Origin of the sequence: Roseburia sp. AF25-13LB (assembly GCF_003478915.1) — a bacterium.
Lineage (GTDB): Bacteria > Bacillota > Clostridia > Lachnospirales > Lachnospiraceae > Roseburia_C > Roseburia_C amylophila.
The window spans coordinates 115,343-173,013 of sequence record NZ_QUFO01000005.1; the positions used below are offsets into that span (position 1 = coordinate 115,343).

The window sequence follows — 57,671 nt, forward strand, 5'->3', positions numbered from 1 at the left end:
TGCCGCTATGGAGAAGTTCAAACCGGACTGGATTGTAGCAATCGGTGGTGGTTCACCAATTGATGCTGCAAAAGCAATGTGGATTAAATATGAATATCCGGATATTACCTTTGAAGACATGTGTAAGGTATTTGGAATTCCGAAATTAAGAAAGAAAGCACATTTTTGTGCAATTTCTTCTACCTCAGGAACTGCAACAGAAGTAACTGCATTTTCCATTATTACGGATTATGAGAAGGGAATCAAATATCCGATTGCGGATTTTGAGATTACACCGGACGTAGCAATCGTTGACCCGGAACTGGCAGAGACCATGCCGCAGAAGCTGGTAGCCCATACCGGAATGGATGCGATGACGCATGCAATTGAAGCATATGTTTCAACTGCCAACAGTGATTATACAGACCCGCTGGCACTCCATGCTATCGAAATGATTCAGCATGATCTGATTGATTCCTATAACGGAGATATGGCAAAACGTGATGCCATGCACAATGCCCAGTGTCTGGCTGGAATGGCATTTTCCAATGCACTGCTTGGAATCGTACATTCTATGGCACATAAGACCGGTGCCGCATTTGCCGACTACGGTGCACATATTATTCATGGCGCAGCTAATGCCATGTATCTGCCGAAGGTTATTGCATTTAATGCAAAGGATGAGACTGCAAAGAAACGTTATGGCGTGATTGCAGATTTTATGAAGCTTGGCGGAGAGACACTGGACGAGAAAGTCGCACTTTTAATCCAGTACCTGCGTAAGATGAATGATGACTTGAATATTCCGCACTGTATTAAGAACTACGGACCGGACAGCTATCCGGCTGAGCAGGGCTTTGTACCGGAAGAAGTATTCTTAGAGAGACTGCCTGAGATTGCAGCCAATGCAATTTTGGATGCCTGCACCGGCTCCAACCCAAGACAGCCAAGTCAGGAAGAAATGGAAAAACTGCTGAAATGCTGTTACTATGACACAGAAGTAGATTTCTAAAAAATAGATTAAAAATGAAGTAAGCCCCGTTTCGATATCGCATTGATATTTGAGACGGGGTTTTTACAGTCTGAAAAATGGTTTTACAAAGGTAATACCCCCACAGCACTGCGGGGGTACAAAGGGGAGTTATGAAAATTTATGAAAAAAGTTTTATCAAATAGAGAGACAAGACATTGGGGGATGAACCTGTTCTCTATTGATATTTGTAGTATACCCGGATTTTGTGAAAAATAATTGTCCAGATTATGAAAAAAGCGTTAAATTCTAAAAAAATTTTTCTGAAAAAAATTCACGAATCTTGTATATTCCCCTTGCGTAAAACACAAGATATGGTATACTGTATATGCGTTGAAGAGATTCGACACAAAATCTAGTACAGTTTTGTGTCGATTTTATGCGAATAGACTATTTTTTATGGGAGAGGATTTCAATGAAAATCATTAAAAGAAGCGGCGCAGAGGCTGTTTTTGACATTTCAAAAATTATTATTGCAATCAATAAAGCGAACCATGAGGTGGTGGAAGCGGAACGATTGACTGCAGACCAGATTAAGGAGATTGCACAATATATAGAGGATTCCTGTAAGGATGCCAACCATGCCCTGAATGTAGAAGATATTCAGGACTTAGTGGAGGATCAGTTAATGGACAAGAGGGCTTTTTCTGTTGCCCGGAAATACATTACTTACCGCTATAAACGTGCCCTGGTACGTAAGTCCAACTCTACGGATGAACAGATTTTAAGTCTGATTGAATGTAATAATGAAGAAGTAAAACAGGAGAATTCCAATAAGGATTCAACCGTAAACAGCGTGCAGCGTGACTATATGGCTGGTGAGGTGAGTAAGGATATTACCAGAAGATTCCTTCTCCCGGAGGATATTGTAGAGGCACATGAACAGGGAATTATCCATTTCCATGATGCAGATTATTTTGCACAGCATATGCATAACTGTGATCTGGTAAATTTAGAGGACATGTTACAGAACGGAACCGTTATCAGCGGAACCAGAATTGACAAGCCACATTCTTTCTCTACAGCGTGTAATATTGCAACCCAGATTATTGCTCAGGTGGCAAGCTCCCAGTATGGCGGACAGAGTATTTCACTGGCACATTTAGTACCATTTGTCCAGATCAGCCGTGAGAAAATTCATGCAGAGCTGGTGCAGACATTAAAAGAGAGCGATGTGGAGCTGAGCGAAGAGAAGATTAACAGCATTGTGGAAAGAAGACTTCATGCAGAAATCGAGCGGGGCGTACAGGTTATCCAGTATCAGGTAGTAACCCTGATGACTACCAACGGACAGTCCCCATTCGTAACCGTGTTCATGTATCTGAACGAAGCAAAGAATGAGCAGGAGAAAAAAGACCTTGCCATGATTATAGAGGAAGTGCTGGACCAGCGTTATCAGGGTGTTAAGAATGAGGATGGCGTATGGATTACACCAGCATTTCCAAAGTTGATTTATGTATTGGAAGAGGATAATATCCATGAGGATTCGGAATACTATTATCTGACTAAGAAAGCAGCAAAATGTACTGCAAAGCGTATGGTTCCGGATTATATTTCTGAGAAGAAAATGAAGGAATTAAAAGATGGCAACTGCTATACCTGTATGGGCTGCCGTTCCTTCCTTACCGTATATCATGATGAAGCTGGCAAGCCGAAGTTCTACGGTCGTTTCAATCAAGGCGTGGTAACCTTGAATCTGGTAGATCTGGCATGCTCTTCCGGCGGAGATTTTGAAAAATTCTGGAAGCTATTTGATGAGCGTTTGGACCTTTGCTACCGTGCATTGATGGCGCGTCATAACCGCCTGAAGGGGACACCTTCTGATGTGGCACCGATTCTCTGGCAGTACGGAGCACTTGCCCGTCTGAAAAAAGGCGAGACCATAGACAAGCTTTTATATGGTGGATATTCTACTATTTCACTGGGTTATGCAGGACTTTGCGAATGTACCAGATATATGACTGGAAAACCACATACCGACCCGGCAGCAACACCATTTGCCTTAAAGGTAATGCAGCGGTTAAATGATGCCTGCAAGGAGTGGAAAGAGAAAGAAAATATTGATTTCTCCGTATATGGGACACCGCTTGAGTCTACCACCTATAAATTTGCAAAATGTTTACAGAAACGTTTCGGAGTTATTCCGGGTGTTACCGATAAGAATTACATTACCAACAGTTATCATGTGCATGTAACCGAAAACATTGATGCATTTACCAAGCTGAAATTCGAATCCCAGTTCCAGGCACTTTCACCGGGTGGAGCAATCAGCTATGTGGAAGTTCCGAACATGCAGGATAATCTGGATGCTGTTTTATCTGTAATGAAATTCATCTATGAGAATATCATGTATGCAGAGTTAAATACCAAGAGCGATTACTGCCAGGTATGTGGCTATGATGGTGAGATTCAGATTGTAAAAGATGATGATGGAAAATTAGTATGGGAGTGCCCGCATTGCCACAACCGTGACCAGGATAAGATGAACGTGGCAAGACGTACCTGTGGTTATATTGGTTCCCAGTTCTGGAATCAGGGAAGAACCCAGGAAATCAAGGAGCGTGTACTTCACTTATAAAAAGAAAGTGAAAAGAAAATGCATTATTCAGCGATTAAATATAATGATATTGCGAACGGCACCGGTGTAAGAACGGTGCTGTTTGTATCCGGCTGCCGGAACCACTGTAAAGAGTGTTTTCAGCCGGAAACATGGGACTTTAAAAATGGAGAGGAATTTACAAAAGAAGTAGAAGATGAAATTCTTGCATCTTTGGAATCTCCCTATATCAAGGGACTGACTCTTTTGGGAGGAGACCCTTTTGAACCGGAAAACCAGCATGCACTGCTTCCATTTATCAAGCGGGTGCGGACGGAACATCCGGAAAAAGACATATGGGCATATACCGGATATGTACTGGATAAGGATTTGGTACCGGAGGGAAGAAGATATACCGAGGATACGAAAGAATTATTATCCTTAATCGATGTGCTGGTGGATGGCCCTTATGTGGCAGAGCTATATGATATTACATTAAAATTCAAAGGTTCTTCCAATCAGCGTGTCATTGACTGCAGAAAATACAATGAAACAGGAGTCATTGAAGAACTGATGTAAACTGCGTGAAAGATAAAGTAGAATCCGGAAGGATTCTATTTTACTTTATAGTGTTTTTATATTAAAATAGAAATAACGTGATTGTTTTAAGGAAAGATATAGGAGAAGAACATGGAAATTAGTAAAGAGCGTAAAGAAGAATTATTAGAGACCCATCTTTTGAATTATGAAATGCCGGATGAACAGGAGCTTGCAAAGCTTACTTTAGAGGAACTGGAATTTCTGATTCGTTCTGCAGAAGTACATCATAAGAAGAAAACCTTTGTGGCAGATAACTTTTTAAAGAAGATAGAAGTGTTTAACAAGATTCTGGCAGATAAAATAAAGGGATGCAAAGAGCTTTACTGCGCATGGGACAAGCATACCGGTTACCCGCGTGTTATGGGGGACGGAAGTGTATTAATCTTTTCAACGAAAGAATTTGCCCAAAAGGCAATAGAACATTATAAAGAGCAGAATGTAGAACTGGAATTAAAAGGAATCAGAGGAGACAAGCAGATGTTCTTCTGGGCAAACCTCCACTGGTGGGGTATGGAAGATCTGATACTGGATGTGGGAAGCTATTCCTGCAGATTAAAAAGAGATGATTTGCTTCCACCACCGGATTTTTCCGAGCTTTCCAAAGCACAGATTCCGGTTGTAAATCCGGCTCTGATTCTTGCAATGGCAAGACACAGACAGATTTTATTTGAAGAAAAGAAAGATGAACAGTGGAAACGTGCGGAGCAGTTCTTATGTGACCGTATGTTAAAAGAGGTAGTCCGCGGGGAATTCTTATGTCCGGTAAAAGTGGTAGAGGACCCGAAGGAAGAAAAGGATGCAGACGGAAAAAAGGGAACAGCCCTTCAGTTTGCATTGTTACAGGATAGCAATGGAGCACAGTGGATGCCGGTGTATACAGACTGGCAGAGTTTCCAGAAGATTTATAATGTAAAGGAATGGAAGGGACAGAAAGTCAGTTTTGATCAGCTGATGAAGATTTCGGGAGAGCGAGATTTTGTAATCAATCCGGGCAGTATGGAACTTCGGGTAGAAGAGAACCGGAAGAAAATTATTATAGGTTATTTCAAACGCTATAAGAGGCAGGAAGCTGAGATGGCATCTGGCAATCTTGTTGAAAAGAAAACGGGTGTATTTGTTGGTGAGCCAATTGCGGAGGCGGATGAACTGAAACAGATACTCAGTGAATATATGAAGAAACAGAAGAATATTAAGAAAGCATATCTGGTAACGAAGATTGAACGTAAGGATGACATTAGTTATTTGCTGGTTGTAGAGTTTAAGGGTGAGAGAAAGAGCGTCTTTGAAGGAATTGCTGAAGCTGTAAAGCCGTCCCTTGGCTATATGCGTCTTGATATGCATGAAGCAGACGAAAAGGCAATGGAGCTGATTGGTGAGGTTGCACCATTTTATAAAAAGACTTTTCTGAGATTGTAAATTGCAGGAGGAAATATGGAACAAAAAGAATTAGATGGCAAAGTCTGGGAAGTAAGTGGATTCGTATTTGAAAATGAAGAACAGGCAAAATTGGCCAAAAAGGAAGTGGAAGGAATCCAGTACATACATGATAATATGAACATGGATAATCCACAGATGGTACAGGAAATCTACCAGAGAATTATGGCTCAGGAATTGTTCCATACACCGATAGGATATGCCTATCTAAAAGAACTGCAGGATTATCTGAAGGGACTGCCCGGGGTGGATGCATCCGAAATACCAGGTATTCCGGTGAAAGATATGGGCTTAGACCTTGACCATGTAGCTGGCAAAGAAAAATCTGGTGAGCACCAGAATGAAAATGCTGATAAAAATTCAGAGGAACAACAGGAAACGAAATTACAGAAGCGCTGCCGCATCTTACTTTCTGTGAATATTGTGCTGATTATTATTGTTATTGCCATGTTTGCCATCAGCCTTACCAGTGGCAGTACCACAATCTTAAATTATGAGACGAAAATCATTAATAAATATGAAGAGTGGGAACAGGAACTGGATGAAAGAGAAGCGGCACTGGATGCTTTGGAAAAGCAGAATTAAATCGCAGAAGAACACAAATTTGACATATTTATCCGTTAAACTATAGAAAAAAGAAGAGGGAAGCAAATATGGAAAAACGTAAAATTCTGGTGGTAGACGATGAAAGCCGTATGCGTAAGCTGGTGAGGGATTTCCTGGTAAAACAGAACTTTGAAGTGTTAGAGGCAGGAGACGGAGAAGAAGCCTTAGACGTATTTTATAAAAATAAAGATATTGCATTGATCATTCTGGATGTTATGATGCCGAAGATGAACGGCTGGGATGTATGCCGGGAAATCAGGGAAAGTTCCAAGACACCGATTATCATGCTGACAGCCAAGAGTGAAGAAAGTGATGAGCTTTTGGGATTTGAACTTGGTGTGGATGAATATATCAGTAAACCATTCAGCCCGAAGATCCTGGTGGCAAGGGTAGAGGCAATTTTGCGGAGAACCGGCAATTATACAGAAGATGATGTGCTGGAAGTAGGTGGCATTGTAATGGACAAGGCTGCCCATATGGTAACAATTGACGGCAAAAATATTGATTTGAGCTATAAAGAATTTGAGCTTCTGGCATATTTCATGGAGAATAAGGGAATTGCTTTATCCCGTGAGAAAATTCTGAATCATGTATGGAATTATGATTATTTCGGTGATGCCAGAACCATCGATACCCATGTGAAAAAGCTGCGCAGCAAGATGGGCGAAAAAGGTGATTATATCAAGACAATCTGGGGTATGGGCTATAAGCTGGACATTGATGCACCGCAATAAAATGTGATAAGGTGGAAGATATATGGCAAAGAATAAGAAAAAACAGCATTCCATTACAGCGCAGATTACATTGACTATCGTTGGATTAGTGGCCGGCACGGTATTACTGTGCTGGCTTCTTAATGTTACCCTGCTGGAAGGCTATTATACCCGCTATAAGCAGGAAGTGCTGGAAAATGGGTTCCAGCAGATTAATGCGGCAAGTGAACAGGGAATCTTAAATACATCAGATTATGATATAGATTTTGAAAAAATCTGTTCCAATGGTAACCTGACGATTTTAATTATTACATCCGATGGTACAGTAGTGCGTTCTTCTACCAATGGTGTGGAAAATCTCAGGATGCAGTTTATGGAAATTATCATGGCAAGTGTGCAGAATGATGATATGCATCTTAATATGAAAGTACTGAAAGCAAACGACAATTATGTCATGGGAGAAAAAGAGGATACCAGGCTGGAATCGGATTATCTGATTCTCTGGGGAACCCTGGCAGATGGTAATCTTTTGCTGGCGAGAACTCCATTGGAAAGTATCAAGGAAAGTGCGCAGGTGTCTAATCGTCTGCTGATGGATGTAGGAGTTGTTGCGGTAATAGTGAGTGGTATTATCATTTTTTTTGTTACCCGCCGTATTACTAACCCAATTCTGCGGCTTACAGATATATCCAAGAAAATGGCAGAATTCGACTTTGATGCGAAGTATGAGGTCAAGGGAGATAATGAGATTGAACAGTTGGGCGAGCATATGAATCAGCTATCGGAAATCTTAGAGCGGACCATATCGGAATTAAAGAGTGCCAATAATGAATTGAAGATAGATATCGAAAAGAAGGAACAGATTGACGAGATGAGAAAAGATTTTCTGTCAAATGTTTCACATGAGTTAAAGACACCTCTGGCACTGATTCAGGGTTATGCAGAAGGCTTACAGGAATGTGTGCAGGACGATCCGGAGAGCAGAAATTTCTATTGTGAGGTCATTACAGATGAAGCAGAGAAGATGAACCGCATGGTAAAGAAACTTCTTACTTTGAATCAGCTGGAATTTGGGAATGATGCTATTGTGATGGAACGGTTTGATATCACCGAACTGATACGTGGAGTAACTGCCAGTAATGCCATTATCTTAGAACAGAAGGGAGCTATTCTGGAATTTGACGAGCAGCCGTTTTTTGTATGGGCGGATGAATTTAAGATAGAAGAAGTTATAACCAATTATCTGAGCAATGCAATCAACCATTTGGAAGGTGAAAACCGGATTAAAATTTCTTATGAATGTAAGCAGGATGTAGTAAGAGTCAGCGTGTTTAATACCGGAAAGCCGATTCCGGAAGAAGACATTGATAATATCTGGATTAAATTCTATAAGGTAGATAAAGCAAGAACCAGAGCTTATGGAGGCAGCGGAATTGGTCTGTCCATTGTAAAAGCAATTATGGATTCCATGCATCAGCAGTGCGGAGTCATTAACCATGAGGATGGTGTGGAATTCTGGATAGAATTAGACACCAGCAATCGCGATGATAACGAGGAAGAACGTGAAATAACTATTGCCTGAAAGCCGGAAAAATGCTAACATGGGAATAGATTGATAAGTTAAGGAGTGCCTATGAGAGACAGAAAGATAAAAACAACGGCATGTGTGCTGTTGGCTGCGTTATTATTAGGCGGATGCGGAGAGCAGCCGATTGAATTAACAGAGCAGGAAGAACAGACAATTGTAGATTATGCAGCACATGTAGTATCAAAGTATAATATAAAGCAGCAGGATGGAATTGTAAGACTATCGAAGAGTGAAGAGACAACAGAGACTGCAGATACCGAGGCTGTGGAACAGCCGGATTCCACTGAGCAGATGCCATCAGAAGGTGGAGATGCAACAGGAACTCCGGAGAATGCGGCATCGGACAACAGTGTGTCCTTAAACGATGCAGTGGCAATACCGGGCATTGATGTGCAGTATACTGGGGCAGAATTTGCTTCCGTCTATCAGCAGGATTCGTCTTATATCGTAGAGCCGACCGCTGGAAATAAGTATCTGGTTTTACATTTTCATTTAAACAATGCCGGAACCGAAGCAGTTGATTGTGATATGTTAAGCCGCAAGGTGTCATTCCGCATGACATTAAATGACAGCGTGGAAGCTGTTGCACAGGTCTCAATTCTGTTAAATGACCTTGGCACATATCAGGGGACTATTGAAGCAGGAAGTGGCACAGATACGGTTTTACTCTTTGAGGTGCCGGAAGGTACACCGGAAGATTTGAGTAAAATCTCTCTGGAAGTAGTCGAAAACACGGTACATAAGACCTGTAATCTATAAAATAGTAAAAATATCTAAAGAATTGTAAAAAAACGGTGCATTTTTATGTAATATTATGTTATAATTTGAAATAGAAATATTCTAAGAAATGACCTTGGGAGGAAAACATAAATGGAGACAAATATTCTGTTAGAAAATGGTACGAACGAACTGGAAGTGCTGGAGTTTACTTTAGGGGATAATCATTACGGAATTAACGTAGCGAAGATTCGTGAGATTTTATCCTATCAGCCGGTAACCCCGGTACCAAATGCACATCCGAGTGTGGAAGGAATCTTTATGCCACGAGATACCATGCTGACGGTAATCAGCCTGAGAAGATGTCTGGGTATGCAGGATGAAGAAGGAAAAGGTTTGTTTATTATCACAAACTTTAATAAATTAAATATTGCATTCCATGTAGATCAGGTTATTGGAATTCATCGTGTCTCCTGGTCAGAGATTATCAAACCGGATGCAACGATTAATGTCCAGGACAAGGGTGTATCAACCGGAGTCATTAAACTGGATGGACAGTTGATTGTTATTCTTGACTTTGAAAAAATTATTTCTGATATCAGCCCGGAAACAGGACTTAAGGTATCTGATGTAGAGCATCTGGAAAATCGTAACCGTAATGATTCCCCGATTATGATTGCAGAGGATTCCCCCTTATTAAGTAAATTGATTACAGATTGTCTGAAGAAAGCAGGTTATACCAACCTGAATGTCAATATGAACGGACAGGAAGCATGGGACAAGCTTTGTGCTTATGAGAAAGCTGGCAATGTAAAAGATAAAGTACATTGTATTATTACTGATATCGAGATGCCATTGATGGACGGACACCGGTTAACAAAACTGGTAAAAGAGAACGATAACATGCATGATATTCCGGTAATCATTTTCTCTTCCCTGGTAAATGATGAAATGAGAAGAAAAGGTGAATCACTCGGAGCAGACGCCCAATTGACTAAACCGGAGATTGGAAGTCTGGTACAGGCTATCGACAGACTGATTGACCAGACTGGAAAGTAAGGAAAGAACGCAGACAAAGGGGTGTGATGTTACATCACATCCCTTTCCTTTACGCTGTCCGGCATCTGCTGGGAGATGTTGTGGCAGACCCTGTAAGCAGATATACAGGCAACTTGGATACATGGAGGTATAAATTTGAGTAAGAGTGAAGATTATCTGGACGATTTGCTGAATTCAGTTTCAGATGCTAACAGAAGAAATAATAAGAAGGATATCGAGAATTTGATTCAATCAATGAATGAAGAAGCTGCAAAGCCAAGAGAGCGGGAGAAAAAAACGGTAGAGAAGAAACACGAGGATTACTCCGGCACAGGTTTCCTGCATGAATTTGAACAGGAGCTGGCAACAGGAGCAGCAGATGATTTCCTGCAGGAATTCGAAATGGAATTAGACGAAGAGGCATCAAATCAGGCAGATATTGATGTCAATGAAGACCAGACATCCGATATGGAGGCAGCTTTTGCAACAAAACAGCCGGAAGCAGCAAACCAGTCAGAAGAAACCAATCAGCTGCGGGATGCTTCAGAGCCAGTCTCATCAGAGGGCACAGATATGGCAACAGATGGGTCTGCACCGTCAGATATGATGGAAGATGTGGATGACATCATGGACGCTGTCCGGAAGAAAGTGGGCGATTCCGGAGAGGAAGAACATATGGATACGTCGAAAACACCGGAAGATGATGCTTCCGAGGAAGAAGAGCCTCTGGGCTTTTTTGATACGCTGGATGAAGATTCGGCGGCAGAGATACCAGAAGCATCAAAGACAGAATCTGAGGAAGAGGAACCACTTCTTTCAGAAGATGATGATGCCATTAATCTTATGGATATGTTATCCGGAGATGCTGACTTATCCGATATCGGCGATTTGCTGAAAGCAGATGAAAATGGAGAAGAATTAGAGCATTCAGAAGATGAGGACAGTGAGGTCCAGGATGAATTTGAACGCCTTGGAAGTATCGAAGAATTAAAGGATTTAAAGGAAGCAAAGGAAAAGAGAAAAAAACAGGGATTCTTCAGTAAAATTATGTCCGTTTTATTTGGACCGGATGAAGAAGAGGATGATACAAAGATTGCAGAAGATGACAGCCTTGGCAGCATTTCATCCGAAAATAGAGAAATCTTAAAAGAGATGGATGCAGACGAGGGAGCCGGTAAGAAGGGAAAGAAAGAGAAGAAAAAGAAAGAGAAAAAAGAAAAGAAGGAAAAGGCGAAGAAGGAGAAGGCGCCAAAGGTAAAGAAAGAGAAGCCTCCAAAAGAAATAGACCGTACGCCGCCTCTTCCGAAGAAGCCGGTTATTCTGATTTTTATTATGGCACTTTCCCTTCTAATCTTGATTTTGCTGGGAAGCTCCAATTTACAGTATGGACAGGATATGCAGCAGGCAAAGGATGATTTTGCAAGCGGCTCCTATGTAACAGCATTCCAGACCGTAGCCGGTTCTTCTGTAAAGGGAAAAGACGAGAATTTCTATAAGAAAGCACAGGTGCTGGCTTCCATACAGAGCGAATATCAGTCTTATGAGAGCTTAAGCGGAATCAATGAAAATGAAATGGCTTTGGATGCGTTGATTCGTGGATATGGCAGATGCGTAGATGGTGCAGACCTGGCTCAGGAATATGAGATAACAGATGAAATGGCAGGACTGAAGAATCAGATTTTGCAGCAGTTATCAGACCATTTTGGTGTATCAGAGGAAAAAGCAGCAGAATTGCATGCCATGACAAAGAGAACAGATTATACAAAGGCAATTCAGGAGATACTTGCAGCAGCAGGACTGGAATAGGAGAACATTATGATAGCAATTATTGACTATGATGCAGGAAACTTAAAGAGTGTGGAAAAAGCATTAGCATATCTGGGCGAGGAAAGCGTAATTACAAGAGATTTTCATACCATTGAACAGGCAGATAAGGTGATTTTACCGGGCGTTGGTTCTTTTGGTGTGGCAATGGATAATCTGAAACGCTATGAACTGGACAAGGTCATCCATGAAGTATGCGAAAGAAAAGTGCCATTCCTTGGAATCTGCCTCGGACTTCAGCTGATGTTTGAAGGAAGCGAAGAGTCAGAAGGAGTAGAAGGACTTGGACTTTTAGAGGGAAAGATTGTACGGATTCCGGATACCTATGGACTGAAAATTCCGCATATCGGTTGGAATTCCCTGCATTTACAGAATAATGGAAGACTATTTCAGGATGTGCCGATGGATGCCTATGTATATTTCGTGCATTCTTATTATTTACAGGCAAAGTATGAAGAAATTGTAAAAGCAACTACAGAATATGGAGTCACTATTCATGCATCTGTGGAGCAGGACAACATCTTTGCCTGCCAGTTCCATCCGGAGAAGAGCAGCTCCGTTGGACTGAAGATACTTAAGAACTTTGCGTCATTACAGGGAGGTGTGAAATAATGTTTACCAAGAGAATTATTCCATGTCTGGATGTCAATGATGGAAGAGTTGTAAAAGGTGTGAACTTTGTGAATTTAAGAGATGCCGGTGACCCGGTGGAAATTGCGGCAGCCTATGATAAAGCCGGAGCAGATGAAGTGGTATTTCTGGATATTACAGCATCTTCGGATAACCGTAATACAGTAGTAGATATGGTAAGACGTGTAGCGGAAAATGTATTTATTCCATTTACCGTAGGCGGAGGAATCCGCTGTGTAGAAGATTTTAAAGTGCTGCTTAGGGAAGGCGCAGACAAGATTTCCATTAATTCTTCTGCAATTAATACACCACAGTTAATCAGTGATGCGGCAGACAAATTCGGAAGCCAGTGTGTGGTTGTTGCCATTGATGCGAGAAGAAGAGAAGATGGCAGCGGCTGGAACATTTATAAAAATGGCGGAAGAATTGATGTAGGTATTGATGCGGTAGAATGGGCAATGAAAGTCGAGAAGCTTGGAGCCGGAGAAATTCTTTTGACCAGTATGGACTGTGATGGCACGAAAGCCGGTTACGATTTGGAACTGACCAGACAGATTGCAGAAAATGTATCTATCCCGGTCATTGCTTCCGGTGGAGCCGGAACGAAAGAGCATTTCTATGAAGCTTTGACAGAAGGTAAAGCAGATGCAGCACTGGCAGCATCATTATTCCATTATAAAGAACTTGAAATTATGGACCTTAAGAATTATCTTGCAGGTCGCGGGGTATCAGTAAGGAGATAAAACTATGGCAATGATTACCAATGACTGGCTGGACAGTGTATCTGCCGAGTTTAAAAAGCCATATTACAGAGATTTATATGATTTTGTAAAAAAAGAATACAGCACCCATGTGGTATATCCACCGGCAGATGATATCTTTAATGCCTTGCACTTAACACCGCTTTCAGAAGTAAAGGTGCTGATTTTGGGACAGGATCCATACCATAATGAACATCAGGCACATGGTCTTAGTTTTTCCGTACTGCCGGATCAGAAAGAGATTCCACCATCTTTACAGAACATCTATAAAGAACTACAGGATGACCTTGGCTGCTATATCCCTGACAATGGTTATCTGGAAAAATGGGCAAAGCAGGGTGTATTATTATTGAACACGGTTCTGACCGTCCGTGCACATCAGGCGAATTCCCATCAGGGCAAAGGATGGGAGCATTTTACGGATGCCATTATCCAGGCGGTCAATGCCCAGGATCGACCAGTTGTCTATATGCTGTGGGGCAGACCGGCACAGAGCAAAATTCCGATGCTTACCAATCCGAAGCATCTGATATTAAAAGCACCTCATCCAAGCCCGCTTTCGGCATACCGTGGTTTCTTCGGATGCAAACATTTCTCACAGGCGAATGCATTTTTAGAAGAGCATGGAGTAGCACCGATAGACTGGCAGATTGAAAATTTGTAGGATGGATTTTAATGTTGACTTGATACCAATAATGTTGAATAACAAAGCATTGCAGGATTTAACAGGTTTCTATGTCAGGCATAAAATACCGCAGTTCTAAATTACATATTTTTCTTTTTACAATATAAAGTGTCTTTCCAATGTTTGACAAACTATCCGCACGGTTCGTCAAAAGGACGGATGTATGACACAATTTATTAGGGGCACTTAGAATTTCGTATTGCAACCGGCAACGCCGGCACAGGATGTGCCGGCGAGGTGCAATCTGAACATGGATGTGAATTTGCACCGGTTGCCGGGCAAAACACAATATGTTTCGAAATTCTTAGTGCCCCTTATAAATCTTGTGTAACATCCGTCTTTGGCGGACAGTGCGGATAGTCAGTCAAAGCAACGGAAAGACATTTTGTAATCAAGAAAAATATGTGCTAAGAACTGCAGGTATTTCATGTCGAATCAACATAGAACCCCATGAAATCCTGTTATTCTTCGAATTGCCAACATGGTATCCAGCCAACATAAAAAATTATTCCTAAAATGAGGAGTGCCCCGACATCTTTCGGATGCCGAGGCTATTATGAAAAAATATATCTAAAAACATGAGTTTCTTTTGATGGTTCTATAGTATGCTATAAATATGACAAAACTATGAACAAACCATAAAAACTTTGTGAAAAGTTACAATAGATGAAAAAAATCACATAAAAAGTTGTGAATTTTACACAATGTTGCAATCCTGTGCCTAAAATGCTATAATAGCATTAACAATAGGCAGACGTGGGACAAGGATGTTACACATCAGATATCAAAGGAGTGATTATATGATAGGCATTTCAAATTATGATTCGAATTCAATTAACACATTGTTTTCCGGATTATCAAATGGAAGCAGAACTTCAAACAGCGGTTTGTTAGGAATTAATATTGCTGACTATTCTGCAATTCGTACCGGTTCCTATTTTAAACTGATGAAGGCATATTATGGTGGAAATGATTCTGCCAGCAAGATTGTAGAGACAAACAAGAAGACTTCAACGTCTACTGCAAAGGATGATACTAAGACATTAGCAAAAATTGAAGATGCTGCGGAAGAGTTGAAGGGTGCATCCGATGCTTTACTGGATAAGACCAAGAAGTCTGTATTTAACAAAGTAACAACAACCGATGCAAAGGGTAATACCACAACAGATTATGATAAAGACGCAATTTATAAGAAAGTAAGTGCTTTCGTAGACAGCTACAATAACCTGCTGAAGAAATCAGAAGATTCCAATACCAATGGAATTCTCAATGCAGTTTCTTCCATGGTTCGGACTACGGATTCCAATGAAAAGTTACTTTCTAAGGTTGGAATTACCGTTGGTGCAGATAACAAACTCAGTATTGATGAGGATACCTTTAAGAAGGCAGATATGTCTTTGGTAAAATCTTTGTTCAATGGAAATGGTTCCTATGGATATCAGGTATCTGCAAAAGCATCTTTAGCAGATTATTATGCAGAACGGGAAGCATCCAGGGGCAATACATATGGTAATACAGGTACATATACCTACAATTATAATACCGGAGAGATTTATAATACGACAACCTAAGTGACCGGTTAATAATTATGATTCGCATAATGATGGTGTAAATGTCAGGTATAAATAATATATGCAAATAACAAGAAACGTGTGTTACAGGAAAGCAATTTTCGGTAAAGCAAAAAAGCAGGTGTTCCGATTAGAACACCTGCTTTCTATCTTAAAAGCTATTTTTAGTTATCATTCTCATCTTCTTCACTCATGGAGTAAACCTGACGTTTTCTTGCCATTTCATCACTTTCTAAGTATTCATCGTAAGTGGTAATCTTATCAATGAGACCACCATTTGGAAGAAGCTCCATAATGCGGTTGGCAGTGGTCTGTGTGAACTGGTGGTCACGGGAGGCGAAGAGTACAACACCCGGGAATTTAATCAGACCGTTGTTTAATGCAGTAATAGATTCCATGTCTAAGTGGTCGGTAGGCTCATCTAAGATTAAGACATTGGAAGCCTGAATCATCATACGTGAGAGCAGCACACGAACTTTTTCTCCTCCGGAAAGGACTCTCATTTTCTTCATGCCGTCTTCACCGGCAAAAAGCATTCTTCCTAAGAAACCACGTACATAAGTAGCGTCTTTGATTTCAGAATACTGGGTCAGCCAGTCTGTGATAACAAGGTCAGTATCAAAGATTTCGGTATTGTCCTTCGGAAAATAGGACTGGGAAGTCGTAACACCCCATTTGTAAGTTCCTTCATCCGGCTCCATTTCACCGGCAAGAATCTTAAAGAGGGTAGTTTTGGCAAGCTCGTTGCTTCCGACAAAAGCTACTTTATCATCATGTCCTAAGATAAAGGATACATTGTCTAATACTTTTACGCCATCGATAGTTTTGCTTAGCCCCTCTACGGTAAGAACCTCATTACCAATTTCACGCTGTGGGCGGAAATCAATGTAAGGATATTTACGGCTGGAAGGTTTGATTTCATCCAGCTCGATTTTTTCAAGGGCACGTTTTCTGGAAGTTGCCTGTTTGGATTTGGAAGCATTCGCAGAGAAACGGGAAATGAACTCCTGTAACTCTTTAATCTTTTCTTCCTTCTTTTTATTGGCTTCTTTCATCTGCTTAACAAGAAGCTGGCTGGACTCATACCAGAAATCGTAGTTACCGGCATATAACTGAATCTTGCCATAATCGATATCGGCAATATGAGTACATACCTTATTTAAGAAGTAACGGTCGTGGGATACGACGATTACAGTGTTGTTAAAGTTAATTAAGAATTCTTCCAGCCATGCAATGGCATCTAAGTCTAAGTGGTTGGTCGGCTCGTCTAAGAGCAGAATGTCCGGATTACCGAACAATGCCTGGGCTAAGAGTACCTTAACCTTGGTAGCACCCGGAAGGTCACGCATAGTGGTGTAGTGGTCTTCTGTCGGGATGCCAAGACCATTTAATAACATGGCAGCATCGGATTCTGCATTCCAGCCGTCCATTTCAGCAAATTCGCCTTCCAGTTCACTGGCACGGATACCATCTTCATCGGAAAAATCCTCTTTTGCATAGATAGCATCCTTCTCTTTCATGATATCATAGAGACGTTTGTTTCCCATGATAACGGTATCTAAAACGGAGTACTCATCATATTTGAAGTGGTCCTGCTGCAGGAAGGAAAGACGCTGTCCCGGTGTAATAACCACATCGCCGCTGGTGGAGTCTAATTGTCCGGATAAAATCTTTAAGAAAGTAGATTTACCGGCACCATTGGCACCAATCAGACCGTAGCAGTTGCCTTCCGTGAATTTAATATTTACATCTTCAAACAAGGCTTTCTTCCCGATTCGTAAAGTTACATTGTTTGCACTTATCATAATCAAATCTCCTGACTCTTTGAATTTACGGTGCTTTCATGCTTATGCACCAATTCGTATCATACTAGAAAAACAGTGGAAAAGCAACTAAAACTTCTTATAGAAGAAATTCGTGATTGTTCTTCATTTCGTACAGTCCATAATCTTGATAATCGACAAATAAAATGCTAAAATGTGATTTAGGTCGATAAGACATAAGTTTTTTATTTAAATAAGGAGGAATAAATAATGTCCAGAGCAAAACAATCAATGGACGGTAATACAGCAGCAGCTCATGTAGCTTATGCATACACAGACGTTGCAGCTATTTATCCTATTACCCCGTCCAGTCCAATGGCTGACTCCGTAGACCAGTGGTCCGCAGCAGGTCAGGAGAATATCTTTGGAAATCAGGTTAAAGTCGTAGAAATGGAATCAGAGGCAGGAGCAGCAGGTGCCGTACATGGTTCTCTTGCAGCAGGTGCTTTAACCACTACATTTACCGCATCCCAGGGTCTTTTATTAATGATCCCTAATATGTACAAAATCGCTGGAGAGCAGCTTCCATGTGTATTTGATGTATCAGCACGTACCGTTGCAACCCAGTCCTTAAATATTTTCGGTGATCACAGTGACGTATATGCTTGTCGTCAGACAGGTTTCGCTATGTTATGTGAGACAAACCCACAGGAAGTTATGGACTTAAGCCCAGTTGCTCATCTTGCAACAATTGAAGGAAAAGTTCCATTCATCAACTTCTTCGATGGATTCCGTACATCTCATGAGATTCAGAAAATCGAGAAATGGGATTACGCAGATTTGAAAGAAATGTGCAACATGGACGCTGTAAAAGCATTCCGTGAGCATGCATTAAACCCAGAGCATCCAGCAATGCGTGGTTCTCATGAAAACGGAGACGTTTTCTTCCAGCATCGTGAAGCTTGTAATACAGCTTACAATGAGTTACCGGCTATCGTTGAGAAATACATGGGCAAAATCAATGAAAAACTTGGTACAGATTATGACTTATTCAACTACTATGGAGCAGCAGATGCAGACCGTGTTATCGTAGCAATGGGATCTATCTGTGACGTAGCAGAAGAAGTAATCGACTACTTAACAGCAGCAGGAGAGAAAGTCGGATTAATCAAAGTTCGTCTGTATCGTCCTTGGGTATCTGCTTCCTTATTAAAAGTTCTTCCAAAGACTGCAAAGAAAGTTGCTGTTCTTGACAGAACAAAAGAGCCAGGAGCATTAGGCGACCCATTATACTTAGACGTAGCTACAACATTACGTGAAGCAGGATTAAACGACGTTGTATTATGTGGCGGCCGTTACGGATTAGGATCTAAGGATACTCCTCCTTCATCTGTATTCGCTATCTACAAAGAACTGGAAAAAGATGCTCCAAAGAGCAGATTTACAGTAGGTATCGTAGATGACGTTACAAACTTAAGCTTACCAGAGGTTAAGCCAGCACCTATCACATCTGCAGAAGGAACTGTAGAGTGTAAGTTCTGGGGTCTTGGTGGAGACGGTACTGTAGGTGCTAACAAGAACTCTACTAAGATTATCGGTGACCACACAGATAAATACATCCAGGCATACTTCCAGTATGACTCTAAGAAGACCGGTGGTGTAACAATTTCCCACTTAAGATTCGGTGACAAGCCAATCAAGAGCCCATATTACATCAACCAGGCTGACTTCGTAGCATGCCACAACCCATCTTATGTAACCAAAGGATTCAAGATGGCCCAGGATGTTAAACCAGGCGGAGTATTCATGATTAACTGCCAGTGGTCAGACGAAGAGTTAGCTCATCATCTGAATGCTGAAGCAAAGAAATACATTGCTGATAACAACATTCAGTTATATACAATCAATGCAATTGACAAAGCAATTGAAATTGGTATGGGTAAACGTACCAACACAATTTTACAGTCTGCATTCTTCAAACTTGCAAACGTTATGCCTATCGACGATGCAGTAGAATTCATGAAAGCAGCAGCTAAGAAATCCTACGGTAAGAAGGGTGATGCTGTCGTAGAAATGAACTACAAAGCTATCGACGCTGGTGTAGACGCAGTACATAAGGTTGAAGTTCCAGCATCCTGGTCTAACCCAGAAGCAGATCCAGCTCCGAAGGAATTAACCGGTCGTCCTGAGACTGTTAAGATGGTAAGAGACTTAATGGAGCCAATCTCCAAGATGGACGGAGACAGCCTTCCAGTATCTGCATTTGCAAAGAATCCGGATGGACAGTTCGAACATGGCGCAGCAGCATATGAGAAACGTGGTACAGCCGTAACCGTTCCTACATGGAATGCTGAGAAATGTATTCAGTGTAACCAGTGTGCATTCGTATGTTCACATGCAACCATTCGTCCATTCATGTTAGACGAAGCAGAAGTAAAAGCTGCTCCAGAGCAGACAAAACTTGCTGATACAAAGCCAAAGGCTGGCGAGTACAAATATACAATGAGCGTATCTCCATTAGACTGTATGGGATGTGGTGAGTGTATTACTGTATGTCCAGTAGGCGCAATCGAAATGGTTCCTCAGGAATCACAGGCAGATCAGCAGCCAGTATTCGATTACTTAGTAGCAAACGTTGGAAAGAAACCTGGTATGCCGGCAGACAATACCGTTAAAGGTTCCCAGTTCAATCAGCCATTGCTTGAGTTCTCAGGCTCTTGTGCAGGTTGTGCAGAGACATCTTACGCTCGTTTGATTACTCAGTTATTTGGTGAGCATATGTATATTTCCAATGCAACAGGATGTTCTTCTATCTGGGGCGGTCCTGCAGCAACATCACCATATACAGTAAACAAAGATTCCAAGAAAGGTCCGGCTTGGGCAAACTCCTTATTCGAGGATAACGCTGAGCATGGTTTTGGTATGGAAATCGGACAGAAAGTTCTTCGTGAGCAGGCAATTGCAAGCGCTAAGAAATGTGCTGAGTCTGATAAAGCAAGCGCAGAATTAAAGGCTGCATTTGACAAGTTCGAAGAGACTAAGAATGATACAAAAGCTAATACACCTGCAACAGAAGCATTAGTTGCTGAGTTAGAGAAAGCTGCAGCAGCAGGATGCCCGGATGCTAAGGATGCATTAGATAAGAAGAATTACCTTGCTAAGAAGTCTGTATGGATCTTCGGTGGTGATGGATGGGCTTACGATATCGGCTTCGGCGGATTAGACCATGTACTTGCTTCCGGTGAGAACGTAAACGTAATGGTATTCGATACAGAGATGTACTCTAATACAGGTGGACAGGCTTCTAAAGCTTCTAACATCGGTGAGGTTTGTCAGTTCGCTGCTTCTGGTAAAGAGGTTGGCAAGAAGAGTCTTGCAGAAATCGCTATGAGCTACGGCTATGTATATGTAGCACAGATCGCTCTTGGTGCAAATATGGCAAATGCTGTTAAGGTAATTGCTGAAGCAGAAGCATACAACGGACCTTCACTTATCATCGGATATGCTCCATGTGAGTTACACGGTGTTAAGGGTGGAATGAACCACTGCCAGGATGAGATGAAGAAAGCAGTAGCAGCAGGTTACTGGAACTTATTCTCATACAACCCGGCATTGAAAGCAGAAGGAAAGAACCCATTCACATTGACTTCTAAGCCAGGTGATGGATCTTACCAGGATTTCTTAAATAACGAGACACGTTACAGCAGATTAACACGTTCCTTCCCAGACAGAGCAGAAAAACTGTTCAAAGCATCTGAGGAAGCTGCAAAGGCTCGTTATGAACATCTGTTAAGATTAGTTGAACTTTACAAATAAGATTAGCTGATTAGACAGAAGAATCTGACGATTAAGTAAAATAAAAGAGACGTAATTTACAGAAGTGTAAGTTACGTCTCTTTTTTTACTTTATAAGAACGATATCAAATTAAATTAGTCTGATTATTTCGTTAGAAAAAATCAAATCTATATGCCAGAATATGACATAATTCTATACAAAAAAAATATATACTTGCATTCAACACAAAAGAAAAATCACATGCATGAAAAGACAGGGGAAGGTCATAATAAGGGCAGCAAAAGAATAACAGGGGGTGCAGTTTGTGGCAGATAAGGATTTCCGCAAGCTGAAACGCTGGGAGTTGATTGAAATTATAGAGGGACTCCAGAAGGATTTGCAGGAAACTACAGAAGAAAATGACGGGAATAAGGACAAGAAAATAGAATTAGATGTGGCACTTCAAAGTATACGGGCGGAACAGGCTCACAGAGAGAAGAAGCAGCATCTTTTCAGTGCACTCGGAATACTGCTTGTGGTGGCAGCAATTTCAGTATTGATTGCAACAAGATTAGTACCGGTATTGCAGGTTTCGGGCAAGAGCATGGAACCGGCATTAGAGAATGGTGAACTGGTAGTAATAAAGAAAACCACAAAAATCAAACAGAGAGATATCATCGGCTTTTACTATCAGAGTAAGATTCTTGTAAAAAGGGTCATAGGAACTGCAGGTGATTACATAGATATAGACGAAGACGGCAATGTATATGTAAATGGTGAAAAATTAGATGAACCATATGCAATAAAGAAAGATTTAGGGGAATGTGATATTGATTTTCCTTATCAGGTGCCGGAGGGCAAATATTTTGTGATGGGAGACCATCGTTCAGTATCGGTTGACAGCCGGAGTTCAGCCATTGGGTGTGTGGCAGAAGATCAGATAATTGGAAAGGTGGCTTTTCGATTCTGGCCATTGAGTAAAATGGGATTCCTTAAATAGGGAGAGATAGGGATATGCAGGAAAATGTAAGAAAACATGTAAAGAAAGCAGAAGAAAAGAGAAAAATCCGCAGAAGAACAAAAATTTTACTGGGGATATGTTGCGTTCTTGTGGCGGTGGGTGTAGTCTGGGGACTGATTCTTCCGGGACTTGCAGCAACAGGAAATAAGGAAACAGAGCAGACATCAGCCGGAGGCACGATTAGTGAGCGTATTAACTTGAGCGTTTCACAGAAGAGTCCGGATGATGGGAAAAATGGACAGACTTTATATGCAACCGTTAGTGCAACCAACTCAAATCCGACAGATACAGAGCTGGTACCGGTTCGTATCCGGATTAGTGATTTGCCGGAAGGAGTTACATTGACCGGTTTTGAAGAAAGTGATGTTATGCAGGTTACCTATAAAGCGGTCAGTGAAACAACAGAAGAAACACTGGAAGTAAAACTGGTAGAAGAGGATGATGAGACTTACATAGAGTTTGAACCACCTGCAGGTTCAACCGTTTCCTTCGATTTGCAGTTTAATTCCTTAAATGGAATTATGGAAAAGGATTCCAAGGTAACATTGACACCGGAGATTCCGGATCAGAAAGACAATGATGTGATTTCTGAACCGGCAGAATTAATCTGGCATGGAACGAATCTCTGGCAGGATTTGAAAAAAACTGTCAGCAAGGAAATTATTCCGGTGAATGGAAAGACCAATACGCTGGAAGGAACATTAGATTATAGAATCACTGCAAACAGTATGAATCCATGCGGAGTTGGTGATACTGGAGCAATCTGGACAGATCATGTAGAGTTGAGTGATGTATTGACATTACCGGATGGAATCAGCTTTCCGGAAGGAACCAAGGTCAGTGAAGATGGTGTTTCCATTGTGGATAGCAATGGAAATGTGATTTTCCAGTTTATTGATCTTCAGGGAGGAACCGTTACAAGCCTGACATTGGATGGAAAAACTGTTACATATAAGATTAGTGTGCCGAACCAGTATATGACAAATGGTGTGCCAACAAGAGAACAGGAGCATCTGAATGTAAGTGCAAGTCTGAATGTATCAAAATTAGTATTAACAGATAATTACATTACAGCAGCCGCAGAAAAAGTAAAAGAGGATGTAATTACAAATCATGTTGATTTTGAATCTGTTCCTTATAAAGAATATGAACACACAAAATTGTCTGCAGATGTAAAGTCAAGACCGGAAATAAAAGAGGACTTTAAAATTGTTAAGACGGCGGATAAGAAAGAAGTAATTGCCGGTGATACCATTAATTATACGATTACGGTAGAAAATACGGGAAACAATCCGATTAAAGGAGAATCTTCAGATGGAAGCGTTTATAAGGTGACAGATAAATTGCCAGAGCATCTGACGTTGACATCGGAGCAGATACAGGCAATCCGTGATAAAGGAGCAGAGTATGACGAAGCAGCCAGAACAATAAGTTTTACACCTGGTACATTAAAAGCCGGTGAAAAGGTCTCATTTACTTTTGCAGCTAATGTAAAAAGCCAGGAAGAAATGGCAAAGTATAAAAATAATACTTCCATTCATAATAAAGCTTCTTATAAAGATAAGAGTTCAACAATAACGGTTATTTATAAAAAGCCGGAACTCATTATTGAAAAGAGCGGTGATAAGAAGAATGTAAAAAATGGTGATTTAGTTACTTATACGATAACGATTGAAAATATGGAAGATTATAAAACCATTGAGCAGACGTTAGAAGATACTCTGCCAAAAGGACTTATTTTCCAGTATGTTATAGATAAGAATGGAGCACAGGTTCCGGAGGGCGAGACGGATTTTGTGGCAGAGTCAACCAATGCGACCGGTGGATGCCGCAATGTTGGCTTAAAGATAAATGATAAAATATTGACATTTTCTCTTGGCAGGCTGAATGCAAAGGAGAAGGTAACCATTAAGTATGTATGTAAGGTTGATGTTAATGAACTGCCGGAGGCTTCTGATTATCATTTTAAGAATTATGTAAAGAGTACTTCAACCGGTGAGAATTCTGAAATTGTAATTGAGACTGAAAATCCGATTACAGTAGATAAGAAGGTTAATGGCGGGGAAGGTGGAGAAACCTTTAAAGCAGAGGAATTATTTAAATACAGCATAACGATTACAAATGCTGATGGAGATGCCGCATATAAGAAAGGCGGACTGTCATTGACAGATGATATGCCATATCATGTCTTTCCTTCGGATGAATACAAGATTTATAAGGCAAAGCAGGCAGGAACGTTAAATTCCAGATATCCTAAAAATGATGAGGAACTGGTAGAGGCTGGTATCAGCTGGAAAGAGTATGTAGAAAATACATCTGACTGGGGAACTTATTATACAAAGATAAATGGTGAATACGTGCAGATAAGGAGATACTGGATTGGCAAGAGCAATGGAATGAATATCAGTGCACATAAAGGAATCCGTTTAATCTGGAAGATTGGCACCATGTCACCGGGTGAGGTAATTGAAAAAGAATTCAATGCTTACATTTATATGGATGATAAAGAGAATGAACAGACGGGAACCTTTACTTATACCAATAGTGCAACCGTAAATGGAATGAAGGATACAGTAACGGCAAAAGGGAAACCGGAAGGGAAAAAGGAGCTGGATCAGGCGGTAGATGTGCAGAAGAGTGTGTGGGCAATTCTGGATCAGTTCCATCAGTGGAAGACCAGCCCGTTAAAAGATAAGTCCATATTCTCTAAGAGTGTAAATGAAGGAAATTATCTCGGAAATTATGTGATTTACAATATTACAGTAACAAATACAGGAGAAGATCCGGTTCATATTGATACATTGGAAGATCATATGGCGGATGGTCTGGAATATATTGGAATACGTCCGGGCCTGGGATATACGCTTCCGGTTCGGATTGAAAAGAGCTATAGTGAACCGATTAAGTCAAACGACTGGAACATGGCACAGGTAACCAATATCGATGGCAGAAGTCTGGTAAGGGATGTTACCATTGCAATGACCAATGATGATAAGGAAAATCATATGGTTACCTTTACGATTGGAGACGATGGCAAAGGTTATGATTTGCCGGCAGGAAAGAATCTTTCATTCTTTGTGATGTGCAAGGTAAGTAAAGACGTGGAATTAGATGTTCCAATTACCAATACCGTGGATTTATTGGTAGATAAGGATGTGGAATATCGTGAGAATCCGAATGACATTACAATGAAAGGAACAAGGGATGATTCCAGACAGAATAACGGCACATCGGAAGATAGAGGAATTGTAGGAGAAAAGCGTGTTATTTCGTCATCTGTAACGATAACACCGAAGGATGTAATTGTTCCGGGAATTACCAAGAAAGCAGTGTCCTATATACCATCTGGTAAAAATGTGGAAGATGCTGTTGAATTGGAAGAGAAGGACAATATACAGCCGAATGTAACGACAAAGTGGCTGTTGGAGTTACGCAACGATGGAACCATTCCGATTTGCGATTATACAATTAAAGATTCTGTTCAGTCTCCGTTCCATATATTGTCGAAAGAAGAGGTAACCAGTGACAAACTTGACCTTGGATTGGAGAAAAATGCTTTTGTACTGACCATTTATGATGAGGATGATAATGTGCTTCATAAGTATGATTTGTCTGAAGAAGTATGGAAGCTGATACCGGATAATGCGACCCACGAGTTTTTACTGTATCTGGAGGGAAAAAAATATCAGATCCCTGCAGGTGGAAAAGCGGAGTTTACGGTATATACCAGAAATACAGTATATGAGAACAAGATTTATGAAAATACTGCATATCTCCTGCCGGATGATCCGTTTGATGATAACAGTGTAAAAATGGGAGAACTGGTGACGGATGACAGTGGAAAATATATTGGAGTAAAAGCTTCTGATTGTGTTTATGCATTGGGTGATTACGGTTCATTCTCATGGAAAACGGTAGAGGAAACCGGTAATTCAGATAACCGGGGAAGCGGCTATCTTGGACTGGAAGGAAAGAATTACATTTATCTGGATGAAGATGGAAAAGATGTGATTTACACCAACAATATTGAAAATGTCAGCAATAACTCCTTTACACAGATGGTTATTGTAGACAGTATGCCACATATAAATGATACCGGAGTACTGAACCAGAAAGAAAAACGAGGAAGTGAATTCTCTGTTGCATATGCCGAAGGACTGGAACTCTGGGTAACTGAGGAGAGCGGCACAAAACGGCAGATGGAAGAAGGCGTGGATTATTTTGTGGAATTTTCAAATCTGGTAAGCTTTACTGAAGCTGATATGTCGGGTACTTCAACAGAACAGTGGCATTCCTTCTGGCAGTCAGATGATGTGTCCTTCCGTATAAAGATGGCAGATACCTTTGCATTAAAGAAGGGCTGTATTCTTACCATGAAATATAATGGAGTAGTAGGAGAGAATGCAAACCCGGGTGAGACTGCATGGAACAGCTTCGCATACCAGTATACGGCAGAAGTAAACGGAAATGAAAAAACACTGCGGGCAGAGCCTCCGAAGGTCGGAGTAAAGATTTATAAGAAACCGGTAATTGAGAAAGACGTTCTGGATGCATATGGAAATGAACTTCCATATGATCAGATGAAAACCTTTACTTTTGTATTATATAAAGGTGACTCAACGGATGAAGCTGATTATATTACAGAATTTGCCGTATGCCAGGGTGGATCGGTTGCATTGAAGACCATTACAGACCAGAATGGCAATAAGGCGTTGGAAGATGGTCAGGTTTACACGGTGAAAGAAAAACTGGTAAATGGTTATGAGTTAGTTGGAATAGGTCAGAAGGGTACAGAATTAAGCAAAGAAAATAAATATACCTTTACCTATTATGATAATCTTGATAGTATTTCGATTCAGGTTAAGAATCAGGAATACGGTTATGAACTTCCGGCAACAGGAGGAACAGGTACTACTGTTTATACTATAGGTGGTGCAGCAATTATGCTTATGTCATCCCTGTTGTATGGATACCGGATGAGACGGAAAAGAGAAAGGGGGGCAGGCATATAAAGCCCCCTTTTGAGGAAATCCGTTTCAGGTATCAAATATATTAAAAGGTCAAAGAAGGAGAAAGAAGATGAAAAAATTGAAAAAACTTTTTGCAGCAATGGTTGCAATGGTTATGGCATTTGCAATGGGTGTTACTGTTTATGCAGCAGACATTACAATTACAAATGGCGCAGCAGGTTCTGAATATGCGGCATACAGATTGCTGAATGCTACAGATGGTGGTGAAGGAAAATTTGCATACACATTAAATGATAAGTATGCAGCAGCATTGAAAGAAGTAACAGGAAAAACAGAAGATAAGGATGTAATTAATTACATTTCAGGATTAGATGCAGATGGTATTCGTGCATTTGCAGATGCAGTATTTGCAAAAATCAAGACATTAGAGCCGGAAGCAAAAACATCCGATGATAAATTTAGCGGTGTTGATCAGGGTTATTACCTGATTGCAGAAACAAAAACAGGTGATGAAGGTGATACCTATTCCCTTGTTATGTTAGACACAGCTGGAAATGACAGCGTAACTGTAACAACAAAGGAAGACAGACCGGAACTTGAAAAGAAAGTAAAAGAGAAAAATGACTCTACCGGTGCAGAAAGTGACTGGCAGGATGCAGCAGATTATGATATCGGAGATAACGTACCATTCCAGTTAACCGGTACGGTAGATGCAAAATATGATAATTATGGAAGTTATTATTATGCATTCCATGATACCATGTCTGACGGACTTGCTTTCAATGCAGATTCTGTAACTGTAACAGTGGACGGAACAGCAGTAACAACCGGCTATGAAGTAGTTACAGAAGATTTAGATGATAGCTGCACTTTTGAAGTTCGTTTTGCAGATTTAAAGAATATCAAAGCAGTAAAAGCTGGAAGTAAAGTAGTTGTAAATTACACCGCAAAACTGAATGAAAATGCAGTAATCGGTGAAGGTGGAAACACCAACGTATCCAAACTGGAATACAGCAACAATCCTTATGGGGATGGCACAGGTGTAACTCCGGAAGATAAAGTTATTGTATTTACATATAATTTAATTGCAAATAAGGTAGACGGTAACAATGCTCCTCTTGAGGGTGCAGGATTTACCCTTTACAAATTAGACAGCACTACAGGTGATTATGTTGCAGTTGGAAATGAGATTACAGGAGTAACAACCTTCTATTTCAAAGGTGTAGATGCAGGCCAGTATAAATTGGTTGAGACAACTGTTCCGGCAGGATACAATAAAGCAGATGATCTTGTATTTTCAGTAGAAGCAACCTATGATACAACATCAGATAATCCGGAATTAAAGACATTAGTAGTAAAGGATGCTTCTGGAAAGGTTGTTTCAGAAGGAACAGAAGCAATCTTTACAGCAACTTTAAGAACAGGTGCTGTATCCACGGATGTACAGAACTTAAGTGGAACTGAACTTCCTGCAACTGGTGGTATCGGTACTAAGATTTTCTATACCGTAGGTGCAATTATCATGATTGTAGCAGCTGTATTGTTAATCGCAAGAAAACGTACTGCAAAAAACTAGAATTTTAAGATGAACGGCGGTAATTCACCGGGAATTTCCGGTGAACCGCCGATTTATACACGAACGAGACTGGAAGAAAATTCCCGCTCGCTGGGACTTTGACAGCATTAGGGAGAAATCTATGAAGAGGACATTAAAGAAATTATTTAAGAAAGATAAACTGAATGTAATGTTAGTGTTTGTTTTTATCATAGGTCTCTCCGTGATGCTGTATCCACCAATTAGTTCTTACTGGAATTCAAAAGTCCAGTCAAGAGCCGTTGCGTCTTATAGTAATGCCGTAAAATCACTGACAGAAGAAGAAAAAGACACAATGTTAAAAAAAGCTGATACCTACAATGAAAAATTAAAGGATGTGAACCGGCCATTTCTGAATTATGCAGAGGCAGGCGATTATAACAGCATTCTTGATATTTCCGGCACCGGCATCATGGGTTATGTTACAATTGAAAAGTTAGGCGTGGAACTCCCAATTTATCATGGAACTTCGGAAGGAGTATTACAGGTTGCAGCAGGCCATTTAGAGGGCAGTAGTTTGCCGGTTGGAGGAGAAGGCACACATAGTGTTCTTTCTGCACACAGAGGACTTCCGTCTGCAAGACTTTTTACAAATCTGGATAAAATGGAAGCAGGAGATACCTTTACCGTTACCGTATTGGATCGCAAACTGACTTATCAGGTGGATCAGATTAAAATTGTAGAACCACAGGAAATTAATGATCTTATAATTGAAGAGGGAAAAGATTATTGTACATTAATGACCTGCACTCCATATGGAATCAATTCTCATCGGCTGCTGGTAAGGGGTGAGCGGATTTCACAGGAGGAAAGCGGTAACTTTGTGACGGCAGATGGATATCTTGTTAATACTTCTGCAGTTGCAATTGTAGTTGCGATTATATTACTGTTCTGGATTTTACTGGGACTTTTGATTTGGCAGCGGTTTAGTTGGAAGAGGAAAAAGGAGTAGGGAATGAAACAGAAATGGAAGCAGAAATTACCTGGAATTCTGCTTGGACTGGTTTTCCTGGTCGGACTGGGAATCTTTGCATATCCGACTGTGGCAGATCAATGGAATAAATACCATCAGAGCAGGGCGATTGCCAGTTATGAAGAAACTGTTGCAGATATGGATGAAGTAGACTATCAGAAGCTTTGGGAGATGGCAGAGGAATATAATTCCCAGATAGGTAATAATACCTTCGATGGGGATGCGTTTTCGCAGGAAGAACAGAATATGAGAGGAAGTAAATACTGGTCCGTATTAAATCCGGGAGATAATGGGATAATGGGATATATTTCCATCCCGAAAATAGAACAGAGACTTCCGATTTATCATGGAACTTCGGAGGCAGTATTACAGATTGGCGCAGGTCATATGTCCGGAACCAGTCTTCCGGTTGGTGGTGAGGGAAAACATAGTGTACTGGCAGCACACCGCGGACTGCCAAGTGCGAAACTTTTTACCGATATTGACCAGCTTGTAGAAGGTGATAAATTCTATGTGCATGTACTGGATAAGGTGCTTGCATATGAAGTGGATCAGATTCTGCCGATGGTAGAAAAGGATGATACGGATACTTTGACAGAGGCAATGAAGAATGTCGAAGGGGAAGATTATGTAACACTTTTCACCTGCACCCCATATGGTGTAAACAGCCATAGACTGCTGGTGCGTGGTCACAGTGTCCCGTATAATGGAGAGGATGATGAGAAGGCAATAGCCAATGAATCTATGCTTCAGACGGTGAAAGATTATTATATGTTATATGCAATACTGGCAGTTGCAGCAGCAATTCTGATTACAGTTTTGATAAAGATTATTCGAGATAGAAAAGTTTCAAGAGGTTCTAAGGAGGGTGGAAAATGAAAAAGTTAAAAATAAAGAAAGGGTATATTGCGGGATTACTGACGTTGTTTTTGGCAGCGGCAGGATTACATGTGGCATCTGCATATGCCACCAATGTAATAGACCCGGCAGAACCGTGTACTTTGACTTTATCTGTGCCGAAGGGCGAAGAATATACGGAAGAACTGAATGGGATGGAACTGCATGCTAAAATATATCAGGTAGCGACTGTGGATGCAGCAGGAGAGTACAGCGAAACATCAGAATTTAAATCCCTCGCTGTAAAAGATGCGGTAAATGGAGATGCTACATGGGAAGAGATGACAGCGAAGGCAGCGGAGCTCGCTTCGGATAAAACCCCGGATACAGATTGCGCGATTACGGATGGAACAGGAGAGAAAGAACTGAATTCTGGGATATATCTTGTTGTGGTAGAATCTGCATCAACCGGTTTTTATGAGTATAATTTTAATCCAGGTCTGATTGCGTTGCCGGATAATCAGGCATTGCATTCTGCAGGCGCAGAAAACAAATGGATTTATGAGGTTAAAGCAAATTTAAAACCGGAACGTTCTCCACGGTATGGAAGTCTTCTTATACAGAAAAATCTTGATAACTATAATGAGACAATGAAAGAGGTAACCTTTGTATTTTCGATAGAAGCAGTAGATGAAAATGGTAATACGGTATACAGTAATGTAGTATCGACCACACATTCATCGGCAGGAACGAAAGCGGCAATTGCAGATCATATTCCGGCAGGTGCAAAAGTTACTGTGACAGAGGTATATAGTGGGGCTGGTTATAGACTGGTAAGTGAGCCACAGCAGACAGCAGAAATCAGTGCGGATGAAATCGTAACAGTGGAGTTTGATAATACATATGACCATGGATTGAATCCGGGTTACGGAGTGACCAATCATTTCGATTATGATGAAGATGAGGGATGGCAGTGGACACAATTACCGGATAATAGTGTAAAGGAAGAATAAAGGAGGCTGGAATATAAGATGATGAAGAAAAAAACAAAAGTGTTCTGGCTGACTGCAGCAGCATTGGTATTCCTTGCAGGGGCAGCAGTGCCACCGGCAATGGCGTATTTTACAACTTATGTGGAAGCGGAAGGAGGATATCCGATTACACTTGGTAATGAAACTACAATAGAAGAAAAAGTTGAAAATATGGAGAAGCATATCGTACTTACAAATACAGGAGAAAGTGATTGCTTTGTCAGAGTAAAGGTATTCGCAGGAAGTCAGATTACATTAACTATGTCCGGCTCGTCATGGAATCAGGGCGAAGATGGCTATTGGTATTATAGTGATATTGTTCCGGTAAGTGGCAATACAGAAGAACTTTTAGCCCAAATAGCAATACCGGAGGAATATAAAGAGAGTTTTAATGTAGTGGTCGTTCAGGAGTGTACACCGGTTCTCTATGAAGAGGATGGAACACCATATGCAGACTGGAACCGGATTGCAGATACCAGAACAGATATAGGAACTGCAGATGCAAGGGAGGCTGGTGAAGAATGAGCCGATTGAAAAAAGTAATGAAGGGAAGAAAAGGAACCTTTTTATTATTGGGTGCAGCAGTACTTCTTCTGGCAGGAAGTGCGGTTGGAAGTGCGAGAGCAGCACTTACTTACTATAGTGAGAATTATACCGCACAGATGGAAATGTATGATATCGGAGTGACTCTGGTGGAAGAATCTGCCAAGGGTTCTAAGGATATCAGCAGCCGTGATTATGCAGGAAGTGATGATGCCTGGAAGCAAAATCAGGGAGCACTTCTTACAGATATGCTGGATGAGACCGATGGAAAGCTGGTAGCCGGAAGAAATTATAAGGAAGCACTTTCCGTAAAAAACAGTGGCAATATTGATGAATATGTCCGTGTGAGAATTTATAAGAGCTGGAGGAATGAGGATGGAAGCAAGGAAACAACACTTGCTCCGAGTTTGATTGAATTAAACCTGACCCAGAATGGCTGGATTGTGGATGAAAATGCATCTACGGAGGAGAGAACTGTTCTTTACTGGCCATCGGTATTGAAGGTGGGTGAGAGTACACCGGCATTTTCTGATACTTTAAAGATTGATAATTCCATAACGTCAAAGGTAACGGAGCATACAACGGAGGAAAATGGACTTAAGACCACTACTACAACATTTAATTATAATGGGGTTTCCTTTCATGTAGAGGCAGAAGTGGATGCCGTACAGACACACAATGCGCAGGATGCGATTAAGAGTGCCTGGGGAGTTGATGTTTCTGTTGATTCCAATGGAAATCTGACATTACTGCAGTAAGGAGGAGACTGAGATGAAGAGAAAATGGATTGGTATCATGGCAGCTCTGGCTCTGGTTGCAGCAGCCCCTGTTCAGGTACAGGCAGAAGAGTTTTCCGGCGGTGATGACTGGAACGTAACGTTTGATGGAGAAAAATTAAACAGCACATTTAAAAATGCAGATATTGATGATGCGATATATCAGCTTCAGCCGGGAGATACGGTAAATATCAGACTGGAGTTAAAGAATACCTATGATGGGGATACGCAGTGGTATATGACAAATCAGGTATTACAGAGCCTTGAGGATTCACAGAGTGTGGCTTCCGGAGGAGCGTATTCGTACATACTTTCTTTTACGGCTCCGGATGGAAGTAACCGTATTTTATACAGCAGTGAAAATGTAGGTGGAGATACGGTAGGAGAAAGTGGTGAAGGTCTTCACCAGGCAACCAATGCAATGAAAGATTATTTCTATCTGGATGAGCTTGCGAAAGGTGAAAAAGCAGAGATTGCACTAACCGTAAAGCTGGAAGGTGAGACACAGGGAAATACCTATCAGGATACCCTGGCAAAATTGCAGATGAATTTTGCGGTAGAATTATTATCCAGTGGTTCAACACCATTGTCGAATCATGTGGTTATTAAAACGGGTGACAATAATCAGGTGCTTCTTTTTTCGGCACTTGCTCTGGCGGCAGGACTTGTTTTAGTCGTCCTTTTTGTTGTGAGAGTGAAGAGGACACGAAAAGAAGATGAGGCAGCTGAAAATCGGTTGGAAAAGGAGGAGTAAGGGATGAAGAATAAAATAAAAGAAAGAATAGAACGTATTCTTCGCGGAAGTATTTTATTTACAACATTACTTACACTGGCATTTCCGGTACAGGCATGGGCAAAAGTTGGTGGAAATGAAACAGAATATACCTATACAGTAACGTTATGCTCTGGAAATCAGGGATATTTTTCAGATACGAATGGAATTACAGTAGACAATCATATAACAGGTTCTTCTTATCAGATTGAAAAGGAAAGCCAGGGAGAAAAAATAAAAATCAGTGGACTGAAATATGGTGACCGGGTTATGGTTCGGGCACAGTCCTGTATTCAGCTAAAGGAAGATGGAAAATATTATATTGGTGGAATCCGGGAGAGCGGAAGGGATAATAATACTGTTGGAAAATCTGCCTTTGTGGTAGAATCTGATCAGGAGTATGTAGCAGCATATGCAATTGCGGGAAATATGGTAGCATATACTGTGAATTATCAGGATGCCAATGGAAATGCACTTTCAGACAGTGAGACCTTCTATGGTGCAGTGGGTGACCAGCCCGTGGTGGCGTTTAAATATTTTGAAAATTATCGTCCGCAGGCATATAATCTGACGAAAACCTTAAACAGCAATGAAGCGGAAAACATTTTTACGTTTGTATACACGGCGGATACACAGAGTGCGGCAAACAGTGCAAATGCCGGAAATGATGCAAATGCAGCAAACAATGCAAATGCAGCAAACAATGCAAATGCAGCAAACAATGCAAATGCGGCAAACAATGCAAATGCAGCAAACAATGCGAATGCAGCAGATGATGCCAATGCGGATAATAATCAAGGGGCAGATGGAAATGTAAATATTCCGGATGAAGAGACTCCGCAGGAACTGGTAAATCTTGATGATGAGGAAACTCCGTTAGCAGATATGCAGCAAAAGGATGAGAAGACCAAAAGACCGGCAGGAAATATGCCATTGCTGATTGGTGTAGCATCAGCGGCAGTTGCAGGACTTGTGGCTCTTACTGCTTTTGCATTACGAAGAAAGAAAATGAATGTCAGAGCAGAGGCATTAACGAATGGGAAAAACAAAAAGAAAAAAGAGGACAATAGCCAGAATCTGTAGTATGATAGGAGTATCTCTTCTGATATTGGTGATTCTGATTTGCATACCATTGACATTACCAAGGCTTGCAGGATTTGATATTTATACAGTTGTAACCGGAAGCATGGAACCGGCGATTCCGGTAGGAAGTCTTATTTATGTCAGGGAAGAAGCACCGGCAGAACTTATGGAAGGTGAAGTTGTGGCATACCGCAGCGATACAGATGCGGGAATTATCATTACCCATCGTGTGGTGAAGAACCAGGTGGTGTCCGGTCAGCTGATTACCAAAGGAGATGCAAATGAAGCGGAGGATATTTCCCCGGTTTCCTATGCACAGGTAATTGGAAAAGTAACCCTGACCATTCCGGTATTAGGAGGGATATTTGCAGCTATGGTAACCTTTTACGGTAAAATTGTAATCGTCTCAGTTGTATTACTGGCGGCAATTTTATTATATATAGGTACAGATAGCAGGAATATACAGGAAAAGGAATAGGTGTGTTGTCATGCAGAGGCAGAAGAGCCGGCACAGTAAGAAATATTACCTGATAATATGGATGGCCGCAGGGATATTGTTGATGAGCGGTGCATTGGGAGGCTGTGGCGGAGAGAAGAATTCTCCGGATCAAAGCAGCAATGATATCGCAAAGGGAAATCGCGATGCGACAGCAGAAGTATTACATCCGGAGGCTTCCGGAGAAGTGACTTATGGGACAGATCAGATTGCTATTGATGCATCGCATGCATCCGATGGTTATGTGATGCTTAATTATACCGGAACCAATGAAAAAGTGAAATTCCAGATAGAGACACCGGAAGGGGAAGCATATACCTATCTGGTGACAAAGAATGGAACGTATATTGTATATCCGCTGACACAGGGAAGCGGTACTTACCAGTTGACTTTATATGAAGCTGCATCAGTAGAAGAAAATTTGTATGCAACAGCATTTACCCAGAGTATTGATGTTACCATTACGGATGAATTTGTCCCATTTCTGGCACCTAACTGCTATGTGGATTTTGATGAGAATTCCAAGGCGGTAAAGAAAGGGGAAGAACTGGCAGCAGGCTGCGGCAGTGACCTTGATGTAGTAACCAACATTTATCATTATGTAATTGAAAATATTACATATGATGAAGAAAAAGCAGAGAATGTTGCATATGGATATGTGCCGGATGTAGATGAAACACTTTCGTCCGGAAAAGGAATCTGTTTTGATTATGCAGCATTGATGGCAGCGATGCTTCGTTCGCAGAGAATTCCAACCAAACTTCAGGTAGGATATGCGGGTGAGGCTTATCATGCGTGGATCAGCTGTTATGTGGATGAGATAGGCTGGGTAGATAATATAATATCTTTTGATGGAAAGGACTGGTCTCTTATGGATCCGACCCTGGCAGCCAATAATGATGATGATACCGTAAAAGATTATATTGGCGACGGAAGCCGTTATATTATAAAGTACACATATTAAGAGAGGAAGAAAAGTATGGGAAAAAGTAAAAAACAGCAAAAGCTGTCAAATCTTGAATGTGCATCTTTTTGCAGCCAGATGACAATGGTTCTGCATGCAGGCTTTCCGGCAGTTGAGGGGGTGTCATTATTACTGGAAGATGCAAAGGATGTGCAGGAAAAGGCAATACTTCAGGTAATGTATGATGAAATGATAAATACAGGACTGTTATATCCGGCACTGGAAAAGACCGGTGTATTTCCGGATTATCTTCTTCAGATGGTTAAGATAGGAGAAGAAACAGGTACACTGGATGATGTTATGAATGGGCTGACTCACCATTACGAGCGTGAGGATGAGATCGAGAAGAGTATTAAAAGTGCACTTACATATCCTTTGATGATGGTTGCTATGATGATAGCTGTAATTGTGATACTTTTGACAAAAGTAATGCCGGTATTTGAACAGGTATTTCACCAGTTAGGCAGACAGATGACCGGATTTTCCGGTGGTATGCTGGCATTGGGAAAAACAATTTCGAATTATGCAATTGTATTCATTGCAATAGCGACGGTAATCGTTGGAGTATTTGTTTATTTTGTAAAGAGCAGCAGAGGACGAAGAGCGTTTGCCGGTTTTAGCAGAAAAATGCACTTGTTTCATGGTTTATACGATAAAATCGCAGCATGCCGTTTCGCAGACAGCCTGTATCTGACTTTAAAGAGTGGACAAAATCCGCAAAAGGGACTGGAATTTGCAGACGAATTGATTGCAGATAAGAATTTTTCAAAGAAGATTAAGAAATGCAGCCAGAAAATGGAAGAGGGCGAGGATTTTGCAGCAGCAGTAGGCGGTGCCGGAATATTTGAGGGCTTGTATGAGAGGATGCTGGTGATTTCCGGGAAAACCGGAGAGACCGATGAAACATTAGAGACGATAGCAAGACAGTATGAAAGAGAAATTGATCAGAGAATGTCTTCTTATATTGCAATATTAGAACCGACACTTGTAATTATTTTGTCTGTTATTGTCGGAATGATACTGTTATCCGTGATTCTTCCGTTGATGGGAATTATGGCAGGACTGTAAGAAGGAGATGCATATGGAAGGATTTCGTCGAAAGAGGCTTTTTTTTCATGAAAAAAGGCATTCTGTCTGGGCAAAGATATTATTTACGGTGGCCATTTCCTGTTGTATTATTTTATTGACCTGCCATGGATTGAACCGATTGATGGCGGATAGTAAAGAGGAGGAAAAACGTTCTTTAGAAGAGGCTCTGCAGAGGGAAATCGTGCAGTGTTATGTGCTGGAAGGACATTACCCGGACAGTCTTTCGTATCTGGAAGAACAGTATGGTTTTTCCTATGATAAGGAGCAGTTTTTTGTGGACTACCAGCTGCTTGGAGCAAACATTATGCCGGATGTGACAGTAATTGAGCGCAAGAATTAGAGTGAAGAGGGATGAATATGGCAGAGAGTACCGCCAGAAAACATACAATTGATATATTATTTCCATGGGCATTGTTTGGGCTGCTGGCAATCTGCGGACTTCTGGTGCTTATCCTGGCAGCAGATATTTATCAGGATACGACGACTATGGCAGATGAAAATTATGAAAGCAGAACAGTATTGTCTTATCTTACGGAGAAGATTCATCAGAATGATAATGGGACAGTTACTATTGGTTCGGTAGATGGAACAGACAGTCTTATTATCCGTCAGGATTATGATGGAGAAGAATATTGCACCTATATTTTTGAAGAGGATGGCATGTTGAAAGAGCTTTTTGTCCGGTCCGGAACTGCTGTAAGTACAGCGGATGGAAAGGCAGTCATTCCGGTTGAAGATTTTAAAATGGAAGCTTTGGAAAATGGATTATTGCATTTTTCCTGTACGTCGGAAGATGGGAGAAAAATGGATACTGTGGTGGCTGTTGTCGGCAGAAGACAGGAATAGAGGAAGGCATATGATAGAAGGGCAGGCAAGACGTTCCGGGGTATTTTTACTGGAACTTATGATATCGATTTTATTTTTCTGTATTGCTGCAGCGGTGGGATTGCAGCTATTTGTAAAATCCCATTGCATCAGTGAAGATGCAGGAAATATGAATATGGCAGTACATAAGGCTGCAGCGGCAGCAGAAGTATTCCGCTCCGGAACAGATATGGAAGATTATTTGAAGGAAGAGTATTCTTATTATGAGAAAGAGGATAATACATTTTTGGTATCCTTTGCTGCTGACTGGGAGAACTGTAAGACGAAAGATGCGGAATATACCCTGTGGATTACACTGGGTGAAGCGAAGCAGCGGATGGTCGGTCATTTTGCAGTAAAGCAGAAGGACGGGGAGAAAGATAAGATTATTTATGAAGTGGAACTAAAGAGAGTAATCAGTCAGAGAGAGGCGGCAGAAGATGAGTAAGAGTGCATTATACGAAGAAAAACGCAGACCGCGTATAGCCAGTCCTTTTGGATACTCTTTTTTGTTAGTGGTAGTATTGATTCTGACTTTTTTATTATTCGCAGTGTTGTCATTATCTTCGTCCCTGCGGGATTATAAATACAGTAAACGGGCGGCAGATAAGATGAGTGCCTATTATGAAGCATGTAACAAGGCAAATGATGTCTTAGCAGAGATAGATGCTATTCTGGAAGAATCCGAAAATAAAGAAATGGCGTTGCAGGAAATTTCCGGATTGCCGGAGGTGAAGGATGCAGCTGATACCATAAGCTTTTGTGTGCCGGAGACAGACACACAGGAGTTACGTGTAAAGCTTTCTATTACGGAAGAGACGGATGGAGAGACAGGAGAAATGCTGGAATGGAGCATATTAGAATGGAAAGAAACTGCTACTGATGTAAGACAGGAGGAAACCAGACTTCCGTTGATGGAGCAGCAGAAATAAAGAGATTGGTGGGAAAATTATGGATGTAAAAGAAGTATTACGAAAAGCAGTAGAGGAACACGCATCAGATATATTTATTGTAGCCGGACTTCCGATATCATATCGTTCGAATAATGTAATTATAAAAGAAGAGGGAGAGCGGTTGATGCCTCCTGAGACAGAAAATTATTTAGAGCAGATATATGAACTGGCGGACCATCGTGATATTGACCGGTTATTAAAGCATGGGGATGATGATTTCTCTTTTGCGGTGCAGGGACTGTCAAGATTCCGTGTCAGTGCTTATAAGCAAAGAGGCGCATTATCAGCAGTGGTTCGTGTGATTACCTTTGATTTGCCAAAGCCGGAGGACATTGGAATTCCACAGAATATCATTGACCTTGGTCTGCAGCCAAAGGGAATGGTATTAGTAACAGGACCGGCAGGAAGTGGTAAGTCTACCACGTTAGCCTGCATGGTAGATGCACTGAACCGCCGGTGTGCCAAGCATATTATTACGTTAGAGGATCCGATTGAATATCTGCACAGCCATCAGCAGGGAATTATCAGCCAGCGTGAAATAAATGTAGATACTGAAAATTATGTAACGGCATTGCGTGCATCCCTGCGGCAGAGTCCGGATGTGATTCTTCTTGGAGAAATGCGTGATTACGAGACGATTGGTGTTGCCATGACAGCGGCAGAGACAGGACATCTTATTATATCCACCTTACATACCATAGGAGCGGCTAATACCATTGACCGTATCATTGATGTGTTCCCGGCAAATCAGCAGCGGCAGATTGCAGTACAGCTTTCCATGGTGCTGCAGGCGATTGTTTCCCAGCAGCTTGTACCGGATGTGAATGGCAATGTAATCCCGGCATTTGAAATTATGACTGTGACACCGGCAATCCGCAATATGATTCGTGAGAATAAAGTGCCACAGATTGACGGCATTGTATATTCCTCGAACCGGGAAGATATGATATCCATGGACAGCAGTCTTTTGAAATTGTATCAGGAAGGAAAGATTACAAAAGAGACAGCACTGGTTTATGCATCCAATCCGGAAATGTTACAGAAACGCTTATAAAAATAGCTTGACGAGGCATAGAGAACATGATACAATACAACAGTTGTGAATAGGCGATGGTCCTCTGTTGCAAATGAATGCATTAAGAACATCAAAATATACAGGAGGTCACAAAATGAACGCAAGTGAAATTATTAAGAACATTGAAGCAGAGCAGTTAAAGGCAGATGCACCAGAGTTTCGTGTAGGAGATACCGTTAAGGTTTATGCGAAAATCAAAGAGGGAAACCGTGAAAGAATTCAGGTTTTCGAAGGTGTTGTATTAAAGAAACAGGGCGGAAGCAACCGTGAGACATTTACCGTTCGTAAATTCTCTAATGGTGTTGGCGTAGAGAAGACCTGGCCATTACATTCTCCTAACGTAGAGAAGGTTGAAGTAGTAAGAGCTGGTAAAGTAAGAAGAGCTAAGCTGAATTACTTAAGAGGTCGTATCGGTAAGAAAGCAAAAGTAAAAGAGTTAGTAAAATAAGAATCTGTCAGAGGGACGTGCCAATGTGTATCGTCCCTCTTGTTGTATTTGCGCGAGTAGCGAGAGAAATCGCATGCTTGCATGCAGATTTGGCGAGCACCGCGATAACTCGAGAAACTCGCAAAGCGTGTTTCTCGTAGTTACCACGTATTCGTAAGAAGCTGCCGGTGGCAGTTTCTGTAGATAGATCGAATGATATTTAGGTAAGAAGGAGAACATAAGATTATGCGTAGAGGCAGCGTTCGTGGTCTGAATTTTGGCAGACGTAGAAAGAAAATAAATGTACCACTGCTGAAGGAAATCGGCACCTGGGTCATTGAGATTGCAATTGTCCTGGTGATTTCATTTGTATTTGTATATTTTATCGGACTTCGGACCACTGTGGTAGGACAGTCCATGAACCCTACGATAGAGAACGGAGAAGAGATTCTGGTTAATCGTTTTGTTTATAAACTGAAGAAACCAAAAGCAAATGATGTTATTGTATTTCTCCCAAATGGAAATGAAAAGTCGCATTATTATGTAAAGCGTGTCATTGGAGTACCGGGAGATAAGATACAGATAAAGAATGGAGCAGTCTATGTAAATGGAGAGCTGTTTGATGAAAAAGTAGATACAGCTGCCATTGAAGATGCAGGACTGGCATCCGAAGAGATTACGGTAGGGGAAGATGAGTATTTTGTATTGGGAGATAACCGCAACAGCAGTGAGGACAGCCGTTATGCCAACATTGGGAATGTAAAACGGGAATATATTGTAGGAAAAGCATGGTTCCGGATTTCGCCACTCCGGAAAATCGGTTTTATCAAATAGAAGGACAGTAAGGGAAGAGAGGAAAATAAGATGCAGTTTCAATGGTATCCGGGACATATGACAAAAGCAAAACGTCAGATGCAGGAAGATATAAAACTGGTAGATTTAGTAATAGAGCTGGTGGATGCCAGAATTCCGGTAAGCAGCAGAAATCCGGATATAGATACCCTGGGAAAGGGAAAAGCCCGTCTGATTTTGTTGAACAAATCTGACCTTGCAGATGAAAGAAAAAATGAAGGCTGGACAGAGTTTTTTAAGAAAAAGGGCTATTATGTAGTACGCATGGATGCCAGAAATAAAGGAAGCATGAAGCAGGTGTCTGCAATTATAGCAGAAGCCTGCAAGGAAAAGACGGAGCGTGATTTACGAAGAGGAATCAAGAACCGTCCGGTGCGGGCTATGGTAGTGGGAATCCCGAATGTGGGAAAATCCACTTTTATCAATACTTTTGCAGGAAAAGCCTGTGCCAAGACCGGAAATAAGCCGGGTGTTACCAAAGGCAAGCAGTGGATTCGCCTGAATAAGAATGTAGAACTTTTGGATACACCGGGTATTTTATGGCCAAAGTTTGAAGACCAGAGCGTTGGGTTAAGACTGGCACTGATAGGTTCTATCAAAGATGATATTTTAAATATTGATGAACTTTCACTGGAACTGATTCAGATTCTGCGGGAAGAGTATCCGGGTGTATTAAAGGAAAGATATGGAATGGAAGAAGAGGGAACACCGGCAGAGATGTTGGAGAAAATTGCCTTAAACCGTGGCTGTATCAAAAAAGGAAATGAAGTAGATTATGCCAAAGCCGCTGCACTGGTGCTGGATGAATTCCGTACCGGAAAGCTCGGTAAAATTTCACTTGAAAAACCAGAAGTGGAAGCATAAGATAAAAATAAGAGCAGGAATCAAAAAGAGTTGGAGCAAGACGGAGATATGAAGGAAGAAGAACACGGCAAAAGAGGAAAGGCGGTAAGGGAAAGTGTCAGTTTCATACTATATCTCATTGTGATTGTGGTACTGACATTTTTGATGATACGTTATGTTGGACAGCGGACCAGAGTGGATGGTTCGTCCATGGAAAATACCCTTACCAATGGAGATAATCTGATTGTAGATAAGATATCCTATCGGTTTCATGAACCGGAACGTTTTGATATTATTGTATTTCCGTATCAGTATAAGGAAGACACTTATTTTATCAAACGGATTATCGGAATGCCGGGAGAAACGGTACAGATTACCGATAAGGGAGAGATATTGATTAACGGAGAAGAACTGGTAGAATCTTATGGAAGAGAGGTTATTAAAGACCCGGGACTTGCATCAGACCCGATTACATTAGGTGAGGATGAATATTTTGTGATGGGAGATAACCGCAATTACAGCAAGGACAGCAGGTTCCCGGATGTTGGAAATATCAAGCGGGCGGATATCATAGGAAAAGCATGGCTTAGAATCTATCCATTTGATAAAATTGGATTTATCCGGCATCAGTAATAAAAACGAAAGAGCAGTCAGAGGATAAAGTGATTATGGCAGAAGAGAAGAAAATCGGAGCAATCAAAGAAGAGTTACAGGCAGCAGAAGACAGTATGCTGCCTGATTTTATAGCAAGATATGAAAAAGATGAACGAAGCGGCGTAAAGACCCTTGTGGAAAAAGCACGAAAGCGGATACAGAAGCTTGAGACAGAGTATGCCCGGATTGAAAATCTGAAAAAGTATGAAAAAGAATATGCGGATGCCGGTTATATCTGCGGTATAGATGAAGTGGGAAGAGGTCCGCTGGCGGGGCCGGTTGTGGCAGGAGCTGTGATTCTGCCAAAGGATTGTGACATTTTATATATCAATGATTCCAAGAAACTCAGTGCATCCATGCGTGAAAAACTCTATGATGAAATTATGGAGAAGGCAGTGGCAACAGGAATTGGAATGGCAGGTCCGGGGCGGATTGATGAAATTAATATTTTGCAGGCTACTTATGAAGCTATGCGGCAGGCTATAACGAATTTGAAAGTAAAACCCGATATATTATTAAATGATGCGGTGACAATACCGGGAGTAGATATCCGTCAGGTTCCGATTATCAAAGGAGATGCAAAGAGCATTTCCATTGGAGCAGCCAGTATCATTGCAAAGGTAACAAGGGATCGCATGATGGAAGAATATGCGAAAATTATGCCGGAATATGGATTTGCGGATAACAAGGGTTATGGCTCCGCAGCCCATATTGCAGCAATCAAAGAATATGGACCAACACCAATTCACCGGAGAACCTTTATTAAGAATTTTTACAGTGAATAATTCCAAAGAAATTGGCGATGCAGAGTGGAGTGATTGATATGCAGATTTCAGACATGTTAGCACAATACAACAGAAGTTCGGCTACCGGAGCTACAGCAACAGCCCCGCAGCAGGGGGTTCAGCAGCTGGTATCAGCCGTACGGGAAATGACGGTAGGAAATGTATTTGAAGGAACCGTAAATGATATCAAAAACGGAACGGTTACGCTTGGACTGGCAAATGGCCAGACTGTTCAGGCGAGAATAGCAGCAGGCGTACAGTTAGCCGTTGGTCAGGCGATGTTTTTCCAGGTGAAATCCAATGATGGAACTACCGTTGAAATTCGACCTTATACCAATGGAAATCTCAATAATCCGACGTTGTTAAAGGCACTGGATGCAGCAGGCATTCCGGCAGAACCAAGAATGATAGATATGGTCAATTCCATGATGGAAGAGCAGATGTCCATTGGCAGGGAAAGCCTGATGGATATGGCACGCAGTATTTCTGCGTATCCGGATGCGGATATTAAGTCACTGGTATTGATGCATAAGCTTGACATTCCGATGTCAGAAGAATTTATCCGGCAGTTTGAAAATTATAAATCTGATCAGGCGGCAATCACTTCACAGTTTGATGATGTCTTGGAAAGCATCGGAAAATTATATCAGAACGAAAACCTTTCCGAGACAGAGGCATTGGAACTGGGAAGCCGAATCTATCAGGTGTTGAAGCAGGATGGTTCTTTGGATATGTCTGTAATTGTAAAAGAGGGAGTACAGAAAGGAAGCTGGAGTCCGGTGGAACTTCAGGAAGGAGCCATACTGGAAGGAGCGTCAGAATTTGCTGCCACAGAAATCACAGGAACGGAATTAGCAGAAGCTGAAACGATAGCAGGATCCATAGAAGAAACATTAGATGGCGTGCAGTATTATGCCAGGGGCAGTGTCGGTGCATTGTTTACAGAGGGGCAGATGAAGGATTTTTCAAATCTTCTGAAAGAATTTCCACAGCTTGCAGGCAGTAAATTATTTACCGCAGAGGGGGCTTTAAATGGAAATCTTTCTACGGGTGCATTTCTAAAAGAACTGCATCAGGCACTGGATGAGATAATGGGTTTAACCGGAGGTTCTGCAAAGAAACTGTTTTCCAGTAAAGAGTATCAGAAAGTGCTGGAATATGAGGTAAAACAGCAGTGGACACTAAAACCGGAAGAAATCAAAGGGGATGCTGTCAAGCATCTTTATGAGAAGATGGAAAATCAGATGCAGAAGATGCAGGAGCTGGTGCAGGAATCCGGTCAGAGCAATACTTCCCTTGCGAAAGCAGTAAGTAATCTGCAGGGGAATATTGAATTTATGAATCAGATTAATAATGCCTATCATTATGTGCAGATTCCCCTTCGGATGTCAAATCAGAATGCCCATGGAGATTTATTTGTCTATACTAATAAGAGTGGTGTGGACAGACCGGATGGCGAACTGAGTGCCTTTTTACATCTTGATATGGATAACCTTGGTGCAACGGATGTGTCTGTGCGGATGAAGGATAGAAAGGTGCATACGAATTTTTATCTGGAGGATGAGAAATCCTATGATTTAATCGAAGAACATATGGCTGAGCTGATGCAGCGGCTGCAGGAGAAAGGATATTCCTGTACGGTACAGGTGGAGAACCAGTCCGGAAAGAAAAATCTGGTTGAAGATTTTATGCAGCAGGAGCATCCGTCAGCCGGAATCCTGCATCGGTATTCCTTTGATATGAGGGCGTAATTTATGAAAAATGGAATCTGGCATCCGGCAGACTTTGATGGGAAAAATGCCGGAGAAGCTAAAACAAAAGAAAAAGAGAAAACAAAAGAAAAAACAGCAGTTGCCATCGCATATGAGCCGGGAGAGAGGGCACCAAAGATACTGGCAACCGGTAAGGGGTATCTTGCGGATAAAATTATTGAGAAAGCCAAAGAGGAAGACGTTCCGCTGTATCAGGATAATCAGCTGGCAAATACCTTATCCAGGCTTGAAATTGGAGATATGATTCCGCCGGAATTATATGAAGTAGTGGCAGAGATACTTGTCTTTGTCGATGATATGGATAAGCTGCGCAGTAAATTGGAATAAAAATAGCTGTAACGGCAAACGGGATAGTGGAAATCCAAATAGCAGGAATAACAGAAAGGGGAGCAGGGATGGAAAATAAACGCAGCATGGGCAGTGAGTATGAAAAAAAGGCGGCAGAGTATTTAAAGGCATCCGGCTGCAGCATCTGTGAGATGAATTACCGCTGCAGGTTCGGAGAAATTGATATGATTGCAAGAGATGGAAAATATCTTGTTTTTGCAGAAGTAAAATACCGCAGTGATACCGGAAAGGGACTTCCACAGGAAGCGGTAGATTACCGCAAACAAAGGAAAATATCAAGAGTGGCAGATTATTACCTGATGTGTAAACATATGATGGGACTGCCCTGCAGGTTTGATGTGATTGCAATATTAGGAGAGGACATACAGTGGCTGAAGGATGCTTTCCCCTATATAGAGCCTTATTAGTGACAGATGAGACTTGATACAGGAAAAAGAATGCTGGAGAATTGAACCAGTTACAGCATGGAATCCGTTACAGCATGGAGTTGGAACTGGAAAAATAAGAACAGGAAAAGAAAAATGACAGAATTTCAGATAAAAGAGGATGGACGAACCATGATACCGTCCGTATTTTCCCATGCGGGGAAAAAAGAATTAGTGTTACTGCAGTATCCACAGTTGCAGGCACTTGATATGGTAAAACACTGCTTTACCACAAGAATGGGTGGAGTAAGTAAGAATGAATTTTCTTCGCTGGATTTAAGCTTTAACCGTGGAGATGACATAGAGGCAGTAAAGGAAAATTTCCGCAGGGTAGCTGAGGCAATGGAAGTTCCAGCAGGGCAGGTTGTCTGCTCTGACCAGACCCATACCACCAATGTAAGAAAAGTAACAGCAGAGGATGCAGGAAGCGGACTGACAAAGGAACGGCCGTATCATGATGTGGATGGATTGATTACCGATGTGCCGGGGCTGATGCTTGCAACCTTTTATGCAGACTGTGTGCCGCTTTACTTTGTGGATACAAAGCATAGGGCAATCGGACTGAGCCATTCCGGCTGGAGGGGCACGGTTAACAGAATGGGAAGAGCCACGCTGAAAGCAATGGCAGAAGCATATGGAACAGTACCGGAGGATGTATGGTGTGCGATAGGCCCATCTATCTGCCAGGACTGTTATGAAGTAAGTGAAGATGTGGCACTGGAATTTGAGCAGGAGTTTTCCGGTCATGGCAGTGAAATTATGTACCGGAAAGAAAATGGAAAGTATCAGTTAAATCTCTGGAAAGCCAATGAAAGAGTGCTTTTAGATGCGGGAATCCTGCCGGAAAAACTAATCTTACCGAATGTGTGTACCTGCTGTAACAGTGAACTGTTATTTTCGCATAGAGCAAGCCATGGAAGAAGAGGAAATCTTGGGGCATTTTTGTGCATTAAATAGAAAAATGTCAAAAAATGAAAAATTTTTTTGTTCACAAAGCAAACATGTGATATAATTAGGATAAATAATTTAGGAGGGCAGAAATATGCAGTTGAATGAGATATTTAATGCAGAAGATATAGAGGTACTTTTTGCACAATGGGAAAACGTAACAGGAGTAAAACCATTACTTCTGGATTCTGATGGAAGTGTAGCAATCGGGGAAGGTGAAGCATCTGAATACAGAGATGTGATCAAAGCCGGAATTGAAATTGCTGGATATCTTTCTTATGCGAAGAAGGAAGACGCAGAGGATGAAAACGAAGCTAAATCTAAGATAGCAGCTCTGACTATCGTTCTGACACAGCTTGCAGCATCTGAAGAGAAGAGAATGGATGAAGAGAAGAAGAATTCTGATATTCATGAGAATGTACAGAAGACCTCAGAATACATCCAGAAGATTAATGATATTACCAAACAGCTGGACAAGATTGAAAAGAACCAGAAGATTCTTGCATTAAACGCTTCTATTGAGGCTGCTCGTGCAGGAGAGGCTGGAAAAGGATTCGCAATTGTTGCAACCAATGTATCTGCACTGGCAACAGACTTTGGTAATAACAACCGCGAAATCAAAGATGAATTACAGAAGTTAAATGAAGTAATTGCAGCAATTGAAAAATGTGAATAATATTTCCTGATGAAAGGAAGATAGAATCGTGTAAAAAGACGGAATCAGTGCAAACTGGTTTCGTTTTTTTGCTTTACAGGAAATTGCTTTTCTGTAAAGTAAAAAACGCTCCGCGAGCAGCATTAAGGAATTATTAATAAAATCATACAGATATTTTTCTTGTGTCTCATCTGCTGGGATGTTATAGTGTGCGTATCAATTGAAGTAATACGGATAATACACCTACGATATTCCAAAAGGAGGAAGCGAAGTGATACAGCTTAATTACAGGGATGCAAAGCCTATTTACGAACAGATTAAAGATGGAATGCGTCATCTTGTGATTTCCAATGCATTGACAGCGGATGAAAAACTGCCATCTGTGCGTGAACTGGCAGCAACACTGGCAATTAATCCGAATACCATCCAGCGGGCATACCGGGATCTGGAGAAAGAAGGATATGTCTATACCATTTCCGGGAAAGGCACATTTGTGGCTGCCCAGAAGCATGTAAAGGATGCAAGAACTGTGGAATTAAAAGGACATTTTGATGAAATCGTATCAGAATTACTGTATCTGGCAGTAGAGCCGGAGCAGTTAAAACATCGGATAACGGAACTGGAAGGAGGAGAATATATTCATGATACGGGTAAATAATGTAGTGAAGACATTTGGAGATTTCCGGGCGTTAGACGGTGTAAACCTGCATGTAAAGGATGGAGCAATTTATGGACTGGTAGGACCAAACGGAGCCGGGAAATCTACGATAATAAGACATATTACCGGAATCTATAAGCCGGATGCCGGCGAAATAGAAATAGCCGGGATGCCGGTGTATGAGAATCCTCAGGCAAAGGCCAGATTTGCATATATTCCGGATGATCTTTTCTATTTCCAGCAGGCAGATGTCATGGAAATGAAACGCTTTTATAAGGGAATCTATAAAACTTTTGATGAAGATTTGTTTTTCCGGATCCGGGATGCGTTTTCGAATATTGATCCGAAGATGTCTATCCGGAGAATGTCGAAAGGCATGCAGAAGCAGGCGGCTTTCTGGCTGGCAATCAGCTGCAGACCGGAGCTTATGATTTTAGATGAGCCGGTAGATGGACTAGACCCGGTAATGAGAAGGCAGATCTGGAGCATTATCATGTCTGATGTGGCAGAACATGGAACTACGGTGTTAGTATCTTCCCATAACTTAAGAGAGCTGGAGGATGTCTGTGACCATGTGGGCATTATGCATCATGGAAAAGTAATGCTGGAACGTTCCTTAAGCGAACTGCAGGGAAGTGTCTGTAAGATTCAGGTGGCATATCAGGAAAGAATGCCGAAGCTTCCGGCTGATTTTGAAGTGTTACATATGTCCAGTACAGGAAGGGTATATACCATGATTGTAAAAGGCAATCCCAAAGAGGCAAAGCTGCGGTTAGAACAGACTTCGCCGATGCTGATTGATGTGCTGCCTCTGACATTGGAAGAAATTTTTATTTACGAATTAGGAGGTGCGGATTATGCGGTCAAAGACATCTTACTTTAATAAGACGGTATTTTGGAAAAATATTACGCATTTCTGGCCTGTCTGGTTGATTTATACGATATTGCTGCTATGTATGGTTCCTCTGCGGCTGTTAGTGAATTCCGGGATTTCTTATGAAGGTTATTCAGCACAGGAAATTAAAGAAATAAAAATGAATAATTTTATGCAGATTCTGTTTTCGGATGGAAGCGGTGCGCTTATTGCACTCCTTAGTCTGGCAATTGGAATTATTGTAGCAATGGCAGTATTTTATTATCTTTATAATAACAGAAGCTCACATCTGTTTCATTCACTGCCATTGAAAAGAACAGAACTTTTTATCAGTAATTTCCTGTCAGGATTCTGCATGATTGTGGTTCCTGTACTATTGGCGTTTATTATTGGAACAGTATGCTGCATTATGCAGGGAATTACAAGTCTGCAGTATCTGCTGGCGTGGGCACTGATGCTGACGGGAGAGGGCTTTTTCTTCTACAGTATGGCAATTTTCGTTGGCATGTTTACCGGTCAGTTATTGGCAATGCCGGTATTTACGATTATTCTGAACGTATTATATATAGGATGCCGCTATGTGATTACATGTATGATTAGTACAATTGGCTATGGTATGGCGAATTCTTATGCTGACCGTATGAATAGTATTTTATCACCGGTGATATATCTTTCAAATAAGGTGGGAGTAGAGTATGACTATTTAGAGGACAGGATAGAATACCATATGTTTGGCCTTTCGGTTGTAGGGATCTATGTGCTGGTGGGAGTGGTGCTGATAGTAATATCCTGCATGCTTTATCAGAAACGTAAACTGGAAACCACGGGAGATGTGCTTACAATTCCGGCAACCCGCCCGGTGTTCCGCTGGGGAATGGCTTTTTGTGTGGCTTTTCTTACTGCAATTCTGCTGAGCGGACTGTTTGGCGTGCTGGTACATACATCACTGGGCAATTTCCTGATGGTTTTATTTACAACATTGATTGCAGGTTTTCTGGCATTTTTCATTGCGGAAATGATTTTGACGAAGAAGCTGCGTGTAGTGACCAAAAAGAGATTATTAGAATGCGGCGTCATGTTAGGAATTTCAGTCGTATTTCTTTTTTGCATCAAATGGAATGCTTTCGGACTGGAAAATAAAATCCCGGATAAGAAGGAAATTGTCGCAGCAAATATTAACTGCTATTTTGATATAGAAGAAAATTCAGAAAGCGGAATTGATGAAATTATGAGTATTCATCAGCAGATTATTGATTCAAAGAAGGAATTTCAGGCATATCAGGGCTCGTCTGATTTAGATAAGGCATTGCAGTGGGTGGAGATTGATTATCAGCTTGCGGACGGAAGCGTTATGGTAAGAAGCTATGATGTACCGGCTGCTAAAAATTATTATGAAAATGCAGATTCGGTTGTTTCAAGAATTTATGCTATGTCTATGGATCCAGAGAATTATCTCAAGGGGAATCTGATGGTGAATTATGATGATCCGAATAATCATATTATTTCAATGGAGTTTGATACCTATGACCAGAATTTGGAATATGACAGCATTAATATAAATGATGAGCGGGCACAGGAAATATATGATGCTTATCTTAAGGACATCCGGGCAGGACATATTTATCTGAATACAGTAAATGATAACTACTATAAACATACGTATATCAATGGACTGTATCTGCATGTCTATAACAGTCAGGGAATCCGGCTTACCAGGAGAGAACAACGGATGTGGGGAATGGAAAACAGTAAAGATTATTATTTCAATTTGAATTTGAATGATCGTTGTGTATACACGATTAACAAACTGCTGGAGTTACATATCATTGAGTCAGAGGATGAACTGATGACATTACAGGAAATGGAAGACAGAAGCATGAGCATGGAGCAGGAATAAGTGGAAGGGTGGAATAACTGTTGTTATTCTGCCCTTTTTATTGTAAACTAGAGAGGTATTATAATATAGAAAGATTGAGAAAATAATTTATGCATACAAAGAAACATGTCATCAGTGGAGTAAAACCGGACAGTATTGCCATGGAGCTTGAGCTTGAGCCGGGAGACGAACTGATTTCCATTAATGGCAAAGAAATAGAAGATGTATTTGACTACCAGTTCCTGACAGAGGACGAGTATCTTCTGGTGGTAGTAAGAAAGAATAATGGCGAAGAGTGGGAACTGGAAATTGAAAAAGATTATGATGAAGACCTTGGAATCGAATTTGAAAATGGGCTGATGGACGATTACAAATCCTGTTCCAATAAGTGTATGTTCTGTTTTATTGACCAGATGCCGCCGGGCATGCGTGAGACACTTTATTTTAAAGACGATGACTCCAGACTTTCCTTCTTACAGGGGAATTATGTAACGCTGACCAATATGAAGGATAAGGATATTGAACGTATCATATACTACAATCTTGGACCGATTAATGTGTCGGTGCATACCACGAATCCGAAGCTTCGCTGTACCATGTTGCACAACCGTTTCGCTGGAGAAGCCTTAAAGAAAATCAAACGCTTATCAGATGCCGGAATTGAAATGAATGGACAGGTTGTACTCTGCAAGGGCGTCAATGATGGCGAAGAGTTAGAGCGGACCATCCGTGATCTGACAGAATACATTCCAAATATGCAGAGCCTTTCTATTGTACCGGTCGGCCTGACAAAATACCGGGAGGGCTTATATCCTTTGGAAGCTTTTGAAAAAGAGGATGCAGGAAAAGTCTTAGAGCAGATTCACCGCTGGCAGGATTATTGCATGGAGCATTTCGGTACACACTTTGTGCATGGAGGAGACGAGTGGTATCTTCTGGCAGAGCAGCCTCTTCCGTCTGCAGAAAACTATGATGGGTATATCCAGCTGGAAAATGGTGTGGGAATGATTACACTGCTGCGGGATGAATTCCGGGAGGCACTTGCAGCAGAAAAAGGTGATGCCAATCTGAAAAGGACAGTTACGCTGGTAACCGGAAAGCTGGCAGGACCGATTTTGGAGGAACTGACAGGAGAAATGAAGGAGAAGTTTCCAAATGTAAAGATACGGGTCCGCGTGATCCGAAACGATTTCTTCGGAGAACGGATTACCGTTGCAGGACTTCTGACCGGACAGGATATTATCGCACAGCTTAAGGACGAAGATTTGGGAGATGAGATACTGCTGCCATGCAATGTATTGCGTATGGGAGAGGATGTTTTCTTAGATGACATCACATTGACGGAGCTGAAAAGAACTTTACAAGTACAGGCAGATATTGTAAAATCAAGCGGGCAGGATTTGCTGAATGCAGTCCTTGGAAGGAGACAGAATGAGTAAACCAGTAGTAGCTATTGTAGGCAGACCAAACGTAGGAAAATCAACACTTTTTAACGTGTTGGCAGGTGAAAGAATTTCTATCGTACAGGATACACCGGGGGTAACCCGTGACCGTATATATGCCGAAGTATCCTGGCTTGACTATAACTTTACCTTAATTGATACCGGCGGTATTGAGCCGGACAGCGGAGATATTATTTTATCCCAGATGCGGGAGCAGGCACAGATAGCCATTGATACCGCAGATGTCATTATTTTTATTACGGATGTAAGACAGGGGCTTGTAGATGCAGACCAGAAAGTAGCGGATATGCTGCGCCGTTCCAGGAAACCGGTTATTCTTGCAGTAAATAAAGTAGATGATTTTAAGAAATATATGCCGGATGTTTATGAATTTTATAATCTTGGAATTGGTGACCCGGTTCCGGTATCTGCAGCATCCAGACTTGGAATCGGTGATTTGTTAGATGAAGTGGCAAAGCATTTTACCCAGGAAATGTTAGAAGAAGCAGAAGATGACAGACCGCGCATTGCCATTGTAGGTAAGCCGAACGTAGGTAAGTCATCACTGATTAACAAGCTGACGGGTGAAAACCGTGTGATTGTTTCTGATATTGCCGGAACTACAAGAGATGCCATTGATACCGATATAAAATATAATGGCAGAGAATATGTATTTATTGATACGGCAGGACTCCGGAGAAAGAATAAGATTAAAGAAGAATTAGAGCGTTACAGTATCATCCGGGCAGTAACAGCAGTGGAACGTGCAGATGTGGTCATTATTGTAATTGATGCTACAGAAGGCGTAACGGAGCAGGATGCCAAGATTGCCGGAATTGCCCATGAAAGAGGCAAAGGAATTATCATTGCAGTGAATAAATGGGATGCCATTGAAAAGGATGATAAGACCATTTACAAGCATACAGAGAAAATCCGTCAGATTTTAAGCTTCATGCCATATGCAGAGATTTTATTTATTTCAGCCAAGACCGGACAGCGTACCGGCAGGATTTTTGAGACCATTGATGTAGTGCTTGAAAATAACAGCATGCGTGTGGCAACCGGTGTATTAAATGAGATTATGGCAGAGGCAGTTGCCATGCAGCAGCCACCAACGGATAAGGGAAAACGCTTAAAATTATATTATATTACACAGGCAGCGGTAAAACCGCCAACTTTTGTTATCTTTGTAAATGACAAGAACCTGATGCATTTTTCCTATACAAGATATCTGGAAAATAAGATTCGGGAAGCATTTGGCTTTAAGGGTACTTCCCTGAAATTCATTATAAGGGAAAGAAAGGAAGATTAATAAAATGTTATTCGGACGTGTAATATCAGTAGGAATCGGATATTTATGCGGTATGTTTTTATCCGGCTTCTTATATGGAAAGAAAGAAAATGTGGATTTACGTAAGGTGGGCAGTGGAAATGTAGGAACTACCAACACCATGCGTAACCTCGGCGTGAAGGCAGGCATTCTTACCTTGATTGGTGATGTGTGCAAGGTATTTATGGCAATGGTCATTGTATGGCTCATTTTCCGGAACCGTTATCCGGACAGTGTGAAGGTCTTAGAGCTTTATGCTGGTGTGGGCTGCATCTTAGGCCATGATTTTCCGGCTTATATGAAATTTAAAGGCGGAAAGGGAATTGCCTGTACCGGTGGTCTTCTGATTGGCTTCTGTCCGCTGGCAGTGCCAATAAGCCTTGGAATTTTTATTCTCGTGGTAGCAATCACACGGTATGTTTCCCTGGGTTCCATACTTGGTGTAATCAGTCTTGAAATACAGATTATCGTATTCGGACAGATGGGACTGCTTTCCGTACCGGAGCAGTATCTGACGGAGGTATATATTGTATTCGGTTTTGTGGCGGGACTGGCAATCATTTTACATCATGCCAACATCGGAAGACTTCTTAAGGGAACCGAGAACAAATTCAGTTTCCATTCAAAGAAACAGGAAGCATAGGAAAGGAAAAAACAAATGTCTGATATCAGTATCATTGGAGCCGGAAGCTGGGGAACTGCTTTATCGGTGGTATTACATAAAAACGGTCATAAGATTACAATCTGGTCTGCACTTGCACCGGAAATTGAAATGTTAAAGGAAAAGCATGAGCAGGCAGAAAAACTTCCGGGCGTTATTTTACCGGATGATATTATGTTTACAACAGATTTAAAAGAAGCAATTGAGGGAAAAGACATGCTCGTCTTAGCGGTGCCTTCTCCATTTACCAGAAGCACAGCAAAAGCAATGAGCCCGTTCGTAGCAGAGGGACAGCTTATTGTCAGCGTGGCAAAGGGAATTGAAGAGAATACGTTAATGACTTTATCTGAAATCATTATGGAAGAGATTCCACAATGTGAGGTGGCGGTTTTGTGTGGACCAAGCCATGCGGAAGAAGTAGGAAAAGAAATCCCGACCAGCCTGGTAGCAGGAGCAAAGAAGCGCGCCACAGCAGAGCTGGTCCAGAATACCTTTATGAGTGAAGTATTACGCGTCTATACCAGCCCGGATGTACTGGGTATGGAAATCGGAGCATCCTTAAAGAATGTCATTGCGCTGGCAGCAGGTATGGCAGACGGACTTGGTTATGGAGATAATACCAAGGCAGCACTCATAACCCGTGGAATTTCCGAGATGGGAAGACTTGCTCTTGCCATGGGAGCAAAATATGAGACCTTAAGCGGACTGACCGGAATGGGTGATTTAATCGTAACCTGTGCCAGCAAGCACAGCAGAAACCGTCGTGCCGGATATCTGATGGGACAGGGATATACCATGCAGCAGGCAATGGATGAAGTAAAGATGGTAGTTGAGGGTGTCTATTCTGCCAAAGCAGCAATTGCTTTAGCAAAGAAATATCATGTAGATATGCCGATTATTGAACAGGTCAATGAAGTATTGTTTGAAGATAAACCTGCGAAAGAAGCAGTAAAAGAACTGATGCTCAGAGATAAAAAAGTAGAGCATGACGACCTGGAATGGCAGTAGGAGAAAAGGAGTTTTTAGCAGAATGGAAAAGATTCGTATCAAATATTTTACAGATAAAATCGAAAAGCTTACATATATCGATGGCAAATCCGACTGGATTGATCTTCGTGCATCCGAAGAAGTCGAAATGAAAGCAGGAGAATTTAAACTGATTCCTCTTGGTGTGGCAATGGAGCTGCCAAAGGGATATGAAGCACACATTATGCCAAGAAGTTCTACTTATAAGAATTTCGGAATTATTCAGGCAAACAGCTGCGGAATTGTAGACGGTTCCTACTGCGGAGACAATGATATGTGGAGACTGCCTGCAATTGCAATGCGTGATACCGTGATTCATGTTAATGACCGTATCGCACAGTTCCGTATTGTAGAGAATCAGCCGCAGATTCATTTTGAAGAAGTAGAAAGCCTGGGCAACCAGGACAGAGGTGGTTTCGGAAGTACCGGAATCCAGTAAATTATCAAACAGGGGGTAAATCAAATGGAAGAACGTATGGTCAAATTTTATTCAAAGGAAAACAACAATCTTGCATTACATGCAATACCGGGGCATTTTGCCACCAGTCATTCGCACATCAATTACTATATTGATGTAACCAGTATGAAAGCCCGCGTGAAAGAGGCAAAAGAAGCTGCAAAAGTGCTTTACCAGAAGACCGGTAATCCATCCTATGTAGATACCGTTGTATGTATGGACAGAACAGAAATGATTGGCGGATTTTTAGCAGAGCGTTTTGAACAGGGAGATTTTATGTCAACCAATCTGCATGAGACTATTTATGTTATTTCTCCGGAGATGAACAGCAGCGGTCAGATGATTTTCCGTGATAATACCAAAAATATGATTACCGGAAAACATATCGTGCTTTTGCTGGATACAACAACAACCGGTGAGACAATCAGAAGATGCTTAGAGTGCATCCGGTATTACGGTGGAATTATTGAAGATGTAGTAGCAATTTTCTCCACTGTTAAGGAAGTAGACGGTCACAGAGTAGAAAGTCTCTTTACCGAGAAAGATGTACCGGGCTATCAGGCGTATGAGCAGCATGACTGTCCGTATTGTGCAAAAGGCATGAAGTTAGAGGCCATGGTAAATGGTTACGGATACTCTAAATTATAAAGAAAAGATAAACATTTTCTAAAGTGAAAACCCATTTCTTTCGTCGGATTGTACAAGAAAGAGATGGGTTTTCGTCACTCTGACGAAGAGATAAAAAAATGCACAGAATATCAGTCAGAACATACAAAAAAAAGAAAAATCTTTGTGGAATCCTCGCATAGCCAAAGTGCGCAATATCCTGTATGATAAGGACAGTTAAAAACGAACAAAACATTAGGAGGTTAAACCAATGGCAAGTTTATCATTAAAAAACATTTGTAAAGTTTATCCAAACGGCTTTGAAGCTGTTAAGGATTTCAACCTTGAAGTAGAAGATAAGGAATTCATCATCTTTGTAGGACCATCTGGATGTGGTAAATCTACTACACTTCGTATGATTGCAGGTCTTGAGGAGATTTCTTCCGGAGAATTATACATCGACGGAAAACTCGTTAACGACGTAGAACCAAAAGACAGAGATATCGCAATGGTATTCCAGAACTACGCTCTGTATCCACATATGACCGTATTTGACAATATGGCATTCGGATTAAAATTAAGAAAAGTTCCGAAGGATGAAATCAAGAAGAAAGTTGAAGAAGCAGCTAAGATCCTTGACCTTGAGAAATTATTAGACCGTAAACCAAAGGCTCTTTCCGGTGGACAGAGACAGCGTGTTGCTATGGGTCGTGCAATCGTTCGTAATCCTAAGGTATTCCT

At 41.4% G+C, this 57,671-nt stretch carries 54 protein-coding genes (2 of these 54 running past the window's edge); 53 read left to right on the forward strand and 1 reads right to left on the reverse strand.

What is annotated here, in order from left to right:
• The 14 genes from DWY37_RS09005 to DWY37_RS09070 form a co-directional block, all read left to right on the forward strand.
• Positions 1-991: the 3' portion of an iron-containing alcohol dehydrogenase gene (locus DWY37_RS09005; RefSeq protein ID WP_117698218.1), read on the forward strand. 227 nt of this gene lie to the left of the window's left edge; the window shows 991 of its 1,218 coding nt (coding positions 228-1,218); the start codon falls outside the window, past its left edge; its stop codon occupies positions 989-991.
• 433 nt (positions 992-1,424) lie between these two features.
• Entirely contained in the window at positions 1,425-3,587 is a 2,163-nt protein-coding gene (gene nrdD / locus DWY37_RS09010; protein ID WP_117698217.1) for an anaerobic ribonucleoside-triphosphate reductase, read from the forward strand.
• Positions 3,588-3,605: 18 nt separating this feature from the next.
• Positions 3,606-4,124, forward strand: coding sequence for an anaerobic ribonucleoside-triphosphate reductase activating protein (gene nrdG, locus DWY37_RS09015; RefSeq protein WP_117698216.1), 519 nt, complete (start codon positions 3,606-3,608; stop codon positions 4,122-4,124).
• A gap of 111 nt (positions 4,125-4,235) precedes the next feature.
• On the forward strand, positions 4,236-5,561 hold the full coding sequence (locus tag DWY37_RS09020; protein WP_117698215.1) for an enhanced serine sensitivity protein SseB: 1,326 nt from the start codon (positions 4,236-4,238) through the stop codon (positions 5,559-5,561).
• A 15-nt stretch (positions 5,562-5,576) separates the two neighbouring features.
• Complete coding sequence (locus DWY37_RS09025; RefSeq protein ID WP_022242423.1) at positions 5,577-6,164, forward strand: hypothetical protein; 588 nt, start codon at positions 5,577-5,579, stop codon at positions 6,162-6,164.
• Between the two features lie 68 nt (positions 6,165-6,232).
• The gene (locus tag DWY37_RS09030; RefSeq protein ID WP_022242424.1) at positions 6,233-6,919 is read left to right on the forward strand and encodes a response regulator transcription factor; all 687 of its coding nucleotides are present in this window, start codon (positions 6,233-6,235) and stop codon (positions 6,917-6,919) included.
• Positions 6,920-6,941: 22 nt separating this feature from the next.
• Complete coding sequence (locus tag DWY37_RS09035; protein WP_117698214.1) at positions 6,942-8,480, forward strand: sensor histidine kinase; 1,539 nt, start codon at positions 6,942-6,944, stop codon at positions 8,478-8,480.
• 51 nt (positions 8,481-8,531) lie between these two features.
• On the forward strand, positions 8,532-9,245 hold the full coding sequence (locus DWY37_RS09040) for a DUF4352 domain-containing protein (RefSeq protein WP_117698213.1): 714 nt from the start codon (positions 8,532-8,534) through the stop codon (positions 9,243-9,245).
• Positions 9,246-9,356: 111 nt separating this feature from the next.
• Entirely contained in the window at positions 9,357-10,262 is a 906-nt protein-coding gene (locus tag DWY37_RS09045; RefSeq protein ID WP_117698212.1) for a chemotaxis protein, read from the forward strand.
• A gap of 135 nt (positions 10,263-10,397) precedes the next feature.
• Positions 10,398-12,047: a hypothetical protein gene (locus DWY37_RS09050; protein ID WP_117698211.1), complete on the forward strand. Its 1,650-nt coding sequence runs from the start codon at positions 10,398-10,400 to the stop codon at positions 12,045-12,047.
• Positions 12,048-12,056: 9 nt separating this feature from the next.
• The gene (gene hisH, locus DWY37_RS09055; protein WP_117698210.1) at positions 12,057-12,677 is read left to right on the forward strand and encodes an imidazole glycerol phosphate synthase subunit HisH; all 621 of its coding nucleotides are present in this window, start codon (positions 12,057-12,059) and stop codon (positions 12,675-12,677) included.
• Positions 12,677-13,438: an imidazole glycerol phosphate synthase subunit HisF gene (hisF, locus tag DWY37_RS09060; RefSeq protein ID WP_022242430.1), complete on the forward strand. Its 762-nt coding sequence runs from the start codon at positions 12,677-12,679 to the stop codon at positions 13,436-13,438. Before hisH ends, hisF begins: the two co-directional genes overlap by 1 nt.
• Positions 13,439-13,442: 4 nt before the next feature.
• Positions 13,443-14,120 (forward strand): uracil-DNA glycosylase, encoded by a 678-nt coding sequence (locus DWY37_RS09065; protein ID WP_022242431.1) that lies wholly within the window; start codon positions 13,443-13,445, stop codon positions 14,118-14,120.
• Between the two features lie 821 nt (positions 14,121-14,941).
• Positions 14,942-15,712, forward strand: a complete 771-nt coding sequence (locus DWY37_RS09070; protein WP_118541281.1) for a flagellar filament capping protein FliD — start codon at positions 14,942-14,944, stop codon at positions 15,710-15,712.
• Positions 15,713-15,876: 164 nt separating this feature from the next.
• Here DWY37_RS09070 and DWY37_RS09075 read toward each other — a convergent pair whose 3' ends face one another.
• The gene (locus tag DWY37_RS09075; RefSeq protein WP_022242433.1) at positions 15,877-17,517 is read right to left on the reverse strand and encodes an ABC-F family ATP-binding cassette domain-containing protein; all 1,641 of its coding nucleotides are present in this window, start codon (positions 17,515-17,517) and stop codon (positions 15,877-15,879) included.
• Between the two features lie 228 nt (positions 17,518-17,745).
• Between DWY37_RS09075 and nifJ the strand changes: the two genes are divergently transcribed.
• The 39 genes from nifJ to DWY37_RS09270 all read left to right on the forward strand — a co-directional run.
• A complete protein-coding gene (gene nifJ, locus DWY37_RS09080) occupies positions 17,746-21,291 on the forward strand; it encodes a pyruvate:ferredoxin (flavodoxin) oxidoreductase (RefSeq protein WP_118544488.1) in 3,546 nt (1,181 codons plus the stop codon).
• A 284-nt stretch (positions 21,292-21,575) separates the two neighbouring features.
• Positions 21,576-22,250 carry a signal peptidase I gene (lepB, locus tag DWY37_RS09085; RefSeq protein WP_242997790.1) on the forward strand — a complete coding sequence of 225 codons (675 nt, stop codon included), beginning with the start codon at positions 21,576-21,578 and terminating at the stop codon, positions 22,248-22,250.
• A 14-nt stretch (positions 22,251-22,264) separates the two neighbouring features.
• On the forward strand, positions 22,265-27,283 hold the full coding sequence (locus DWY37_RS09090; protein ID WP_118541279.1) for an LPXTG cell wall anchor domain-containing protein: 5,019 nt from the start codon (positions 22,265-22,267) through the stop codon (positions 27,281-27,283).
• 67 nt (positions 27,284-27,350) lie between these two features.
• Positions 27,351-28,817 carry an isopeptide-forming domain-containing fimbrial protein gene (locus tag DWY37_RS09095; RefSeq protein ID WP_118541285.1) on the forward strand — a complete coding sequence of 489 codons (1,467 nt, stop codon included), beginning with the start codon at positions 27,351-27,353 and terminating at the stop codon, positions 28,815-28,817.
• Positions 28,818-28,938: 121 nt separating this feature from the next.
• Positions 28,939-29,787 (forward strand): class C sortase, encoded by an 849-nt coding sequence (locus DWY37_RS09100; protein WP_118541277.1) that lies wholly within the window; start codon positions 28,939-28,941, stop codon positions 29,785-29,787.
• Positions 29,788-29,790: 3 nt separating this feature from the next.
• Entirely contained in the window at positions 29,791-30,687 is an 897-nt protein-coding gene (locus tag DWY37_RS09105) for a class C sortase (RefSeq protein ID WP_118176587.1), read from the forward strand.
• The gene (locus tag DWY37_RS09110) at positions 30,684-31,658 is read left to right on the forward strand and encodes a DUF5979 domain-containing protein (protein ID WP_118176589.1); all 975 of its coding nucleotides are present in this window, start codon (positions 30,684-30,686) and stop codon (positions 31,656-31,658) included. The genes DWY37_RS09105 and DWY37_RS09110 overlap by 4 nt, the downstream gene beginning before the upstream one ends.
• 18 nt (positions 31,659-31,676) lie before the next feature.
• Positions 31,677-32,201: a hypothetical protein gene (locus DWY37_RS09115; RefSeq protein WP_022242441.1), complete on the forward strand. Its 525-nt coding sequence runs from the start codon at positions 31,677-31,679 to the stop codon at positions 32,199-32,201.
• Positions 32,198-32,977, forward strand: a complete 780-nt coding sequence (locus DWY37_RS09120; protein WP_118541275.1) for a hypothetical protein — start codon at positions 32,198-32,200, stop codon at positions 32,975-32,977. Before DWY37_RS09115 ends, DWY37_RS09120 begins: the two co-directional genes overlap by 4 nt.
• Before the next feature lie 13 nt (positions 32,978-32,990).
• A complete protein-coding gene (locus DWY37_RS09125) occupies positions 32,991-33,749 on the forward strand; it encodes a hypothetical protein (RefSeq protein WP_022242443.1) in 759 nt (252 codons plus the stop codon).
• 3 nt (positions 33,750-33,752) lie between these two features.
• Positions 33,753-34,850: a MucBP domain-containing protein gene (locus DWY37_RS09130; RefSeq protein WP_199650039.1), complete on the forward strand. Its 1,098-nt coding sequence runs from the start codon at positions 33,753-33,755 to the stop codon at positions 34,848-34,850.
• A complete protein-coding gene (locus DWY37_RS09135; RefSeq protein ID WP_118541269.1) occupies positions 34,804-35,328 on the forward strand; it encodes a signal peptidase I in 525 nt (174 codons plus the stop codon). The genes DWY37_RS09130 and DWY37_RS09135 overlap by 47 nt, the downstream gene beginning before the upstream one ends.
• Before the next feature lie 10 nt (positions 35,329-35,338).
• On the forward strand, positions 35,339-36,310 hold the full coding sequence (locus DWY37_RS09140; RefSeq protein ID WP_242995097.1) for a transglutaminase-like domain-containing protein: 972 nt from the start codon (positions 35,339-35,341) through the stop codon (positions 36,308-36,310).
• A 15-nt stretch (positions 36,311-36,325) separates the two neighbouring features.
• On the forward strand, positions 36,326-37,378 hold the full coding sequence (locus DWY37_RS09145) for a type II secretion system F family protein (protein ID WP_118541267.1): 1,053 nt from the start codon (positions 36,326-36,328) through the stop codon (positions 37,376-37,378).
• Positions 37,379-37,391: 13 nt separating this feature from the next.
• Positions 37,392-37,739: a hypothetical protein gene (locus DWY37_RS09150; RefSeq protein ID WP_117840813.1), complete on the forward strand. Its 348-nt coding sequence runs from the start codon at positions 37,392-37,394 to the stop codon at positions 37,737-37,739.
• A gap of 17 nt (positions 37,740-37,756) precedes the next feature.
• Positions 37,757-38,245, forward strand: coding sequence for a DUF4860 domain-containing protein (locus tag DWY37_RS09155; protein ID WP_158552059.1), 489 nt, complete (start codon positions 37,757-37,759; stop codon positions 38,243-38,245).
• A gap of 10 nt (positions 38,246-38,255) precedes the next feature.
• Positions 38,256-38,711 carry a hypothetical protein gene (locus tag DWY37_RS09160; protein ID WP_117698197.1) on the forward strand — a complete coding sequence of 152 codons (456 nt, stop codon included), beginning with the start codon at positions 38,256-38,258 and terminating at the stop codon, positions 38,709-38,711.
• Complete coding sequence (locus tag DWY37_RS09165) at positions 38,704-39,195, forward strand: hypothetical protein (protein WP_117840816.1); 492 nt, start codon at positions 38,704-38,706, stop codon at positions 39,193-39,195. The genes DWY37_RS09160 and DWY37_RS09165 overlap by 8 nt, the downstream gene beginning before the upstream one ends.
• 19 nt (positions 39,196-39,214) lie before the next feature.
• On the forward strand, positions 39,215-40,270 hold the full coding sequence (locus tag DWY37_RS09170; RefSeq protein ID WP_117840817.1) for a type IV pilus twitching motility protein PilT: 1,056 nt from the start codon (positions 39,215-39,217) through the stop codon (positions 40,268-40,270).
• 115 nt (positions 40,271-40,385) lie between these two features.
• Positions 40,386-40,739, forward strand: a complete 354-nt coding sequence (gene rplS, locus DWY37_RS09175; protein ID WP_022242453.1) for a 50S ribosomal protein L19 — start codon at positions 40,386-40,388, stop codon at positions 40,737-40,739.
• Between the two features lie 225 nt (positions 40,740-40,964).
• Complete coding sequence (lepB, locus tag DWY37_RS09180; protein WP_199650041.1) at positions 40,965-41,552, forward strand: signal peptidase I; 588 nt, start codon at positions 40,965-40,967, stop codon at positions 41,550-41,552.
• 30 nt (positions 41,553-41,582) lie between these two features.
• Complete coding sequence (ylqF, locus tag DWY37_RS09185; protein ID WP_117840819.1) at positions 41,583-42,434, forward strand: ribosome biogenesis GTPase YlqF; 852 nt, start codon at positions 41,583-41,585, stop codon at positions 42,432-42,434.
• 48 nt (positions 42,435-42,482) lie between these two features.
• Positions 42,483-43,046: a signal peptidase I gene (gene lepB / locus DWY37_RS09190; RefSeq protein ID WP_117840820.1), complete on the forward strand. Its 564-nt coding sequence runs from the start codon at positions 42,483-42,485 to the stop codon at positions 43,044-43,046.
• A gap of 35 nt (positions 43,047-43,081) precedes the next feature.
• Positions 43,082-43,852, forward strand: a complete 771-nt coding sequence (locus DWY37_RS09195; protein WP_118056879.1) for a ribonuclease HII — start codon at positions 43,082-43,084, stop codon at positions 43,850-43,852.
• Positions 43,853-43,890: 38 nt separating this feature from the next.
• A complete protein-coding gene (gene fliK, locus DWY37_RS09200) occupies positions 43,891-45,603 on the forward strand; it encodes a flagellar hook-length control protein FliK (protein WP_158561815.1) in 1,713 nt (570 codons plus the stop codon).
• Positions 45,604-45,606: 3 nt separating this feature from the next.
• On the forward strand, positions 45,607-45,951 hold the full coding sequence (locus DWY37_RS09205) for an EscU/YscU/HrcU family type III secretion system export apparatus switch protein (RefSeq protein ID WP_117698192.1): 345 nt from the start codon (positions 45,607-45,609) through the stop codon (positions 45,949-45,951).
• 68 nt (positions 45,952-46,019) lie between these two features.
• Positions 46,020-46,379, forward strand: coding sequence for a YraN family protein (locus tag DWY37_RS09210; RefSeq protein ID WP_022242460.1), 360 nt, complete (start codon positions 46,020-46,022; stop codon positions 46,377-46,379).
• A gap of 114 nt (positions 46,380-46,493) precedes the next feature.
• Positions 46,494-47,354 (forward strand): peptidoglycan editing factor PgeF, encoded by an 861-nt coding sequence (pgeF, locus tag DWY37_RS09215; protein WP_118056877.1) that lies wholly within the window; start codon positions 46,494-46,496, stop codon positions 47,352-47,354.
• Positions 47,355-47,439: 85 nt separating this feature from the next.
• Positions 47,440-48,021, forward strand: coding sequence for a methyl-accepting chemotaxis protein (locus DWY37_RS16290; protein WP_117840826.1), 582 nt, complete (start codon positions 47,440-47,442; stop codon positions 48,019-48,021).
• Between the two features lie 250 nt (positions 48,022-48,271).
• Complete coding sequence (locus DWY37_RS09225) at positions 48,272-48,658, forward strand: GntR family transcriptional regulator (protein ID WP_117840827.1); 387 nt, start codon at positions 48,272-48,274, stop codon at positions 48,656-48,658.
• Positions 48,642-49,541, forward strand: coding sequence for an ABC transporter ATP-binding protein (locus DWY37_RS09230; RefSeq protein ID WP_117840828.1), 900 nt, complete (start codon positions 48,642-48,644; stop codon positions 49,539-49,541). Before DWY37_RS09225 ends, DWY37_RS09230 begins: the two co-directional genes overlap by 17 nt.
• Positions 49,516-51,429: an ABC transporter permease gene (locus DWY37_RS09235; RefSeq protein ID WP_118541261.1), complete on the forward strand. Its 1,914-nt coding sequence runs from the start codon at positions 49,516-49,518 to the stop codon at positions 51,427-51,429. Before DWY37_RS09230 ends, DWY37_RS09235 begins: the two co-directional genes overlap by 26 nt.
• 89 nt (positions 51,430-51,518) lie before the next feature.
• The gene (locus DWY37_RS09240; protein WP_022242466.1) at positions 51,519-52,847 is read left to right on the forward strand and encodes a DUF512 domain-containing protein; all 1,329 of its coding nucleotides are present in this window, start codon (positions 51,519-51,521) and stop codon (positions 52,845-52,847) included.
• On the forward strand, positions 52,840-54,162 hold the full coding sequence (gene der / locus DWY37_RS09245; protein WP_118172754.1) for a ribosome biogenesis GTPase Der: 1,323 nt from the start codon (positions 52,840-52,842) through the stop codon (positions 54,160-54,162). The genes DWY37_RS09240 and der overlap by 8 nt, the downstream gene beginning before the upstream one ends.
• Before the next feature lie 4 nt (positions 54,163-54,166).
• Positions 54,167-54,823: a glycerol-3-phosphate 1-O-acyltransferase PlsY gene (plsY, locus tag DWY37_RS09250; protein ID WP_022242468.1), complete on the forward strand. Its 657-nt coding sequence runs from the start codon at positions 54,167-54,169 to the stop codon at positions 54,821-54,823.
• 15 nt (positions 54,824-54,838) lie between these two features.
• A complete protein-coding gene (locus DWY37_RS09255; RefSeq protein WP_118087298.1) occupies positions 54,839-55,849 on the forward strand; it encodes an NAD(P)H-dependent glycerol-3-phosphate dehydrogenase in 1,011 nt (336 codons plus the stop codon).
• A gap of 22 nt (positions 55,850-55,871) precedes the next feature.
• Positions 55,872-56,306, forward strand: a complete 435-nt coding sequence (locus DWY37_RS09260; protein ID WP_117698185.1) for a dUTP diphosphatase — start codon at positions 55,872-55,874, stop codon at positions 56,304-56,306.
• 24 nt (positions 56,307-56,330) lie between these two features.
• Positions 56,331-56,972, forward strand: a complete 642-nt coding sequence (locus DWY37_RS09265; protein WP_022242471.1) for a phosphoribosyltransferase — start codon at positions 56,331-56,333, stop codon at positions 56,970-56,972.
• 229 nt (positions 56,973-57,201) lie between these two features.
• Positions 57,202-57,671: the beginning of an ABC transporter ATP-binding protein gene (locus DWY37_RS09270; protein WP_118541259.1), read on the forward strand. 643 nt of this gene lie beyond the right edge of the window; the window shows 470 of its 1,113 coding nt (coding positions 1-470); its start codon is at positions 57,202-57,204; its stop codon lies off the right edge, out of view.

What these genes read in the sequence shown, in the direction of transcription:
- DWY37_RS09145 (WP_118541267.1), top strand. Translation starts at nt 36,326, where the DNA reads ATGGGAAAAAGTAAAAAACAGCAAAAGCTGTCAAATCTTGAATGTGCA.
- lepB (WP_117840820.1), top strand. Translation starts at nt 42,483, where the DNA reads ATGAAGGAAGAAGAACACGGCAAAAGAGGAAAGGCGGTAAGGGAAAGT.
- DWY37_RS09095 (WP_118541285.1), top strand. Translation starts at nt 27,351, where the DNA reads ATGAAAAAATTGAAAAAACTTTTTGCAGCAATGGTTGCAATGGTTATG.
- der (WP_118172754.1), top strand. Translation starts at nt 52,840, where the DNA reads ATGAGTAAACCAGTAGTAGCTATTGTAGGCAGACCAAACGTAGGAAAA.
- DWY37_RS09100 (WP_118541277.1), top strand. Translation starts at nt 28,939, where the DNA reads ATGAAGAGGACATTAAAGAAATTATTTAAGAAAGATAAACTGAATGTA.
- DWY37_RS09230 (WP_117840828.1), top strand. Translation starts at nt 48,642, where the DNA reads ATGATACGGGTAAATAATGTAGTGAAGACATTTGGAGATTTCCGGGCG.
- DWY37_RS09040 (WP_117698213.1), top strand. Translation starts at nt 8,532, where the DNA reads ATGAGAGACAGAAAGATAAAAACAACGGCATGTGTGCTGTTGGCTGCG.
- DWY37_RS09255 (WP_118087298.1), top strand. Translation starts at nt 54,839, where the DNA reads ATGTCTGATATCAGTATCATTGGAGCCGGAAGCTGGGGAACTGCTTTA.
- DWY37_RS09235 (WP_118541261.1), top strand. Translation starts at nt 49,516, where the DNA reads ATGCGGTCAAAGACATCTTACTTTAATAAGACGGTATTTTGGAAAAAT.
- DWY37_RS09160 (WP_117698197.1), top strand. Translation starts at nt 38,256, where the DNA reads ATGATAGAAGGGCAGGCAAGACGTTCCGGGGTATTTTTACTGGAACTT.
- DWY37_RS09150 (WP_117840813.1), top strand. Translation starts at nt 37,392, where the DNA reads ATGGAAGGATTTCGTCGAAAGAGGCTTTTTTTTCATGAAAAAAGGCAT.
- DWY37_RS09030 (WP_022242424.1), top strand. Translation starts at nt 6,233, where the DNA reads ATGGAAAAACGTAAAATTCTGGTGGTAGACGATGAAAGCCGTATGCGT.
- nrdD (WP_117698217.1), top strand. Translation starts at nt 1,425, where the DNA reads ATGAAAATCATTAAAAGAAGCGGCGCAGAGGCTGTTTTTGACATTTCA.
- DWY37_RS09260 (WP_117698185.1), top strand. Translation starts at nt 55,872, where the DNA reads ATGGAAAAGATTCGTATCAAATATTTTACAGATAAAATCGAAAAGCTT.
- lepB (WP_199650041.1), top strand. Translation starts at nt 40,965, where the DNA reads ATGCGTAGAGGCAGCGTTCGTGGTCTGAATTTTGGCAGACGTAGAAAG.
- DWY37_RS09025 (WP_022242423.1), top strand. Translation starts at nt 5,577, where the DNA reads ATGGAACAAAAAGAATTAGATGGCAAAGTCTGGGAAGTAAGTGGATTC.
- DWY37_RS09105 (WP_118176587.1), top strand. Translation starts at nt 29,791, where the DNA reads ATGAAACAGAAATGGAAGCAGAAATTACCTGGAATTCTGCTTGGACTG.
- nrdG (WP_117698216.1), top strand. Translation starts at nt 3,606, where the DNA reads ATGCATTATTCAGCGATTAAATATAATGATATTGCGAACGGCACCGGT.
- DWY37_RS09115 (WP_022242441.1), top strand. Translation starts at nt 31,677, where the DNA reads ATGATGAAGAAAAAAACAAAAGTGTTCTGGCTGACTGCAGCAGCATTG.
- DWY37_RS09135 (WP_118541269.1), top strand. Translation starts at nt 34,804, where the DNA reads ATGGGAAAAACAAAAAGAAAAAAGAGGACAATAGCCAGAATCTGTAGT.
- DWY37_RS09065 (WP_022242431.1), top strand. Translation starts at nt 13,443, where the DNA reads ATGGCAATGATTACCAATGACTGGCTGGACAGTGTATCTGCCGAGTTT.
- fliK (WP_158561815.1), top strand. Translation starts at nt 43,891, where the DNA reads ATGCAGATTTCAGACATGTTAGCACAATACAACAGAAGTTCGGCTACC.
- ylqF (WP_117840819.1), top strand. Translation starts at nt 41,583, where the DNA reads ATGCAGTTTCAATGGTATCCGGGACATATGACAAAAGCAAAACGTCAG.
- plsY (WP_022242468.1), top strand. Translation starts at nt 54,167, where the DNA reads ATGTTATTCGGACGTGTAATATCAGTAGGAATCGGATATTTATGCGGT.
- DWY37_RS09090 (WP_118541279.1), top strand. Translation starts at nt 22,265, where the DNA reads ATGCAGGAAAATGTAAGAAAACATGTAAAGAAAGCAGAAGAAAAGAGA.
- pgeF (WP_118056877.1), top strand. Translation starts at nt 46,494, where the DNA reads ATGACAGAATTTCAGATAAAAGAGGATGGACGAACCATGATACCGTCC.
- DWY37_RS09155 (WP_158552059.1), top strand. Translation starts at nt 37,757, where the DNA reads ATGGCAGAGAGTACCGCCAGAAAACATACAATTGATATATTATTTCCA.
- DWY37_RS09195 (WP_118056879.1), top strand. Translation starts at nt 43,082, where the DNA reads ATGGCAGAAGAGAAGAAAATCGGAGCAATCAAAGAAGAGTTACAGGCA.
- DWY37_RS09240 (WP_022242466.1), top strand. Translation starts at nt 51,519, where the DNA reads ATGCATACAAAGAAACATGTCATCAGTGGAGTAAAACCGGACAGTATT.
- DWY37_RS09165 (WP_117840816.1), top strand. Translation starts at nt 38,704, where the DNA reads ATGAGTAAGAGTGCATTATACGAAGAAAAACGCAGACCGCGTATAGCC.
- DWY37_RS09140 (WP_242995097.1), top strand. Translation starts at nt 35,339, where the DNA reads ATGCAGAGGCAGAAGAGCCGGCACAGTAAGAAATATTACCTGATAATA.
- DWY37_RS09210 (WP_022242460.1), top strand. Translation starts at nt 46,020, where the DNA reads ATGGAAAATAAACGCAGCATGGGCAGTGAGTATGAAAAAAAGGCGGCA.
- hisF (WP_022242430.1), top strand. Translation starts at nt 12,677, where the DNA reads ATGTTTACCAAGAGAATTATTCCATGTCTGGATGTCAATGATGGAAGA.
- DWY37_RS09035 (WP_117698214.1), top strand. Translation starts at nt 6,942, where the DNA reads ATGGCAAAGAATAAGAAAAAACAGCATTCCATTACAGCGCAGATTACA.
- DWY37_RS09125 (WP_022242443.1), top strand. Translation starts at nt 32,991, where the DNA reads ATGAAGAGAAAATGGATTGGTATCATGGCAGCTCTGGCTCTGGTTGCA.
- DWY37_RS09110 (WP_118176589.1), top strand. Translation starts at nt 30,684, where the DNA reads ATGAAAAAGTTAAAAATAAAGAAAGGGTATATTGCGGGATTACTGACG.
- hisH (WP_117698210.1), top strand. Translation starts at nt 12,057, where the DNA reads ATGATAGCAATTATTGACTATGATGCAGGAAACTTAAAGAGTGTGGAA.
- DWY37_RS09070 (WP_118541281.1), top strand. Translation starts at nt 14,942, where the DNA reads ATGATAGGCATTTCAAATTATGATTCGAATTCAATTAACACATTGTTT.
- DWY37_RS09265 (WP_022242471.1), top strand. Translation starts at nt 56,331, where the DNA reads ATGGAAGAACGTATGGTCAAATTTTATTCAAAGGAAAACAACAATCTT.
- rplS (WP_022242453.1), top strand. Translation starts at nt 40,386, where the DNA reads ATGAACGCAAGTGAAATTATTAAGAACATTGAAGCAGAGCAGTTAAAG.
- DWY37_RS09120 (WP_118541275.1), top strand. Translation starts at nt 32,198, where the DNA reads ATGAGCCGATTGAAAAAAGTAATGAAGGGAAGAAAAGGAACCTTTTTA.
- DWY37_RS09045 (WP_117698212.1), top strand. Translation starts at nt 9,357, where the DNA reads ATGGAGACAAATATTCTGTTAGAAAATGGTACGAACGAACTGGAAGTG.
- DWY37_RS16290 (WP_117840826.1), top strand. Translation starts at nt 47,440, where the DNA reads ATGCAGTTGAATGAGATATTTAATGCAGAAGATATAGAGGTACTTTTT.
- DWY37_RS09170 (WP_117840817.1), top strand. Translation starts at nt 39,215, where the DNA reads ATGGATGTAAAAGAAGTATTACGAAAAGCAGTAGAGGAACACGCATCA.
- DWY37_RS09130 (WP_199650039.1), top strand. Translation starts at nt 33,753, where the DNA reads ATGAAGAATAAAATAAAAGAAAGAATAGAACGTATTCTTCGCGGAAGT.
- nifJ (WP_118544488.1), top strand. Translation starts at nt 17,746, where the DNA reads ATGTCCAGAGCAAAACAATCAATGGACGGTAATACAGCAGCAGCTCAT.
- DWY37_RS09075 (WP_022242433.1), bottom strand. Translation starts at nt 17,517, where the DNA reads ATGATAAGTGCAAACAATGTAACTTTACGAATCGGGAAGAAAGCCTTG.
- DWY37_RS09020 (WP_117698215.1), top strand. Translation starts at nt 4,236, where the DNA reads ATGGAAATTAGTAAAGAGCGTAAAGAAGAATTATTAGAGACCCATCTT.
- DWY37_RS09205 (WP_117698192.1), top strand. Translation starts at nt 45,607, where the DNA reads ATGAAAAATGGAATCTGGCATCCGGCAGACTTTGATGGGAAAAATGCC.